Genomic DNA, 57,671 nt, shown 5'->3' on the forward strand with positions numbered 1-57,671 from the left:
CCCGGCGCCCGAGCCGGCCCCGGCCCCGGCGGTCGCGCCGCAGCCCCCGGCGGTCCCGATGCCGCCGCTGGACAGCCTCGGCTACCAGCTGCGCGGCGTGGTCCGCAACGGCGAGGCGGTCTGGGCCCTCGTCGCCCACCCCACCGGCGAGCAGCTGGTGCGCCGCGGCGAGGCGCTGGCCGAAGACATCCGGGTCACCCGCATCGACGCCGCCGGCCTGTGGCTGTCGCGCCAGGGCAACCCCGAGGAGCTGCTGGCCTTTCCCGACTGAGCCCGCCCCGCGGCACCGCCCGCCGAAATCGGCGCCTGCGCCGCAGCAAAGAGTGTCTTTTGCGCCCGGATCGGCTAAGGTCTCGGAAAACAAGCTGCCCGGACCCTGCGAACCGGGCGGCGGCAGACAGGCGGATGATACGACATGTCGAGGATCAGGACGGCTCTGGCCATCTTTGCACTGACGGCTTTCTCGGGCCTTGCCGGCCTGCCCTTTGCCCCCCTTGGCCCGGCCCCGGCTGCGGCGCAGGTGCGGCTGGACCTGCGTGACGCGGACCTGCGCAACTTCGTCGAGATCGTCTCGGAGGCCACCGGGCGCAGCTTCGTGCTCGATCCCGGGGTGCGCGGCACCGTCACCGTGATGGCCCCGGGCGAGCTCAGCCCCGGCGCGCTCTACCAGGTCTTTCTCAGCGTGCTCGAGCTCAACCGGCTGACCGTGGTCGACGGCAACGGCGCCGACCGGATCGTGCCGATGAACGTGGCGCGCGAACTCTCCGGCGACACCGTGGCCGGCGCGCCGCAGGGCTTCGAGACCCGGGTCATCCCGGTCGAGAACATCCCGCTGCAGGAGGTGATCGACGTGGTCCGCCCGCTGCTGCCCTCCGAGGCGGTGCTGACCCCGGTGCCGGGATCGGGTCTGCTGATCCTGTCCGACCGCGGCGCCAACCATGCCCGCATCAGCAAGCTGATCCAGCGCCTCGACCAGCCGCGCGACGCGCCGATCGAGATGATCCGGCTGCGCAACGCCAACGCCGCCGAGGTGCTGCAGGTGGTGCAGTCGATGAACATTATCCCCGAGGGTGCCGCGGTCAGCGCCGACCGGCGCTCGAACGCGCTGGTGATCTCGGGCCCCGACAGCCTGCGCGAGCAGATCCGCATCCTCGCCGCCCGGCTCGACACCCAGCAGAACAACACCTCCTCGCACGCGGTGCCGCTGAACTATGCCGATGCCGCCACCCTGGCCGGGGTGGTGCTGCAGGCGATCGACGGCGGCTCCGCCACCGAGGGCACCGGCGGGCCGATCCGCATCGTCCCCGAGGCGCAGACCAACACCTTGCTGATCACCGCCCCGCGCGAGCGGCTCTCGGAGATCGTCGAGATGATCCACTATCTCGACCGCCGCCCCACCCAGGTGCTGGTCGAGGCGGTGATCTTCGAGATGTCGAGCGAGGGCTTCTCGGACCTCTCGACGCAGTTCGGCGCGGTGCTGAACAACGCGCTGGTCGGCGGCGCCCAGTTCTCGCTCGACGGCCGGTCGACCCTGACCAGCGTCATTTCCGCCCTGCGCGACAACACCACCCCCGCCATCGGCAATGGCGGCTCGCTCGGCGGCGTGCACCAGCGCGGCGACAGCGGCATCGTCGCGCTGCTCAGCGCCATCGCCTCGAGCAACTCCACCCGGCTGCTCTCGACCCCGTCGATCCTGACCCTGAACAACCAGGAAGCCGAGATCGTGGTGGCCCAGAACGTGCCCTTCGTCACCGGCTCCTACTCCACCGTCAGCGACAGCAGCGCGGTCGAGAACCCGTTCCAGACCATCGAGCGCCAGGACGTCGGCCTGACGCTGAACGTCACGCCGCAGATCAATGCCGACCGCACGGTGAAGATGGTGATCAAGCAGGAAGTGTCGAACCTGACCAACTCGACCTCCTCCGCCGGCGGCGAGATCACCGCCAAGCGCACCCTGTCGACCACCGCGCTGGTGCGCGATGGCAATGTCATCATGCTCGGCGGCCTGCTCGAGGATGGCGACGGCACCGTCTCGCAGCGGGTGCCGGGGCTGTCGGACATCCCGCTGGTCGGCGGCCTGTTCCGGGGCCGCAACGTCAGCGAAAACCAGCGCGTGCTGCTGGTGCTGATGCGCCCGCAGGTGGTCTCGAACGACACCGAGGCCGAGGCGCTGACCCGCCGGCTGGCCGGCGAGGCGAAAGCCGCCAGCCTCGCCATGCGCCCGCTCGACGACGGCCGCTACCCGCGCCTGCCGACGGGCTCGCTGCCCTTCGACGGGGCCGATCTCAACCAACCCTTCGATGCCGGATTCGTCGATGACATCGCCCAAAGCCGCAACCTCCCGCCCCTTCCCAGCCGGCTCCGTTTCAGCACCGACTAGGCTGCCCTTCGCCTTCGCCCGCGACCAGCAGGTGATCCTCGACGGCGCCCGGCTGATCGCCGCGCCGGGGGCGACGATGCTGGGCCTGCGGGAGGCGCAGCGCCGCGCCGGCCCCAGGGCCGCGCTGCAGGTGGAAGAGACCGACAGCGCCCGGTTCGAGACTGAACTGGCCCGCGTCTACCAGTCGGATACCGGCGAGGAGACCCCCTCGGACCTGCTGTTCGATCTCGGCGACGAGACCGCGTCCGCGCGCCAGCGCGACCTGCTCGAGGATCCCGGCGAGGCGCCGGTGATCCGGCTGGTCAACCGGCTGCTGCGCCAGGCGGTGCAGGCCGAGGCCTCGGACCTGCACGTGGAGCCGCACGAGGGCGGGCTGCGCGCCCGGATGCGGGTCGACGGCTTCCTGCAGACGGTGATGGACCGCTCCGACGTGCCGGTGCGGCGCATCGTGTCGCGGCTCAAGGTGATGGCCGGGCTCGACATCGCCGAGACCCGCCTGCCGCAGGACGGGCGCATCGCGCTCGCGCTCGGCGGCCGGACCATCGACTGCCGCGTCTCCTCGCTGCCGGGCCATTACGGCGAACGCATCGTGCTGCGCATCCTCGACCGCTCCGCCGGGCTGATGCCGCTGGCCGAGCTCGGGCTGTCGCAGCCGCAGCAGGCGCTGCTGCAGAAGCTCTCGGCGCTGCCCAACGGCATCATCCTCGCCACCGGCCCCACCGGCGCCGGCAAGACCACGACGCTCTATTCCCTGCTCCAGCTGGCCAACCAGGACGCGCGCAACATCGTCACGGTGGAGGACCCGATCGAATACGACCTGCCGGGGATCTCGCAGAGCCAGATCAACGCCGAGATCGGCATGACCTTCGCCGCCGGGCTGCGCGCCACCCTGCGCCAGGACCCGGACGTGATCCTGGTGGGCGAGATCCGCGACGGCGAGACCGCCGCCACCGCGACCCAGGCGGCGCTGACCGGGCACCTTGTGTTCTCGTCGCTGCACGCCAACAGCTCGCTGGGCGCGGTGGTGCGGCTGCGCGATCTCGGGGTCGAGAACTTCCTGATCGCCGCCACCCTGCGCGGGGTGATCGCGCAGCGGCTGCTGCGGCGGCTCTGCACCGCCTGCCGGGAGCCGCACGCGCCCGACAGCGCCGAGGCGGCGCATTTCCTGCGCCACGACGTGCCGGTACCCGAACGGCTCTACGACGCCCCCGGCTGCGACGCCTGCGCCGGCACCGGCCATGCCGGGCGCATCGGCATCTTCGAGATGATCGAGGTCGGCGCCGCCCTGCGCGAGGCCATCGACCGCGGCGCCAGCGAGGCGGAGATGACGGCGCTGGCGCTCGGGGCGACCGAGACCCTGTTCGGGCAGGGCCTGCTCGCCGCGGCCTCCGGCCGGACCAGCCTCGCCGAGACCCTGCGCGTGGTCGGGGACGTGGCGTGAAGGCCTACAGCTACACCGCCTATGCCGGAAACGGCCGTAAGCGCAGCGGCACGGTGGTCGCCGAGACCGAGGCCGACGCCGCCGCCCAGCTGACCGAGAAGGGGCTGTTCGTCGCCGAGCTGACCCTGCGCGGCCGGCATCTGTCGCGCCGCCGCGCCCGGCTCAACGCCGACCTGCAGGCGGTGTTCACCCGGCAGATGGCGGTGCTGCTGGCCGCGGGTCTGCCGGCCGAGGCGGCGCTCGAGGCGGTGCGCGCGGGCGGCCACGCGGCGCTCGACGCGGTGGCGGCGCAGGGCCGCGCCGCGCTGATGGAGGGCGCGCCGCTGTCGGAGGCGCTGGAGGGCACCGGGGCGGGCTTTCCGCCCTATTACATCGCGGCGCTGCGCGCCGGCGAGACCGCCGGCGATCCCGGCGCGGTCTTTGCCGAGCTGGCGGACCATCTCGAGCAGCTCGGCAGCGACCGGGCGCAGATCGCCACGGCGCTGATCTACCCCGCCTTCGTCGCCGCGGTGTCGCTGCTGGTCTGCGGCATTCTCATGGTCTCGGTGGCCCCCGAGATCGTCGCCATGTTCGACATGGCGGGCCGGCCGCTGCCGGCGCTCACCCGCCGGGTTCTGGCGGTGAGCGACTTCATCCGCGCGCAGGCCGTCTGGCTGTCCCTGCTGCTGGCGGCCCTGGCGCTGCTCGGCCTTGCCTCGGGACGGGTGGCGGGGCTGCGCCGCATCCGCGACCGGCTGTGCCTGCGCCTGCCGCTGATCGGGCGGCTGATGCGGCTCTCGGCGGCGGTGCAGTACATGCGCACGCTGGCGCTGCTGCTGGCCAGCCGCCACCCGGTGCCGGGCGCGGTCGAGGGCGCCTCGGCGGTGCTCGGCGTCGAGAGCTTCGCCACCGAGGGCCGGGCGGTGGCCGAGGCGGTGCGCCAGGGCGAGCCTCTGTCGCGGGCGCTGGACCGGCTCTCGATCATCCCGCCGGTCGCCCGCCAGCTGATCGCCGCCGGGGAAAGCTCGGCCCGGCTGGCCCGGATGACCGAGCGCGCCGCGATGCTGGTCGAGACCGGCCTGTCGACCGAGCGCAAGCGCATCGCGGCGCTGCTCGAGCCGCTGCTGATGATGCTGGTCGGCGGTTTCGTGCTGGTCGTGGTGCTGTCGGTGCTGCTGCCGATCTTCGATCTGCAGGCGGTGGTGGCGGGGTAGTCGAGACGCCGCGCAAAGCCCCTGCCGCTGCGGGTTCCTGACGGCGGCCCGTTTTCGCGCCGCGTGGCAAAGGATCGCCGCAGGAGCCAATCGTTTGCGCAGTTCGCTCTTTTTTTGCCCGGTTATCCTCTGTAGACAAAGCGTGAGCAAACGGCGCAGACGACAAAAAGTTCATATTATGCTGGAAATTGAAAAGACCGCCCTGCCAGGCGTTTTGATCCTGACCCCCCGGCGCTTCGGCGACAATCGCGGTTTCTTCTGTGAAAGCTGGAACAAGGCGCGCATGGCCGAGCACGGGCTCGACTATGATTTCGTGCAGGACAACCACTCGCTCAGCGCCACCAAGGGCACTGTGCGCGGCCTGCACTTCCAGAGCCCGCCGCATGCCCAGGACAAGCTGGTGCGCTGCGGCAAGGGCCGGCTCTTCGACGTCGCCGTCGACATCCGCAAGGGCAGCCCGACCTACGGCAAATGGGTCGGCGAGGAGCTGAGCTTCGAGAACGGCAAGCAGCTTCTGGTGCCCGCGGGCTTCCTGCACGGCTTCGCCACGCTCGAGCCCGACACCGAGATCATCTACAAATGCACCGATTACTACGCCCCCGACTGCGACGGCGCGGTGCGCTTCGACGACCCCGATATCGGCATCGACTGGGGCATCGACAATTCCGAGGCGGTGCTTTCGGAGAAGGACGCCGTGGCGCCCTTCCTGAAGGATTTCGACAGCCCGTTCACCTATCAAGGATAAGAGCAGATGAAACTTCTGGTAACCGGCGGCGCGGGCTTCATCGGGTCGGCCGTGGTGCGGCTCGCCGTTTCGCGCGGCCATGAGGTCGTCAATCTGGATGCGCTGACCTATGCCGCCTGCCTCGACAACGTGGCGACGGTGTCCGAGAGCCCGCTCTACGCCTTCGAGCAGGCCGATATCCGCGACCGCGCGGCGCTCGACCGGATCTTTGCCGCCCACAAACCCGACGCGGTGATGCATCTCGCCGCCGAGAGCCATGTCGACCGCTCGATCGACGGGCCCGGCGATTTCATCGAGACCAACATCACCGGCACCTACAACATGCTCGAAGCCGCCCGCGCCTACTGGGTCGCGCAGGGCAAGCCCGAGGCTTTCCGCTTCCACCACATCTCGACCGACGAGGTGTTCGGCTCGCTGCCCGCCGACCCGGAGGTGCAGTTCACCGAGGACACGCCCTACGACCCGCGCAGTCCCTATTCCGCCTCGAAAGCCAGCTCCGACCACCTGGTGCGCGCCTGGCACGAGACCTACGGCCTGCCGGTGGTGCTGACCAACTGCTCCAACAATTACGGCCCCTACCACTTCCCCGAAAAGCTCATCCCGGTGGTGATCCTGAACGCGCTCGCCGGCAAGCCGCTGCCGATCTACGGCAAGGGCGACAACATCCGCGACTGGCTCTATGTCGAGGATCACGCCGACGCGCTGCTTCTGGTGGTCGAGAAGGGCGAGCTGGGCCGCAGCTACAATATCGGCGGCGAGAACGAGCGCACCAATCTCGAGCTGGTCAAGACGCTCTGCACCATCCTCGACGCCAAGCGCCCGAAAGAGGCCGGCTCCTATGCCGACCAGATCACCTTCGTGACCGACCGCCCGGGCCACGATGCGCGCTACGCCATCGACCCCTCGCGCATCCGCGACGAGCTCGGCTGGCGGCCCTCGGTCACGGTGGAAGAGGGTCTGGAAAAGACCGTGCAATGGTATCTCGACAACGAGGCCTGGTGGCGCCCGCTGCAGGAGCGCCAGGGCGTCGGCGTACGGCTCGGCACCGGCACGACCGGGAAGGTCTCGGCATGAAGGTTCTCGTCTTCGGAAGCACCGGCCAGCTCGGGCTCGAACTGGCGCGCCGCGCCGGCGACGTGACGCTCGAGATCCACGGCCGCGACAGCGCCGATTTCACCGACCCCGCCGCCTGCGCCGCGCTGGTCGCGGCCTCCGGGGCCGACGCGGTGATCAACGCGGTGGCCTACACCGCGGTCGACAAGGCCGAAGAGGAAGAGGCGCTGGCCACCACGATCAACGGCGAGACCCCGGGCGCCATCGCCCGGGCCTGCGCCGAGGCGGGCCTCCCCTTCGTGCATGTCTCGACCGATTACGTCTTCGACGGCGCCGGCGACGCGCCCTTCGCCCCCGACCACCCCACCGCCCCGCTCGGCGCCTACGGGCGCAGCAAGCTCGCGGGCGAGGAGGCGGTGCGCGCCGCCGGCGGCGCCCATGCCATCCTGCGCACCTCCTGGGTGGTCTCGTCGCATGGCAAGAACTTCGTCAAGACCATGCTGCGGCTCGGGGCCGATCGCGACCGGCTGACCATCGTCGCCGACCAGGTGGGCGGGCCGACCTGCGCCGCCGACATCGCCGATGCCTGCCTCGCCATCGCCGCCGCGCTGCGCGAGGATCCGTCGAAATCGGGCACCTACCATTTCTCCGGCGGGCCGGATGTGAGCTGGGCCGATTTCGCCCGCGAGATCTTTGCCCAGGCCGGGATCACCTGCGAGGTGGCCGACATCCCCTCGAGCGACTACCCGACCCCGGCGCAGCGCCCGCTGAACTCGCGCATGGACAACAGCGCCACCGAAGCGACCTTCGGCATCGCGCGCCCCGACTGGCGCGACGGGCTGCGCGCGCTGCTCGCCGATCTGGAGCAGTCCGGACAATGACCGGACTGCTGCGATATGCCCGCAGCGAGGATGTCGCCCTGTCGCAGAACAAGGCACATGGCTTCGCGGCGCATAACGCACTGGTGCACTACCCCTCTGGCGCGGTCTACAGCTTCATCCCGAAGAACGCCTGTTCGACCCTGCGCTACTCGATGGCGCGCGCCAACAACTGCATCGCCGGCCCCGAGGACTGGACCTGGATCCACCTCAACAACGGCACCTTCTCGGCCACCCTGCCCGAGCTGGTGCGGGCGCCGTTCAGCTTCACCGTGCTGCGCTGCCCGCATGCGCGGCTGGCCAGCGTGTTTCTCGACAAGATCGTCGACAAGACGCCCGAGCTCTGGCAGCTCTACCGGCTGACCCGCGACGGCTTCGATCCCGACGGGCTGAGCTTCCGCGCCTTCGTCGCGCTGCTCGAGGGCGAGGACCTGCTGAAGGTCAACATCCACTGGCGCCCGCAGCAGGACTTCCTGGTCTACGAGCGCTATTCCCGCGTCTTCGCGCTGGAAGCCTTCCGCGAGGTGGCCCCGGTGCTGCGCGACGAAATCGGCTTCGAGGTGCAGGACGCCCGCAGCCTGACCGGGCACGGCACCGACCGGGTCGCGTTGATCGGCGAGGGATGCTTTGCCGACATGCCGGTCTCGGAGCTGGCGGCGCTGAAGCGCGACGGGCGCCTGCCCGCCCACGCGCAGCTTTACGACGCGCCGCTGAGCGCCCGGGTAGCCGGGCTCTATGCCGGCGACATGACCCTTTACGCCACGCATCTCGACGCAAAGATGCTGACCTTCCCGGAATTTCTTGAGACGTAAGACAAGGCACAGTTCGATGACGAAACGCAAAGGCATCATCCTCGCAGGCGGCTCCGGCACCCGGCTCTACCCGATCACCATCGGCGTCTCGAAGCAGCTTCTGCCGGTCTATGACAAACCGATGATCTACTACCCGCTGTCGGTGCTGATGCTCGCCGGCATCCGCGAGATCTGCCTGATCACCACGCCGCAGGACCAGGAGCAGTTCAAGCGCACGCTGGGCGACGGCAGCCAGTGGGGCATCGAGCTGACTTACGTGGTGCAGCCGAGCCCGGACGGGCTGGCCCAGGCCTTCATCCTCGCCGAGGACTTCCTCGCCGGCGCGCCCTCGGCGCTGGTTCTGGGCGACAACATCTTCTACGGCCACGGCCTGCCCGACATGATGGCCCAGGCCGATGCCCGCGAGAGCGGCGGCACCGTCTTCGGCTACCGCGTCGCCGATCCCGAGCGCTACGGCGTGGTGGATTTCGACGCCGACGGCCGCGCCACCTCGATCATCGAGAAGCCCGAGGTGCCGCCGTCGAACTACGCGGTCACCGGTCTCTACTTCCTCGACGGCAGCGCGCCGGAGCGGGCCAAGCAGGTCGCGCCTTCGCCGCGCGGCGAGCTCGAGATCACCACGCTGCTCGAGATGTACCTGCACGAAGGCCAGCTCGACGTGAAGCGCATGGGCCGCGGCTACGCCTGGCTCGACACCGGCACCCACGGCTCGCTGCTCGATGCCGGCAACTTCGTGCGCACGCTGGAAAAGCGCCAGGGCCAGCAGGCGGGCTGCCCCGAGGAGATCGCCTTCGACCAGGGCTGGATCGACCGCGAGCAGCTGGCGGCACGGGCTGACAAGTTCCGCAAGAACGATTACGGGCGGTATCTCATGGGGCTGCTGCGGGGCTGATCCCAGCCCTGCCTGACCGCCCCCCTCAGTTACGTCGAAGATAGAAATACCATCGGGAGAAAGACGTTTTGAAAGTCGCCTGTTTGATGATGCAGAAGAATGAAGCTCAGCTTCTTGCACCTTGGATCCAGTATTACAGTCGACTTTTTGGCGCTGAAAACCTGTACATTTACGACAACGGCTCGACGATGCCCGACGTCCTGCACATTCTCGATCAGGCCGAAGAAGCCGGGGTAAATGTAAACCGCGCGCATTCGGAAAAATCCGATTTCGAAAACAAGGGCGGGATCATTGCGCGTCGGATAAAAGAACTCGACGAAAAAGACGACTATGATTTCTTTTTCCCGCTCGATTGCGACGAGTTCATCGGCGTCGAACGCGAGGGCGAGAGCCCCTCTTTCCGGAAAGCCGACATCCTCGAAGAGCTCGCGCAGTACAAGGATGCAAAGCGCGTGCTGTTCATCGGGAAAGGCTATGACAACCATCCGGCCATGACTGGGATGTTCCGCCCCACCACCGAAGTCCGCAAGACCTTCTTTGCCAGGCAGACCTGCGAAAGCCTGGATATCGGGTTTCACGACGGCAAGTCGAAGCACGGAGGCGGCAAGCGCGCGACGAATTTCGTATACGCGCATTACCACTGGAAGCCCTTCGAATACGCCCAGCGGCACACGCGGGAAAAGCTCGGCGGGCGGGTTCCCAATTTCGACCGGGACACGCTTATCGCGCACAGGGACAAGAGAGGCGCTGGCCATCACCTTGTGAAGGTGCTTCTCCATCCGGATGCCGCATCGTACTACGCGGCGTTCAAGCCTGAAAAATACCTGCGCCTCTCATCCTTCACCGACGCAATGGGAGAATATGGCATTCCCATCCCATATTCCGAGACCTCCTGATTTATTATTGCCTCCTCTCCCGAACCCCTTATTCCAAGTCGCCGCCCGACAGGTTAAAATATGCTTCAAATTAAAAACAAGATCTACCGCCGCGGCAGCGGGTATACGCTCAATATCGATTCCCTGAGCTCGACCCGCATCGTTGGCTGGGCGAAACGCAATGACAGCGATCAGCCGCTGGTCTGCACCTTTCACATCGACGGCAAGGAGGTCGCCACTGCGGTGCCCTGTGACCTGCATCGGGACGATCTCGCCGCGGAAGGGATCGGACAGGGCAATTACGGTTTCGACATCCCGCTTCCGTCGCCGCTCTCCGCGCAGAAAGAGCACGTCGTCACCCTCGTCGACGCCTCCAGCGGCAAGCCCGTCGGAAAGCAGCGCCTGCGCAGCAAATCCTATCGCGGCAATATCGACGCGATCCATGGCGAAACCCTGCATGGCTGGTGCACCAAGGATGGCGAACCGGCACCGGCGCGGATCGACCTCTGCGCCGGCGAGACGGTGCTGGCCGGAGAGGTGCTCGCCGACCAGCCGCGTCCGGACGTCCAGGCGGCGTTCGGGGGCCGCGCGGAATGCGGCTATGCGATCCCGCTTCCGCTGGCGGAGCTGAGCCAAGACGCCGTTCTGATCGTGCGCGACAGCCGGTCCGGAGAGGCGATCTCCAGGGCGCCGCTGGCGCAGCTGCTCGCACATCGGGTGCTCGAAGCCGCTCCGATCCCGGCCCCGGCCCCGGAAACGCCGGTGGCGACGCAGCTCGATCCGGCCGGAATGGCACCGCAGGATGCCGGCGCGACGGCGCTCTTCACCCATCATGCGGACGGGGTCGAGCTGCACGGCTTCGCGGTGCCGCGGGAGCGCCGGGTCGTGGTCTACGCGGTCAGCCCCACGCCCCGACCCGCCGAGCAGCTGCCGGCGCTCCGTGTCATGGTCGGCCCGCGGGAATACACCCTCTCCTTCCCGGCCCTGGACGAGCCCGCGTCCCTGCACCGGGCGGAGCTGCCCTGCCTGTTCGGCGCCGGGACGGCGCAGGTCGGGTTCGAGTGCGGGACGGTCCGGCTGCACACCTGCGAGCTGCCCCTCGACAGCCCGGTTCTCGGCAATGTCGAGGGCTGCGACCAGGGCGTGGTGAGAGGCTGGGCGGTGGATTTCCGCACCCCCGGCAGCCCGGCGCAGCTGTGCGTCGGGTTCAACGGCGTCCCCTACGATCAGCGACCGGCCAACATCCCCCGGCCTGACATCCAGAACCTGTTTCCCAGCTTTCCACAGGCGGGCTTCCGCTGCGGCTACGATCCCGCCACGCTGCCGCATGATCCGCTCATGCCCTATGTCGAGCACCTCGACGGCGGGGTGCGCCTGAAGAACCGCTCCGAGCCGCTGGCCAATTCGCTGACCGCGTCTTCCGGAACGCCGCAAAGGCTGTTCACGACCGCCCCCGTCACGGTCATCGTGCCGGTCTACAACGCGGTCGAGGATGTCGAGGCCTGCATCGACAGCCTGCTGCGCCACACCGCCTTTGCCGAGGACGGGCACCATCTCCTGCTGGCCAATGACGCCAGCCCCGACGCGCGCATCCGCCCGCTTCTGGACCGGGCCGCCGCGCATCCCGGCGTCACGGTGCTGCACCAGCCGGAAAACCTCGGCTACACGCGCAACATCAACGCCGCCATGCGCCAGGCCGCCGGGCGCGACACCGTGCTGCTGAACAGCGACACGCGCGTCACCCCGCAATGGCTGAGCCTGCTGCAGCGCGCCGCCCTGCAGCGCCCGTCGATCGGCACGGTCACCGCGGTCTCGGACAATGCCGGCGCGTTTTCGGTGCCCGAGCGCAACGCCGCCAACCCGACGCCGCCCTGGCTCTCGGAAGACGAGTACGCCCGCGCCATCACCCATAGCAGCACGATGCAGCATCTCCGCCTGCCGACCGGATCGGGCTTCTGCATGTACGTCTCGGACCGCATGGTCCGCGATATCGGTCTCTTCGACGAAGAGACCTTCCCGCGCGGCTATGGCGAGGAGAACGATTTCTGCATGCGCGGCCTGCAGGCCGGCTGGGAGCACGTGCTCGCGGAGAACGTGCTGATCTATCACGAGCGGTCGAAAAGCTTCCTCGGCGACAAGACCGCGCTGATGGACACCGCGAACGAACTGATCCCGCAGATGTATCCCGAATACGGCAAGGCGGTCGGTCTTGCCTTCGCCGCCAGTCCCGCGATGAAGGCGATGCGTCACCGCATCGCCCGGACCCGGCTGCGCGACCAGGGGATCGCGCGCCCCAGGGTCGCCTATGTGATCGGCGTGGAAAGCGGCGGCACGCCGCAGACCAACATGGATCTGATGTCCTCGGTCCAGGACGATTACGAGCCGTTCCTGCTGCTGTGCTCGACCGCCACGCTGCGGCTGTTCCGGATCACCGGCCGGACCCGCGAGGAGGTGGAAACCATCGCCCTCAGCCCCGCGGTCGAGCCGATCTCGCACGATTCCCCGGCCTATCGGGATGCGGTCGCCGACCTGCTGCAGCGCTACGCCTTCGAGCTGGTCCATATCCGCCATATCGGCCGCCACGGGCTGAGCCTGATCTCGACCGCGAAAACCCTCGAGATCCCGGTCCTGTTCTCGCTCCACGATTTCTACACGGTGTGTCCGAACGTGAAGCTGCTCGACGCGGAGAACCGCTATTGCGGCGGCCGCTGCACCGAAGGCGGCGCCGATTGCAATGTCGAGCTCTGGCGGCCCGAAACCGCGCCGACGCTGAAGCATGCCTGGATCAAGAGCTGGCAGACCCGGTTCCGGAAGGTGCTCGGGGAGTGCGACGGTCTCATCACCACCTCGCCGACCGCCCGCGACCTGATCCGCGGGCATTACGGGCTGGAGGACGTTCCCTTCGAGGTCATCCCGCATGCGCGGGATTTCCCGATCATGGACCGCCTCGGCCGGCCTCCGCGCGACCACGAGCCGCTGCGCATCTTCGTCCCGGGCCATCTGGTTCCGGCAAAGGGGCTCGACCTGATCCGCGAATTGAAGGCCCTGGATACCGAGGACGAGCTGGAATTCCACTTCGCCGGCGTCTCGCGCGAGGATCTCAGCCCCTACGGCATCTCTCACGGGCGCTACGAGCGTGACCAGCTGAACGAACTGATCCGCCGGATCAGCCCGCATCTGGGCGCCGTCTTCTCGATCTGGCCCGAAACCTACAGCCATACGGTGACCGAGATGTGGGCTGCCGGCCTGCCGGTGGTCGCCGGGGCGCTCGGGGCCACCGGCGAGCGGATCGGCCGCCATGGCGGAGGCTGGGCGCTGGAGGACATGTCGGCCGAGGCGGTGATGGCGCATCTGCGCCATCTCGCCCGCTCTCCCGACGAGATCCGCGCCCGCTGCGCCGAGGTCGACAGCTGGCAGGACGGCTACGGGCGTCACTACAGCCTCGGCATCATGGCCGAGCGCTACAAGCACATCTATCGCCGCACCCTGGCGGGCCGGGCCTCTGCCGCGACCCCCGCCGAGGTCATGGTGATCCGCCGCGGCCCCCGCCAGGCGGGCGCCAGCGCCGGCACCGATCATCTCGCCTCGCTGCTGGAACCGATCCTCGGGCCCCTGCACGCCTCGGTCTGGCCGGATTCGACCCTGCATGTGCTCGAGCATGTCACGCCGCCCGAGGCGCTCGTGATCCGCTACCACGGCCCGTCGCACCCGCGCGAAAGGATCGATGACGCGCCAGAGGCGCTGAAGGGCCTGCGGCTGTTCCTCGAGATCGCCCCCGATTGCCCGCCCTCCGCATGGCAGGCGGAAACCCGCGATCCGGAACTTCACTGGCTGCTGCAGCGCGCCGAGCAGGTGATCGCTCCGGCCGGTCTTTCGGGCGCGGCGCATGCCGCGCTGGACATCTCTCCGGCCTTCGCCGACGCGGCCGCGCTGGAGGCGCATCTGGAGCGGCAAAAGGCGCGCGAAGCCGCCGCGCCGCCACCGCTGCCAAGGCCCGCCCTGACCCCGGACGATGCCCACGCCCGGCGCCTCGATGCGGAAATGATGCCCGGCAGCTCCGCCTTCGTGGCGCGCCACAACGCGCCCCTCGTGGCCGCCCAGTTCACCCTGATCGACTGGCGGGCGATGCTGACCCGTCAGCGCGTGCCGGGCCGGGTCTCGATCGTCGTGCCGATCTACAACAAGGTCGCGATCACCGAGCAGCTGGTGCGCTCCGTCCTCGGCATCACCAACGACACCGTCGATTACGAGATCATCCTGCTCGACAACGGCTCGCAGAACGAGGTGCGCCGGCAGCTCCAGCCGCTCGAGCGGCTGGACCCGCGGATCCGGCTGGTGCGCACCGATATGCCGCTGATGTTCTCGGTGGGATGCAACTACGGGGCGTCCTTCGCCACCGGCGAGTTCATCCTGTTCCTGAACAACGACATGATCGTGCACAGCCCCAACTGGCTCGACCTGCTGACCGCGCCCCTGCACGAGGATCCGGGCATCGGGATCGTCGGGTCGCGGCTGCTCTACGAGGACATGACCGTTCAGCACGCCGGCATCGCCTTCAACGCGCTGAGCCGCTTCCCCTATCACATCTACAAGGGCCAGCCGGGCGGCGCGGCGCATGTCATGCGGGACCGCCGGATGACCGCGGTGACCGGAGCCTGCATGATGATGCGGGCCAGCGACTGGGCCAAGCTCCGCGGTTTCAGCCCGATCTATGTCAACGGATCGGAAGACATCGACATCTGCCTCCGCATGAGCCGGGTGCTCGGGCTGAAGATCCACTACGCGTTCGGCCCCCAGATCCTCCACCTCGAAGGCAAGTCGCCGGGACGGGGGCAGCACAATATCCTCAACCGGCTTGCGTTTCTCGGCCTCTGGAAGGAGGCTGTCAGCGCCGATGACGCCGCGATCTACGCCGAGGATCAAACCGCCATGCCCGCCTTCCGGGCCAATGATCAGACCCTCAATCCCGACTATCGGAGCCTGGAAATATAGAGGCCGGGCGTCGCGTTCGGCCCTCCGCACGAGGAAGACCTGCGCAGACGCCCGCTCAGCCCCGAGACCACAAGATACGGCCCGCGGCCCCGCTGCCAGCACCGTCAATCCGCGAAAGACATCCTGGACCCATGCAAGCCGAAGACAAAACCCTCCCCGACCTGCCCGAGCATCCCTTCGACTATCTTTTCTATGCAACGGTCTACCCGGATCTCATCGCCGCCGGTCTGACGTCGGAAAGCGCCTTGCAGAAACACTACGAGAAATCGGGGCAGCGCGAGAAGCGGGCCGGCAACCTCTATGAGTTTGCCGAGAAATTCGACATCCCGCTGGAGGGTCTCAAGACGGATCTCACCTGGCTGCAGGTGCTGCGCGAGACCGGGCACACCGAGGATTTCGACGGCGACTGCAGCGGTCTGCTCTCGATCCTTCCGGCGTTGGATGACGACCTGTCCAACAGTGAGCGCAGCAAGCTGCGCCGGATCGACGCGATCACGCTGCTGACCTCCTGCGCCTACAAATCCGGGCGGGAAGAGGCCGCGATCGCCCTGTTCAAGACCGGTCTGTCCTTCATCAGGCAGCTCGAAAACAGGGATTACGACCAGACATTGAGGCTCTGCGAAGCCATCGGCTATGTCGATGAGATCTACGAGCAGGAAAGCAAGGATATCGTTCGGGCGGGGATCACCAGCCCGGAAGACCGGCTGGCCCATTTCATCCGCTACGGTCTGAAGGAAAACAGACGCTACAGCGTGTCCTCCTGGCTGAAGTCTCACAAGCTGCCGGTCGATCTGCTGAGCGCGGCGGATCCTCTGCAGGTGGCCATCGCCAGGACCGCCGAGCGGGGCTCTCCCGTCGCCACCATGAGCGGGGCGCTCGAAACGCTTCGCGGGCGGCGCTCGGGCGGCCGTGTCTGGTTTTCCGACAACGCAGCGGTGAACGGCGAAATATACCTGACCGCCGGCAAGGCCGCCCTGCAGAAGAAGCCGGGCGACGAAGAGATGAAGCGCGCCTACAGCCTGTTCCAGACCGCCTGTACCTTCGATCCGGGCAATCCCGAAATCCTGTTCCAGCTCGGGCAGTTCCATGCTCAGCGGGAAGAGCGGCGGGAGGCGATCGGCTTCTTCTCGGGCGCGCTCGACTGCGGCGGCGATGCCGCAAAGATCGTTCCCCATCTTCTATGGATGAATCGGGCCCTGATGGATCTCGATGCGGCCTACGATCTGCTCATGACCTATCTGCCCCAGTTGCGGAGCAAGCAGAACCTGATCGAGCAGCTCGGCGATTTCTGTGAGGAACTCTGGGCCGATGTCGAGAAGCGCACCCTGGGAGGCATCCTCCAGGAACGCCGCGATGACCTGATCGACCAAGCGGTCCGGGCGGTCGAACGGCAGTACCGGATCTGGATGCTCGCCGCGGGCGCCAGCGAGGCGCCGGAAAAGCTCGGACGGATTGCCACCGACAAGGTGCTGATCGTCGGCGACCGCTTCCTGCCGCAATGCGACCGCTACAGGATCACCCAGAAGGTCGAGCAGCTGGAGGCCGCCGGCGCGACGGTGAGCGTCGTCAACTGGACGGACATCCAGAACCAGATGGACGAGCTCGCCTTCCATGACATCGTCATCTTCTACCGCGTTCCTGCCCTGCCCAAGGTCATCAAGGCCATCGCGCAGGTGAACGCGACGGGCCGGCTCGCGATCTACGAGATCGACGACCTGATCTTCGATCCGATCTACCCGCCCTCGATCGACACCTATGGCGGCGCGGTCGGGGTCCCGCAATATATCGGTCTCACACGTGGCATGGCGCTGTTCAATGCCGCGGCCCGGCTCTGCCGCATCGGGATCGCCTCCACCAAGCCGCTCCAGGAGCACCTGGCCAAGCTCGTCTTCGAGAAGCGCTGCATCCTGCATCGCAACGGGCTCGACAGCCTGTTCGGGGCACCGCTGCTGCAAGAGGCGCCAAAGGACACCGAGCAGCTCAACCTCTTCTACGGAAGCGGGACCCTGGCCCATAACAACGATTTCTGCGACCTGGCCCTGCCGGCCATCGCCAACATCATGGCCCGGGACCCGCGGGTGCAACTGGTCATCGCCGGCTATCTGCAGCTGCCCGCGTCGTTCTCCAAGCAGTTCGCGGACCGGATCCTGCGGCTTCCTCCGACCAAGGACATCTCGCTCTACTACGACTACCTCCGGATCGCCGACATCAACCTTGCCACCCTGACGCCCGACGTCATCACGGACTGCAAGAGCGAGCTGAAGTGGTTCGAGGCCGCGTATTTCAACACCCCCTCGGTTCTCTCCGACACCCGGAACTATCTCGATGTGATCCGGGACGGCGAGGACGCCTTCATTGCCCGCACCACCGAAGACTGGGAACGCTGCCTGAGCGCGCTGATCGAAGATCCCGCCCTGCGGCAGAAGATCGGCAAGGCGGCGCATGATCGCATTCTGCGCGAATACAGCGTCGAGAGCCTCGGCGCGCAGCTCCGGACCAGCCTGGAACGCGAGGTCGTGGCGCTGTCCCCCGCGACCGCCCGCAAGCCGCGGATCGCGATGGTGAACGTCTACTATGCGCCGCAATCCATCGGCGGTGCCACACGCGTCTTCGAAGGCAACCTGAAGGCCTACCGGCAAAAGCACGGCGATGCGTTCGATTTCGTCGTGTTCAGCTCCGGCATGAACGAAGGCACCCCGCACCAGGTCGCGGTGGACAGCCAGGACGGCACGCGGGTGTATCGCGCCAACGTCATTTTCCGCGAGAACATGGACTGGCTCCCGCAGGACCCTGACATGGGACAGGTGTTCCGGCGGTTTCTGGAAACCGAAAAGCCCGACCTGGTGCATTTCCACTGCGTCCAGCGCCTGACCGGCAGCATCGTGGAAGCCACCCGCGACATGGGCATCCCCTATATCGTGACCCTGCACGATGCCTGGTGGTTCTCGGACCTGCAGTTCCTCGTGGATGCCGACGGCAAGGTCTACCCCGAGGGGCACCCGGGAAACAGCTGGATCTCGGACGCGCACCCGCCGGAGAACGCCACCGTCGAGCAGTCGCTGTCGCGACGGTTCTACCTGCGCGGGCTGCTCAAGGATGCGGCGCGGAAAGTGACCGTCTCGGAGAGTTTCGCCAAGATCTGCCGCCTCAACGGATTTCCCGAAACCGAGGTCTGCGCGAACGGCGTCGACGCCTCGGTGTCCTGGCAGGAGAAGAACACCTCCCACACCGGCCGCGTCGTCTGCGGGCAGATCGGCAGCATGTCGTCCCACAAGGGCTACACCCTGCTGCGGGACACCGTCATGGCGCTGCAGCCGCGCAACCTGGAATTCCTCATCGTCGACCACTCCAAGAGCCCCGACTGGTCGAAGCGCGCGACCTGGGGGAATGTGCCGGTGACGTTCATCGGCCGCCAGCCGCAGAAGGACATCGCCAAGCTCTACGGCAGGATCGATGTGCTCATGGCGCCGTCGATCTGGCCGGAGAGCTTCGGGCTGGTGACACGCGAGGCGGCGCAATGCGGTTGCTGGGTCGTCGCGTCGAATATCGGCGGCATCGGCGAAGACGTCGATCACGGGGTGAACGGCTTCGTGATTTCTCCCGACGAGACCGCCCTTGGCGGCGTGATCGAGCAGATCGATGCGGATCCCGCAAAGTTCAAGGGGCCGGCCCCCTTCGGCCCGCAGCGGACCGATCAGGAGCAGGCGGACGCGATGATTGCTGTCTATCGGGATGTTCTGGACAACCCGCCTGCGCCTTGACGCGGAGGCGGAGGCGAAGGCGGAAAGTCCATCTGAGCCTAGCCATCTGCCCCAAAACTGATAATCAAGGCTGGCGCAGCAGTCAGACAGCAGCAAAAGAAAGATGCGAATGTTCCCCAAGTTTCTCATTTGTGGCCTTGAGCACACTGGAACCACTCTGATCTCCGATCTCTTCCGGCAGTTGCCTGGTGTCGACTCCGGCTTCGAGTGCGGCGTCCTGCTCCGCTCCAGCCCGCGCGAGTTCGCAACCCTCCAGCCCTTTGCGCAGAACATGCTCAAGGGATGGGGGATCACCGAAGAGCAGTTCGCTCATTGCTGCGACACGGATCTCTTCGAGGAGTTCTATGCCCGCCTGCTTGCCGCCTCGACCTCCCTGGACGATGGCACCACGGCCATCTTCGACAAGACGCCGAGATACCTTTCGGAACTGACTGCCGTCCTCGATCGCTGCGACTGCCCCGCGGTCGTGAGCTACAAGGACCCTCGCGCCATCGTCTGCTCGGATTTCAAACGCGCGAAGACCGATGATTTCGACACGTGGTATGAAAGCTACGCCCCCAAGAAGCTCCGCTACGTCGAGAGCTGCTATAAGGAATTCATCAAGCACGCAGAAAATCCGCGGGTGACGACCGTCGGATTGGAAGAGCTTGCCATGAATTCCCGCGCCACGATGGAACGCATGTTCTCCCATGTCGGCGAAACCTTCGAGCTGGGATACGCGATCATCGACAAGCTGCGCTATGTCAACGTCAAGAACCGCACGGTGTCGGCAGACATCGCCTTCGAGTACGTTGGCAAGCTCTCGCCCGCCGCCCAAGAAAAAACCCTAAAGGATTTCGGGAATTTCGACCTTTGGATCTATCGTTAGGGTCAGGACGGATAACGATGTCAAGCTTTACTGGAAGAACCTGCGCGACCAGTTCGGGCAGGAATACAAGAGCGCGAAGGACTTCAAGAAGGCTTTCGCGCCTGAAATGCGCAATGCTGACGGTCTACCCGACCGCCGACGTGAGCCAGAAGCATGGAGGCGTCATGCTCTTTCCCTCTCCGCCACCGATCCGCAAGGCTCGGGCGGTCGTGCCGCTCTCTCAATCATAAGAATAAATCTTTAGAAAAGGCATACGACGTTGAAGCGCATAAAAATATTTGGCGAACGCAACACCTCAACAAACGCATTAAAGAAATTAATAGAAGAAAACTCTAATAGCCACGTAGCTCCATCAGTTATCAGAGAGGTGGATCCGAAGATTGGGAAAGTTGTTGACTTTTGCGCAAAAGCAAAGGCGCCCGCAGATTTGCGCGAGCTGATTATTGACTACGGATTCTCAAATAAAACAGCAATCAACAGCTGGAAGCATACATGTACCAACTTTGACAGCGTAGACGACCTAAAAGGCGTTCATGTAGTATTTTGCGTACGACATCCAGCATCTTGGATACTCGGTATGTATCGCCGGCCATATCATATTCAAAATATTAAATATGATGACCTGCAATCATTCTTGAAAGCCAAGTGGAAAACAGTAAGCCGTGAAAGGCTGCAAAACGCATCGGTGTCTGCAACCGAAACTTACAACAAAAAGATAAAATCATACTTACAACTCCAAAAGACTCTGGAAGATAGCTCAATATCGTATAGCGTTGTGCGTCACGAAGATTTTGCCATAGACCAATTGGAAGTATTTTCCAAAATAAAAATTCACTTAGAAGATCCAAAAACACGCCCCCAAAAAATTGAGAAGTCAACAAAGAATGATGGTAAGTCATCAGAGTACTACAAGGAATACTACGGGAATAATTTATGGCTAAAGGATATTGACAGCAGGAGCCTGGAAACCATAAACGCCGAGATTGATTGGGATCAGATATCTTCATACGAATATTTTCCAATTCCAACTGGAACCTAAACTCAGGACCCATTGATTTCTGCGGAACAGCATGATTCCGCGCTTGAAACCGAAGGGTGAACATGCCTGATCTTTTCTGGCTGAGCGACGCTCAGATGGCACGTTTAGAACCCTACTTCCCGAAGCCACACAGTAAGCCACGTGTCGGCGATCGGTGTGTCCTGAGTGGAATTATCTTCATAAACCGCGATGGCCTGCGCTGGCGGGATGCGCCGAAAGAGTATGGCCCTCATAAGACGCTTTACAATCGTTGGAAGCGATGGAGCGACAAAGGCATCTTTGCTCACATGATGGCCGGGTTGGCTGCCGAGCACGGCGAGAAGAAAACGGTGATGATTGATGCGACTTACCTGAAGGCACATCGCACCGCGTCCAGCCTGGGCGCGAAAAAGGGGGGCGTTGCCGCTTGATCGGTCGCACCAAGGGCGGCATGAACACCAAGCTGCATGCCATCTGCGACAGATGAGCCATGTCGCGCCATTGGTCCGAGCGACAATGGCGTATGCCGCCCGATCAGTTTCTTCGTCTACGCTGGCCAAGTCAGTGATTACATCGGGGCGCGAGCGTTGCTCAGCAGCCTGCCCGATGTCGACTGGCTGCTTGGGGATCGCGGCTACGACACCGATTGGTTCCGAGAAGCGTTGCAAGACAAAGGGATACGCGCCTGCATCCCGGGCCGGAAACAACGCAAGACAACCGTGAGATACCCCTCTCGGGACATTGCTGCGCAATGCCCTGCCGGGCAAGGGACAAACGCCGCTACAAACGCCGGAACCGTATCGAGATCATGTTCGGCAGGCTCAAGGACTGGCGCCATGTCGCGACCAGATATGACAGATGCCCAAAGGCTTTCTTCTCCGCCATCGCTCTCTCCGCAACTGTCATCTATTGGCTATGAGTCCTGAGCCTGAGGCCGTCAGAGCTAAATGAGATTCCCCTTCCCCTATCGAAAAACTTAAATTATCTTTCAGCTTTCAAGCCAGGAGCGAGGATATATTATCGAAGACCTCTTCGATTAACGATTGCGATCTGGCTGCAAGATCCGGACACCTCCGCCCCTCACAGACCAATTTTCGCGTAGTCGTAATCGGGGTAGCACTCGGCATACCGGCGCAGTCTTTTCATGTAGGTGTCGCGCAGGAAATCGCCCCGCCCGATCTTTCCGACATTGAACCTCAGGTTCATCTTCCCCGGGTCGCCACCAAAATCCATCTTTTCAAATGGCACATCCATCAGGGCGGCGACCTTCTTGAAATAAGATTCCGGGTCCTGAACCATCTCCTCGTAAAAGAGGATCGATTTGTCATCAAACTTGGACCAGTACGAAAAGTACTGAAAATACCAAGGGAGGATAAAGTCGGAAATGAAATCATACCGCTTCTCATCTTCCCAGAGGTTGAAGCCGTTCACCTTCAACCCCGGCCACAGAGAGACGTTATTGTTGTTCGCACCTCGAATAAGATGCTCATCAATCGAAACCATTGAATCGAAAATGTTCCGGCCAATGTTCAGATATTTCATCTTGAGGCACTTGATCGCCTGAACGTTCAGGAAATTCGGCAAGCTGTGAAGCTTGTACACAATGTTTCCACTTTGGCGCGTCGTGCGGTCTATGCCGGAGATGCTGAACGATTGCTCGACCTCGATCTCCAGATCACCACCATATTCCAAAGATCCATCAACGGCCCCCTTCACCACACCCATCGTATAGGTCGATGCGCTTTTGGGCACAGAGTTTACAAGGTAGACCTTGTCGTAAGTCTTATTTCGGTGGATCTCATCCAGTTTCGACTTGTAGTAATCTCTTTCGACCTTTGGCCCCGACAGAGACTCGAAACTTTTCGCGCCTTCCATGACTTCACTCCTTTTCATCCGATTAGATCCCCCCTGCGCATCCCCATGCGGGATCGGAGGTCAACAGCATCATGCACGCAACAGTCTCGCGAACTCTTTGGCATTGCGGATCAAGACATCTTCTCTGAGACTCCGCATATGGGCCGCAGCCTGGCGGATCTCTGCATCATCCACCCTTGCCGCCATCTCGATTGTGGCCGCGATCGTGGCATCGCTTTCGATCGAGTGAATCTGATAAACTCTTTCGGTCCAGCGATCGAGAACCACAGGCAGACCGAAACCGATTGCCGTCGGAATGGCCGATGTGATCTTGTGCTCCCGATACGGTGCGAATGACAAAGGCGCGAGGGGCAGCAAGAGATCGGACTGCTGCAGAATTCCGATGTAATCCGTGTAGAGGACACGCTTCGATTCACCGAGCGGCGCAAACAGGAAATGGGCGCCCAGACCTTCCTCTTCGACGAGACGCTCGAGCCTTTCCCGGTCCACGCCGCCACCAAGAATGCCAAACCGCAGGATCTTTCCGTCGGCGGTCTTCGGAGAATTCTCCTTCAGATACTTGATGAGGTCATTATATCCGCGAGTCCGGAAATCGACCCCGCCTGGAATTGAAACAAGCCGCGCATCGTCATTCCGCGCCGCAGCGGTGGATTTGGACTCGCCCCAATAGACCGACTGAACCACGGCAACATCGTCGACATGTTTCAGAGGCAGCCTCTGGTTTATGAAGGAGGCAACATGCGGAGAAAGGCAGAGGATCTTGGCGCGCCCCGATGTCAGCGCTTCGGAGGCATCCTTGCAGGACAGGAAAATCTTTGCGTTATGAACCAGACCGTAGATTGGCAACCCGGTTGCCATCGCCCATTTCGCGACAGATTCAACCTGGAAGGTGGAGATAACGATAAACTCGTATCCTCCGGACCGCGCCTTTTCCTTCAGATCATTCCAGGCCGGACGCCCTTCGATGACCGGGTATTCCACGTGGCAATCCAGCGCGTCCATCTGCTCGAAAATATCTCCGCGCGCATTCACGCAGCGGGCGGAGATATAGACATCCGGCGAGAAGCCAAGACTGTTCAGAGAGTGGACAAGGGATGGGATGACTTCTTCATGAACGCCTTCGAATTGAAAGATCGCGCATTTGCGTTTCATGTATCTGTCCTTATTTCACAAACGGCTGTCGAATGTCACCTACGCTCCGGAACATCAACAGCTTTTCAGCTTCGCCTCCCGGGCGATCTCGGGCGACCAGCCGTGACGGACCGTATGATCTGAGCCCGGCCGAGCGCAAGGCTGTAGGCGCACGTGCTGGCTAGCGAATTTGGTAGTGCAGCACATCCGCCCCCAGCACCCCCTCCAGGTAGCGCCCCTCCGGATCTGGGATGTAGTCCACCTCGGCGCGGTCGTGCCCCGACGCCAGCCCGGGCCTGCCGAGCCCGCCCTTCAGACCCAGATGCAGGCAGGGGTGGTCGTTGATCAGGTACTTGCGGCCCTCGAAACTCTGCCACCAGTAACGGTCCAGCACGCCTTTCTCGCGGATCTCGGGAAAGCCCGTACGGCAGACCGCCGCCAGGTGCTCCCAGGCATGGCCACGGCGAAAGGCACTCTGGGCAAAGGCGGTGTGGGCCGGCGGATGGCCGTGTTTCCAGGCCCGGCCCTGCAGATGGTAGTAGCGGATCAGGTTGAGCCCCACGAGATCGTAGCAGTCGAGCCAGGGCAGCAGGAACTCGGCATAGAGCGGCGAATACCAGTCGTCGTCCTCGATGATCAGCACCCGGTCGGCGCTCACATGCCCGAGCGCGGCCAGCACGTTGCAGGACAGCGTATGGGGCGGGTCGTCCGCGGCCGGCTCGCGGCGGATATAGGTCGCCCAGTCCGGCAGGCGCAGACGTTCCGTCAGCGGCACCTGCCCGTCATCCACCACGATCCATTCCCGCGGGCGCAGGGTCTGGGTCGCGACCATCTGGATGCAGCGGCTGAAGGCCTCCGGCCGGTCGCCGGTCGGCGTGATGACGGCATAATCGCCCTGGCGGGCTGCCGCGCGCGCCTCCTCGACCTCTGCCCGCACCGCCCCGAGACCCGGCGCCTCCCCTGCGACCATCGCCTCGGCGCGGCGCCCGATCCAGCCGGTCTGCAGCCCCTGCAGCACCTGCATCATCGGCACATAGCGGCGCGGCGCCTCGGGCGGCAGTCCCGGCAGCACCTGCACCGGGGCCGCAAGATCGACACAGGAGGCCAGCGCCACCTGCCCGCCCATGGCCTGTGGCAGCAGCCCCGCCAGGCGCTCGCCCGCATGCGCCAGCTGGCCGTCGCGCTGCACCGCGTCGGGCCCAAAATCGGACGGCGCGATGCAGGAGAGCAGCCGCTCGGCCAGCGTCTCCCGCATCCAGAAGAACGTGCCCGCGAAGAAGCCCCATTCGGCCCCCGGCGCCCGGGGCGGCAGCCCCGCCTGCGCCAGCAACCGGCGCAGCGCCTCGGCGTTTTCCATCACGTAGCTCTCGCCATGCAGGAACAGCTCGCGCGTCCCGCCCAGCAGAACCTCCGGCCGGTCGCGGAAGATCCGCTCGAACTGCGCAACCCGCTCCGGGCCGCCCACCGTGCCGCGCAGCAACGCCTCGCGCCAGACAGACGGCAGCTTGTCCCCGAGCTTCGAGTGCAGCTTGCAATAGAAGCCGTAGCGCCCCCGGCCGATCCGCTCGAGCACCTGCAGGAAGGCCCCGACATCCTGACCGCGATTGTCGACCGCGACCGGGATCGCCCCCGGGAACGCCGCCCGGATCAGCGCCTCGTCATGGGACTCGGAGTCGCGCGGATAGCTGACATAGCGGTCGACCGACGCGGGGAAGGCCTCCAGCGCCCGGCGCAAATCCTCGAAACAGCCGGGGTGGTAGGCATGAACGATCACCGCATAATCCGACGCGGGCGCCGGAAGACCGGCGGTGCCCGCGGCCTCCGGCAGCGGGGCCTCCGGCACAGGGGCATGGCCGGTGCGGCCCTCGGCCTGCCCGTGCAGCTCGTAATGCACCAGCGGGTTCAGCCCGGCCGCGGCGACATCGGGATTGGCGGCGAGATAGCCCCGGGTGCTGAACTCCGGCCCCGGATCCAGCCCGGCATCGGCGCCCGTGGTCAGGTAGTGCTTCGCGGGATCCCGCCACCGTCCGGAATGGTGCTGCCGGTACCAGGCGGCATCGAAGAACCGGCTGTTCCGAATGAGTTTCACCTCCCGCGCGCGTGCCAAAACCAAGGGAATTCTCCGTCCGGGTCACGTCACCGGGCCGTGCCAGGCCCGCCGCGACAGGTTGCGATCTTTCGCCCCTCACCGGGGCCGGGCCCATGCTTAGGGCGTGCCCCTGCGCGGGTCAACGCGGCCCGGCTCCGGCGGCTGCTTGCCGGGGCGACCCATGTCTGCCAGAACATTGTGCAACTTCGCAAAATGTCCCGTCACAAGGCTCGCATGACCAGCTCTCCCCCAGGCCCCTCCCACGCAACGCGTCCCTCCGGCGACGAGAGCTCCGCGCCCCCCGTCCGGCTGCTGCTGCACGGGGCCGAGGACCACGCCCGCGGCGGCCCGACCCTGCGGGTGCCGCGCACCGCGCAGGCCCTGCGCGAGATCGGCCTCGCGGCCAGCGCCACGCTGTTCCACCGCGCCTCGGACATCGCCGAGGACACCGTGCACCTGTTCAACGTCTGGCCCCCCGACAGCGCGCTGCAGGCGCTGCGCCAGCTCAAGGCCGCCGGCAAGCGGGTGGTGTTCTCGCCGATCTATCTCGATTTCTCCGAGCGCCCGGTCTGGGCCACCCCCGACCTCTCGCCGCGCAGCCCCGGGCAGCGCGCCGCCATGCGCGCGCATCTGCAGGGGCGCGGACGTCTGCACGAGATCGTCCCCGGCTATCACGCCATGGTGCGCGAGATGCTCGCGCTGGCCGATCACGTGGTGTTCCTCAGCGAAGCGGAACGCGCCGCGCTGGCCGCCATCGGCGCCACGGTGCCCGAGGCGCGTGCCAGCCTGATCCACAACCCGGTGGACGCCGCCGCCTGGCAGGGCGGAGACCCGGCCCCGTTCCGCGACGCCCATGCCGGGGGCGCGGACTACGTGCTCTGCGTCGGCCGCATCGAGCCGCGCAAGAACCAGCTCACCCTGGCCCGGGCGATGCGCGGTCTGCCGCTGCGGCTGGCCCTGGCCGGCCACGAGGGCGATCCCGCCTATGCCGCGCAGATCCGGCAGGAGGGCGGCACCCAGCTGATCCTGCCCGGCCGGCTGGGAACCGCCAGCGGCATGCTGCACTCGGCCCTCGCCGGCGCCCGGGTCTTCGCCCTGCCGAGCTGGTCCGAAGGCGCCTCTCTGGCGGCCCTGGAAGCGGCGGCGGCGGGCGTGCCGATGGTGCTGTCGGACCGGTCCTCGGAACGGGAATATTTCGGCGATCTCGCGCGCTACTGCGATCCCGGCGACCCGGACAGCCTGCACCGCGCCCTGCGCGACACGCTCGACGATCCGGAGGCCGGCGCCCGGGCACAGGCGCTGCAGGCCCGCGTCGCCGAAACCCTCGACTGGCAGAGCCACGCCCGCGCCACCGCGGCGGCCTATGCCCGCGCCAGGCAGAGCGCACCCCGCCCGGCGGCCCGCCCCGCGCTCCCGACCCTGCGGCCCGGGGCGCTGCTGCTCGATCTGACCGCGCTGACCCGCCCGGCGCTGATCCCGCGACAGGTGCTGCGCCATACCAAGGCGCTGGCCCGCGCCCTGCTGGCCCGGCCCGATGCCCCGCGCCCGGTGATCTGGTGCGCCGGGCGTCAGGGGTTTCTCGACCTGCCGGACGCGTTTCTCGAGCCCCGCGACGCGCAGCGCTACGCCCAACGCGCCGAACAGGACGAGAGTCTTCCCCTGGTCGCCCCCGCCCCCGGCGCCGCGCTGCTGCTGGCCGGCGGCCTCCATGGCAGCGACGATGCCCATCTGCGCGGGATCGAGGCCTTCAAGGCGCGCAGCGGCGGCGCCGTGATCGCGCTGATCGAGGATGCCGGCCCCTGCCTGCGCCCGGACCTGTTCACCGCCGAGCAGGCGCTGGGATACACCGTGCGGCTGCACCGGCTCTCCGAGCTCGCCGACCAGCTCGTCGTTCCGTCCGCCGAGACCGCCGCGGCGCTGACCCTGGCGCTCGAAACCGGGCCGGTGCCCCCGCGCGAGCTCGGCCTCTGCGTGATCCCGCTGCCGGCGCTGCAGGCGCCCCCGGATCTGTCCCCCGCCCCGGGACCGGGCCTGCAGGACAGGCTTGGCGACGCGCCCTTCGCGCTGGTGCCCGGCCCGGTCTGCGCCCGTGGCAACCTGCAGCTCCTGACCCGGATCTGGGCCCGCTTCGCCGCCGAGGGCCGTCACGGCGATCTGCATCTGGTCGTCGCGGGGGGCATCGCGCCCGAAGCCGGAGCCCTGGCCGACAGCATCGCCCGCGATCCCCGGATCGCGCGCCACGTGCATCTCGTCGATGCCGGGGACGCCGAGTTCGAATGGCTCTGGCGCACGGCGCGCATGGTCCTCTGCCCCTCCGAGAGCGAAGGCTGGGGCTGGCCGGTGACCGAGGCGCTGGCCCGCGGCGCGCCCTGCCTGGTGGCCGACATCCCCGAGCTGACCGGCGCCGCCGGCGTCGAGGCGCTGGACCCGCATGACCTGCCCGCCTGGCAGGCGCGGATCTCGGCCCTCGCCGCAACCGCCCCGTCCCGCGCGGCGCAGGCCGGGCAGAACGACGGGCAGGACGACTGGAGCGCCACCGCCGAGGCGGTCGTCTCGCTGCTGAAAGCCCCGCGCCCCGTCACCCTCGCCCGCGCCCTGCGCGCCGGGGAGAGCGCCCCCGCCGGGGTCGATGCGCCCGCGCTGGCGATCCGCTTCGGCGCCGGCTGGCACCCGGCCGAGACCGGGCTGCGCCGGACCGCGGCCGACCGGGCCGACTTCCGGCTGCGCGCCGATGCCCTGCGCCCCGACGCGACCGGACCGGACGCGACCGACCCGTTGTGGCTGCATCTGCGGCTGCATCTGCCGCCGGAGCACCCGCGCGGCCGGCTGCGGGTCCGCTGCGGCGAGGCGACGCTGTTCGACGCCCCGGTCAGCGGCGCCGCCCTGCCCCGCGATCTCGTGCTCGCGATCCCCGGCACCGCGATCGCAGAGGATGGCTGCCTGCCGCTGGCGCTCGACTGCCCGCTGCGCCCGGCGCCTGCCGCTCCGGGATCCGCAGAGGATCCGCCACCGGCGCCGTTCGGCATCGGGCTGGTCTCGGCCCGGCTGCTGGATCCGCGGCGCAACAACCCGCTGGCGGTCCTGCAGGAGCCGGCCTGCTGGAGCGAGGGCCGCCATGCCCAGGAGGTGGATTTCGCCCTCGAGAGCCACCGCGCGGTGGTGGCGCCCGACCTGCATGTCTCGCCCGGATGGGGGGTCGGCAGCCTGCGGCCGCGGCTTGCGCTCTTCGTCCCGGTGCTGCCCGGCGCCGGCCCGCAGCGGCTCGGCCTGACCCTGCGCCCGGTGGCCCGCCCCGATGCCCCCTCCGGGGCGCGGCTCTACTGGAACGGCCGGCTGCTGCACGCGGCACAGTGGCAGGACGACCAGCCGGTGACGCTGGACCTGGCGCTGACCGAGGCCGATCTGCAGAGCGGCCCCGCGGTGCTGGAGATCCTGCCCACCGCGCTCGCCACCCCGGCCGATCTCGGGCTCGGCCACGAGCAGGGCCTGTCCGGGCTCGGCCTGTTCGACCTCACCCTCACCCCTTCCGAGTGACCCCATGCAGATCGCACCGAAAAGCATCTTCGAAGCCCCGCTCGAACGGCCCGACCCCGCCCCCGGCATCCGCCTCGGGCGCGGCTGGCACGCCGGCGGCGACAGCGCCTGCTGGTCGCGCAGCAAACAGGCCGAGCTGGCGGTCTGCGCCGAGGCGTTTCCCGACCCCGTGCCGCTTCGGCTCCGGCTGCGCCTGTTCAATGCCGCGCCGGACCGGCCGCGCCGCCTGCGCGTGCTCAGCCCCGGGCACGACCCGATCGAGCTGACCGTCACCACGCCGGCCCCGGTGGCGCTGAGGCTGCGCTCGCCGCGCCATGCCGAGGGCGCCGCCCTCACCCCGATCCGCCTCGAGCTCGACACGCTCGACAGCCCGTTTCTCGCCGGGCAATCCGCCGACGAGCGCCTGCTCGGGCTGTCGATCACCGAGATCCAGACCGGCGTGCCGGAGCTCGCCTTCCCGCTCGAGATCTCGCCCGCCGGCAATGGCGGGCCGGTGCTGGCCGGCGGCTGGGGCGCGCCCGAGGAGGGCGGCGCCTGGTCGGTGGGGCCCTCCGCCATCCTGCACCTGCCCGGCGAGCTGTCGACCGGCGGCCCGGCGGAGCTGCTCTTCGAGGCCGATGTCCTGCCCCGTCCCGGGGATCAGCCGCCGCTCGAAGTCGAGATCCGCGAGCAGGGCGCGACGCTGGCGCGCTGGCAGCTGCGCGCCGGCGAGGCGGGACCGTGGCGCTGCCCCCTGCCCGACTGGAGCAACGCGCTCGACCGGCGCCTCGAGCTGGCAATCGGCGAGATCCGCTCTCCCGCCGCGCTGGGGATCAACACCGACGACCGGCCGCTCGGGCTGCGCCTGAAACGGATCGCCCTGCACGGCTGAAACGACGCCCGCCCGGCGGGCACAGCCGTGGCGCGCCGCCGCGAAACCGCGGAAAGTCGCTCAATGCCGTGCCCTGCATGTAGCACATTGCCCGGCTTTGCCGGGGACGGCGGCTGCGTGCTTGATCCTCCCCCGGTGGGCCTCTATCAAATCGCAGGCTGGCTGCGGTGCAACACGCAGCGGGACGGGAACAGACGACACCGGCGCTTGCCCGGAGACGGCATTTCAAGGACAGGACCTTATGAAGACAGCATTCATCACGGGCATCACCGGCCAGGACGGCGCCTATCTCGCGAAACTCCTGCTCGAGAAGGGCTACGAGGTGCATGGCGGCGTGCGGCGGATCTCGCAGCCCGAGACCGTCCGGCTCGAGCTGCTGGGAATTGCCGACCAGGTGACGCTGCACGAGTTCGACCTGACCGAGCAGAACAACATCTTCCGCACCATCCAGGCGGTCGAGATGGACGAGTTCTACAACCTCGCCGCCCAGAGCTTCGTCGGCGCCTCCTGGGAACTGCCGGTCTACACCGCCGATGCCGACGGCATGGCGGTGGTGCGCATCCTCGACACCCTGCGCACCCTGCGCCCCGAGGCCCGCTTCTACCAGGCCTCGACCTCCGAGATGTTCGGCCTGGTGCAGGAAGTGCCGCAGAAGGAGACCACCCGTCTCTACCCGCGCTCGCCCTATGGCGTGGCCAAGGTGTACGGTCACTACATCACCATGAACTACCGCGAGAGCTTTGGCCTGCACGCCTCCTCGGGGATCCTGTTCAACCACGAGAGCCCGCTGCGCGGCAAGGAATTCGTCACCCGCAAGATCACCCTGGGCCTGGCGCATCTGGCCCGCGGCGGCGACGCGCCGGTCGAGCTCGGCAACATGGACGCCAAGCGCGACTGGGGCTTTGCCGGTGACTATGTCGAGGGCATGTGGCGCATGCTGCAGCAGGACGACGCCGACGATTACGTGCTCGCCACCGGCGTGACCACCACGATCCGCGACTTCTTCACCTTCGCCGCCGAAGAGCTGGGCATGGATCTGGAATGGTCCGGCGAGGCCGAGGCCGAGACCGCGACCGACCGCAAGACCGGCAAGCTGGTGATGAAGGTGAACCCCAAGTTCTACCGCCCCGCCGAGGTCGAACTGCTGATCGGCGACGCCAGCAAGGCCCGCACCCAGCTCGGCTGGGAGCCCAAGGTCGATATCCGCAGCCTGGCCAGCATGATGGCCAAGTCCGACTTCGACGCCCTGGGCTGATCGCCCAGGCCTTGCCAGCAGACAGGATATCCAGATGAGCATCTCCGGCGTTCCGCTGAAATCGAAGCTGCGCTCGGCGGCGCGGCGCGTGCTGAAGGGTCCGCTCGACCTCAACGGCCACCAGTATCACGGCGCCTTCCGGGGCAATGTGGACGGGCTCTCCGACGAGGGCGTGATCCGCGGCTGGGTGATCCGCCGTGACGGCAATACCGGCCGGGTGCCGGTGGCGATCTACGCCGGAGACACGCTTCTGGATGCCGGCATCGCCGACTCGGTGCGCGAGGACGTGCGCGCCGCCACCGGCGGCGAGGCCGCCTGCGGCTTCCAGTTCGGCCTCTCCGACGCGCTCTACCAGAAGATCGAGAAGGCCGGCGGCACGGTCAGCATCCGCACCGAGGGCGCCGACAGCGTCGAGCTCGGCACGCTGGAGATCCGCGCCGACGCGCACAATCCCGGCATCGGCGCCGATCTGGTGACCCGCTGCCGCTTCGCGCTCAGGACCGAGCTCGAGGCGCTGCTCGAACTGCTCGAGGAGACCCCGGTCCCCGAGGGCGCGCTGCCGCCGGTGCAGCAGCCGCCGCTCAGCCGCCATCACCAGATGTTCACCAAGGACCGGCTGATCCCCGAGATCCCCGAAAGCGGCCAGCCGGCCTATCTCGACTACGTGCGCTACCGCTACCGCATGGACGAGCACTACCTCGTGGAGAAGGGGCTCGAGAGCGAGGACCGCTTCCTCTACTGGTACATCACCGCCTATCGCGGCCAGGAAAAGCGCCGCATCCCGCTCTCGGCCGAGCAGCTCGACTATCTCAACGCGCCGCTGGTCATGGCCGGGCAGAGCTACACCCTCAGCCGCATCATGTGGTGGCGCCTGTCGGGCCGCACCGACCTGATGAGCCGGCTCGACCTCAACAGCCGCGACCGCTACATGGACATCCTGTTCTGGTGGGTCCACCAGGATGTCAGCCACATGTATTTCGAGGATTGCCTGGTCCCCGACCGCTATGCCGACGCGCTGCGCGGCGTGCACCCCTCGCGCCGGCTCGACGCCTTCCCGCTGAGCTACTTCACCGAGCGCTACTTCCTCGACAGCCCCAAGCTGCACTTCCTCGATCCGGGCTCGGCCGAGGGCCGCAAGACGCTGATGCTGGCGATCCTGCTGCACGCCGCCAAGCGCCCGGACCTGCTGCGCTACGTGCCGCGCACCCAGATCGCCACCCTGCTCGCCCCCAACGAGGACAACCCCGGCGGGGCGTCGGATTTCGAATGCTTCGTCAACGGGCTGCTCGAGGCCGGCGCCGCCGAGCGCGCGGACGAGGACAAGGACGCGACCGACGGCGACAGCGACGATGGCGCCGAGATCCCGACCGAGGTGGCGCTGCCGCGCGACCGCTACGCCGCGGCGCTGCGCAAGGCGTTCTTCGATCTCGACAGCTATTCCTTCCTGACCCGCGACCATGACGGCCACCGCTACGAGGCCGCCGCCCTGCCCGCCCCCGATCCCGACCGCGAGGAGGTCGACGTGCAGCTCATCGGGCCGCTCGCCAAGGCCTCGGGCCTGGGCCAGGCCACCCGCCTCTCGGCGGCGATCCTGCGCGAGACCGGGCTCAACATCCGCGGCGTCGATTTCGACCTCGACAACCCGGCGCCCGAGGGCTTCTCCTCGGACACGCTGATCGAGGATTACGGCCCGGCCAAGATCAACCTGATCCACCTGAACGCGGAATCGACCCCGCTGGCCTATGCCTACCAGCCCGACGTGTTCTCGGGCCGCTACAACATCGGCTACTTCTTCTGGGAGCTCGACAAGCCCGCCTACTGTCACTACCTCGGCATGGAAATGCTCGACGAGATCTGGGTCTCGACCGAGTACGGCGTGCAGATCTACCAGCCCGACGCCAAGGGCAAGCCGGTGGTCAATGTCGGCATGTGCTTCGAGGAGCATCCCGACATCACCCGCGAGGCTTCGCGCGCCTTCGTCAACCGCCGCTTCCGCTTCGACGACAGTCACTATGTCTGCCTGGTGGCCTTCGACAGCTTCTCCTTCGTGCAGCGCAAGAACCCGGTCTCGGTGCTCAAGGCGTTCCAGAAGGCCTTCGAGGGCGTGCCCAACGCGCGGCTGGTGGTGAAGACCCAGAACCGCGACAGCGTGTTCGACCCGGTGCAGGTGAACCTCTGGGACCGCGTCGACGCGATCATGAGCAGCGACCCGCGCATCGTGGTGATGAACGAAACCCTGAGCTACCGCGACCTGCTGCAGCTCAAGGCCGGCTCGGACTGCTACATCTCGCTGCACAAGTCCGAGGGCTGGGGCTTCGGCATGATCGAGGCGATGGCACTGAAGGTGCCGGTGATCTGCACCGCCTATTCCGGCAACCTCGATTTCTGCACCGAGGACACCGCCTGGATGGTCGATTACGAGGAAAGCGAGCTGCGGCCCGGCGATTACATCTTCGTGCGCAAGGGCTCGGTCTGGGCCGAGCCTTACGTCGAGGATGCCGCCCGCCAGATGCGCGCCGCTTATGACGACCCCGAGGCCCGCCGCAGCAAGGCCGAGGCCGCCTATGCCCATATCCGCGAGAACTTCTCCGCCCCGGCCATCGCCAAGCGCTATGGCGGCCGCCTGCGCGAGATCCTCGCGGAGCTGCAGCAGAAGGGCTGAGATCCGGGCTGCCGGGGGGCGATCCGCCCGGCAGCCCGTTCCCCGCGCGCGGGGACGATCCGCTTGAAAGGCCAAGACCATGACCAAATCCGACACCCCGCCGCAGCTCAGCCCCGAGCAGATCCGGCAGGCCTATCAGCTGTTCCTCGGACGTCTTCCCGGCGATGACGAACTGGCGCGCATGCACCAGAAGGGGCACACCCATGCCAGCCTGCGCCAGGTGTTCCTGCGCTCGCAGGAATTCCAGCGCAAGAACCCGCCGCCGCGGCCCGCCGCCCCGGTGCCGAGCTCGGCCACCGCCCGGCCCACGCCGCCCTACGATCTCGGCCCGCTCGGGGACGAGCGGCTGATCTACCTGCACATTCCCAAATGCGGCGGCACCACGCTGCACGCGCTGCTGACCGCCTGGTACGGCGCCGGCGCCGTGCATCCCGAGCGCCTCAACGGCCTTTACAGGTACACCGCCGCCGAGATGACCCGCTACCGGGTGTTCTCGGGCCATTACGACCATTACGCCACCCGGCTCGTGCCCGGCCCGACGCGGCTGATCTCGTTCCTGCGCGATCCGCGCGACCGGCTGGTCTCGCTCTATCACTTCCACCGCGCCCACCGGCCGGAATTCGTCGAGCGGCAGAACCTGGTGCTGGCCCGCTGGGCGCTCGAGCTCGACATCGACGCCTATTTCGCCAACGAGAAGGTGCGCGCGCATCTCTCGGTCGATAACTCGATCGCCCGGCATTTCTCCGACGTGCCGCAGGCCAGCCATCTGTGGAACGGCCAGCGCGACCCGCGCGTGACCGATCTGCCGCTGATGCGCGATCAGGCGCTGGCCAATCTCGAGGGCTTCGACTTCATCGGCTTCATGGACACCTACGACGCCTCGGTCGCGCATCTGGCCGGGCTGCTGGGCATGCCGCCGGTGGAGAAGATCGAGGCGCGCCAGACCCTCGACGGGCTGATGCAGGACAATCCCGACATGCGCCGGATCGAGAAGCAGACCCCGTCCGGGGAAACTCTGGCGCAGATGGAAGAGCTCATCGTCTACGACCGCGAGATCTATGAGGCGGCGCGCGCCCGCTTCGCGCTGCCCGCCAGCACCGACTGATCGCCGCAAAACAGAGCCTGTTTCGGCCCGAAACGGCTCAGTACCAGCGCCCCAACGCGATCAGCCCGCAGCTGATCGCGGCCCGGGCCCCGGCGAGGTCCCAGGCCGAGAGCTCGGCGCCCGACGCGCCGACCGCCCCGGCCGAGACCAGATGCGGGCTGCCCGCCATGCCGCCGGCCTGCACCACAGGCGCCGCGGCGAACGCCACCGGAAAGCTCCAGCTCACCGCGCCGCCGGCGCTCGATGCGAGACTGTGCCAGCAGATCTGCGTGCCATCGGCAAGGCGCAGCCAGCCGCCATCGGCGCCGTCGCCGCGCTCGAGCACCGCGCCGGTGGACAGCCCCGCCGCCTGGGCCACGCTGCCGACCACCCCCGAGCCGGTGAGCGCGCCGTCGACCCGCGCGCCCTGCGGCAGCAGCGCCTCGCCGCTGGCGGCGACAAGGCTCAGCCCGGTGTGCCAGGTGGCGCCATCGGCCGAGACCTTCACCGCGAAGGCGTCGCTGCCCGAGAGGCCCATCTCGGCCCGCCCCGACCAGCCGGTCTGGAACAGCAGGCTGGCGGTGTCCCCGGCCTGCGCCTTGTTGATCTTGAGCTGGTGGCCGGCGCCCTCGTGGCTGAGCAGCGTCGCCGGGGCCGAGATCGCGAGCCGGTTGGTGGCATCGGCGCTGGCGTTCACCCCCAGCCACGCCACCGGCGGCTCCTGCCAGGCCCCGTCCTTGCAAAGCAGCGCGCGGTCCTCGTCGAGCACCCAGGCGCGCCAGCCCGGCCCGGGCGGCACAAACCCCCAGGCGCTGCCGTCCCAGAGTGCGATCATGCCCTCCTGCCCGGACCAGGCGCCGCTGGCGCCGGCAGGCAGGATATAGCGCGCGCCCGCGCCGGGATCGGCCGGCGGCGCGGTTTGGCTGCGGCTTGCCACGACGAGCTGCACGACCGCGTCGAGCAGCCGCAGGGCCTCGTTGTGGGTGACGTGTTTCTGCGCCTGCGACGGCGCCAGGAAGGGCAGCGACAGGTTGGGCGAAAGATCGGACATGAGCGGCTCTCCGGCACCGAAAGACGGCGCAACCCTAAGAGCAGCGTCTTGCCCGGTTCTTGCTCGACCGTGCGCCGCAGGCGCAACGCCAGCCTGCGCGCCTCGGGCGCAGGCCAGACCGTGCGCCCCAGGCGCAACGCTCGACCGCGCGCCCTGCCCCGGGGGCGCGCAGGCTCAGGCGAGCAGGATCTGGTCGCTGTCGAGCCCCGCGGCCCCCAGCCCCATCAGCAGCAGCGCCGAACCGTCGGCGCTCAGCAGCAGATCGCTCCCGACCGCCGTGAAGGCCGCCTGCGCCGCCGCGACATCGGCAAAGCCGAAGCCGGTCAGCTGCACCGTGTCCCACGGCTCCATGTCGACCACCGTCACCGTCTCGCCGGCGTTGAACACGAAGACATCCGCCCCGGTGCCGCCGATCATCAGGTCGCTGCCGCCGCCCGACACCAGCCGGTCGTCGGTGCCCTGGTCGCGCATCCACTGCCGGTAGACCGGCGTGGTCGCGGTGATGAACTCCGCGCTCTGGGCAAAGCCCTCGACCACCTCGACCCGGCTCATGCCGTCCTCGAGCCTCTGGGTCCAGTTCGCCAGCCCGGTCGGGTCGGGGGCGCGGTCGAGCACGTTGTTGTAGAGCAGCGTCACGAAGGCCGCGTTGTCGAGCGCGCCGTAGGTCGCCTGGAACTCGGGGCTCTCGACAAAGCCCGTCGCCACCTCGGTGTAGTCCGCGCCGCCGGCCAGCCGCGCGCTCCAGTTCTCGAACCCGGTGAGATCCGGCGCGCGGTCCAGCGTCGCCTGGTAGAGCCGGAACACATCGTCGCCCCAGGAGGCCAGCGCATGCCCGCGGGCAAAGCTCAGGGCCTCGGCGGCGGTGCCCGAGATCAGCTCGGGGCTCTGCGAGAACCCGAGCACCACCTCCTCGCGGGTCATGCCGTCCTCGAGCCGCGCCACCCAGTTCGCCAGCCCCGTGGCATCGGGATCGCGGTCGAGCACGTTGTTGTAAAGCAGCGTGACGAAGGCGGCGTTGTCGAGCGTGCCGTAGCGGGCCTGGAACTCGGGGCTGTTGACGAAGCCCGTCACCACCTCGAGCAGGGTCTTCTCTCCGGTCACCAGACGCTCGGTCCAGGCGTCGTGCCCGCCCGGGTCCGGCGCCCGGTCGAGCGTGGCGAGATAGAGACGATAGACCTGCCCCGCGGGCTCCGGCCGGGTCACCGCCTCGAGGCTGTCCGCGATGATCACGTTGTCGCCGTCGCTGCCCACCAGCGTGTCCGCGCCGCCCTCGCCGACAAGGCTCTGATCATAGCCGTCGAGCGCCACCAGCCGCTCGCCGGCCTCGGTGCCGCGGATCACCGGATCGACCTCGGCCGGGGTGGCGTCCGCGACGATGGCGTCGAGCTTGACGTTCTCCGAGCCCATCGTCACCTCGTAGACGATCTCGCCGTCGATCGCGGCGCCGGTGAAGACCAGCTCGTAGCTCCCCGCCGGCAGCACCATCTGGTAGCCGCCCGCGTCCCAGCTCGTGGTGGTATAGACCCCTCTCGACCCGGTGGCGGTGACGGTGATGCCGCCCAGCCCCTCGCCCATGTCGTAGAAGCGGTCGCCGTCGGTGTCGTCGATCACCACCCCCACGAGCTGGGCCTCGTAATCCCAGCGGCTGCCGAAATCCTGCGTCAGCACCCAGGGCCCGATGCTCAGCCCGGCGGGCGCCTCGATCGCGCCCACGCCAAGCTCGGTCACGCTGTCGGAGAGAATGCTGATCCGGTGCCCGGCGGGATCCTGCATGCCGCCCTCGTCCCAGCCCCAGTCGATGTAGAAGGCGGCGTGGGCATGCAGCGGATCCTGCGTGTAGGCGAAGATGTTCTCGCGGTAGGACGACCAGATATAGCCGGCATCGGTCAGGCGATCGCCCACCGTCGCCTCGCCCGGCAGCTGGTGCAGTTGCGCGACCGCATCGGGATAGGCGGTGGCATAGTCGATCATCGCCTGCGAATGCCCCTCGGCGGCCTCGGCCAGCGCCGCGTTCCACGCCAGCGGGGCCACCGCGGAAAACTCGGCAAGCTGGCTCTGGAACAGCGCCAGATCGACGCCGAAATAGCCCACCGCGTTGGTGATATTGTCCTGCACCGCGGTGCCGGTGGCCGCGTCGAGGATCAGCTCGTAGAACTCGCCCTGCGGATCCATCCGGGCCCGGTTGATGTATTCCAGCATCATCTGCTCGAACGCCGTCGGAGTCGTGGTCGTCGACATGTCGTCCTCTTGCCGCCTGTCCTTGCTGCCTGCCAGCGCCCCTGCCCGCGGACCCGCGGCGGGATCGGGCCCGACCGTCAGAACAGAAGCATGTCATCGTGAATATCGGATCGCTCGGCGCCGAGAAACAGGACATGAACGCCCGATCCGGAAAACACCAGACCGTCATCGGACGGCATCAGGTGGGCCCGCAGCGCCTCTGCGTCGCGGAAGCCGAAGCCCTCGAAGCGCAGCATGTCCCAGCGCTCGAGATCGGCCACCGTGTGATGGCCGCCCTCATCGGCGCGGAACACGAAGCAATCGGCCATCGCGCCGCCGATCAGCAGGTTGCGCCCGGCGCCGCCGTCAAGCTCGTCATCCATCCCCTGCCCGCGCATCCAGTCGAGCAGCTCCGGCGCGCTGGCAGCGCGGAACTCGGCGCTTTCGGAAAAGCCCAGCACCACCTGCTCGCGGCTCATGCCCGCCTCGAGCCGCGCCGTCCAGTTGGCCAGGCCCTGCGCATCCGGCGCCCGGCCCAGCACGTTCTGGTACAGCAGGCTCACGAAGCCCGCGTCGTCGAGCGCGCCATAGGTGGCGCGGAACTCGGCGCTGCGGACAAAGCCGGTGGCGACCTCCGCCAGCCCCGCGCCCTCGGCCAGCCGCCCGCTCCAGTTCAGCAGCCCGGCGGCGTCCGGCGCACGGCCAAGCGTGGCGTCATAGAGACGAAACACCTCGTCCACCTGGTCCGCCTGCAGCCCCGCCCGGCTGAACGCCGCCGCCTCGGCGGCGGTGCCGGCGCGGAACTCGGCGCTTTCGGAAAAGCCCAGCACCACCTGCTCGCGGCTCATCCCGTCCTCGAGCCGCGCCGTCCAGTTGGCCAGGCCCTGCGCATCCGGCGCCCGGCCCAGCACGTTCTGGTACAGCAGGCTCACGAAGCCCGCGTCGTCGAGCGCGCCATAGGTGGCGCGGAACTCGGCGCTGTCGACGAAACCGGTCGCCACCGAGACGAGGCTGCGCTCGCCCTCGATCAGCCGCCCGCTCCAGTTCAGCAGCCCGGTCGGGTCCGGCGCGCGGCCGAGCGTCGCCTGGTAGAGCCGGAACACCTGCCCCGAGGCCGGGTCGAAGACCGGGTCCGAGGCCGCCCCGATCAGCACATCGTCGCCCCCGGCCCCGCGCAGCACGTCATGCCCGTCGCCCCCCGACAGGGTATCGGCGCCGCCCCGGCCCTGCAGCAGGTCGGCCTGTGCGGTGCCGGTCATCGACAGCGGCGCCACCGGGATCGCGGCGCTGTCGATGTGCCAGAGATCGCGAAGATCGCCGATGGCGAAGTCCGAGGCCTCCAGCGCCGTACCCTCGGCGCTGTCGATGCGCAGCGTCTCGCCGCCCACGGTGATCTCGGCCCCCCTGGCGGTGCTGCGGATGTCGAGCGCCTCGACGGTGTAGAACCGCCCCAGCGCCGACAGGTCAAGCCGGTCGGTGCCGGGCTCGAAATCGGTGATCCGGTCGGTCTGCCCGTCGGCGGTGAAGACGAACACGTCCGCCCCCGCCCCGCCGGTCAGCACATCCGCCCCGGCGCCGTCGATCAGCACGTCGTCCCCCTCCCCGCCGGACAGCCGGTCATCGCCGCCGCCGCCATGGATCTGGTCGCGCCCGGCCCCGCCGGCGATCGTCTCCGCCGCCGTTCGCGGCCCCCGCACCGTGCCGATCTCGCCGAGATCGGCACGCAGCCGGGTCACCCCGCCGCCGCTGCCATCCTCGCCCTCGGGCCAGTCTCCGGCGACGAAGATGTCGATGCCGGTCGCGTCCGCCACCAGGCTCAGCCCGGCCGGGTTGCTCAGCGCCATGTCGAGATCGTCGGCCAGCGTGTCGAGATGCAGCAGCCGCCCGCCGGGCAGCAGCGTCATCAGGCTGAGCCCGTCATCGCCGCCGCCGGCGACCACATAGACCTGCCCCGCGACGCTGATGCTCTCGAGCACCGTCACCCCGGCGAAGCGGGTCTGCAGATCGTCGCCCACCAGGTCGGTCACCTGCATCGCGCCCGCCGGCCCCAGCGAGACCACCGCCAGCACCCCGTTGCCCGCGCCGCCGACCAGCGCGTAGGGCTGGCCGGCCAGCGTGACGATCTCCAGCTGCGTGGGGGTGTCGAGATAGAGCCCCTCCTGCAGGTCGAGCTGCCGGGCATCGCCAAGCAAGCCATCTTCCGAGAGCGCGTAGGAATAGAGACTGTTCTGCCCCGAAGACAGCGCCAGCACCCGCGTCTCGCCGGCAATCTCGAGGCTGTCGATGGCGCTCACCGTGCCGGTGCCCGGCACCTCGGCCAGCACGCCCTGCGGCTGCGGCTGCAACCGCGTCCCCTCGGCCTGCCAGACCCCGAGCCCGGGGCTCTGCCGCGAGGCGGTGAGCAGATAGCTCTGGCCGTTCACCGTCACCGGCGCCAGCGCCAGCATCGCCTGCGGCACCGCCTTCGCGAGCTGCAGCGTCACCGGCGCGCCGAGCGCGCCGTCGGAGGTCAGCTCCCAGGCCTCGATCTGCCGCCCGTAGCGCCCCGGCGCCAGCAGCATCTCGCGCCCGCCGATCTCGGCCATGACAAGGCTGCGCGGCGCGTCGAGCCCGTCCGAGGGTCCGTAATGCGCGGTGTCGCGCAGCCCCAGCGCCTCGTCCCGCACCAGCACGCCGCCGCCCCTGGCGCTGGCGCTGTAGAGCCGCAGCCCGTCGGCGCCGTCATGGGCGAGCAGCCCGCTCACCGAGGTCATATGGGTCTCGGGCCCGGAAAGCCCGGTGCTCACGTGGCGCAATATTGCCATGCGCGGCTCCACAGATCGCGCCCCCGGCCCCGGTCTCGCCGCCGTTCCGGTCAGCCGGGCGGAAGCGTGTCGGCAAAACCGCGGCAAGCCCCCCGTATTCATCTCAAATGCCCAAGACAGTTGCGGCGGCCGCGGCGCTCCGGCATCACTGCAGGCAGAACCACCCCGCCAAGAGAGCGCCCCCATGCCGCCCCTCCCGCCTGTCTCCTCCGAGACCCGGATCACCATCCTGATGGCCACCTGGAACGGCGCCGCGCATCTCGAGGAACAGCTCGCCTCCTTCAGCGCCCAGAATCATCCGGCCTGGGATCTCTGGGTCAGCGATGACGGCTCGAGCGACGCCACGCTCGAGATCCTGCAGGCGTTCCGGGCCCGCGAGGACGGCAACCGCGAGGTGCGCATCCTCGAGGGGCCGCGCCGGGGGCACGCGGCGAACTTCTTGTCGCTGCTCTGCCATCCCGAGCTGCCCGCCGGCCCGGTGGCGCTGTCGGATCAGGACGATGTCTGGCTGCCCGGCAAGCTGCGGCTGGCGCTCGGCGCGCTGCACAATGCCGGCCCGGTGGCGCTCTACGGCGCGCAGAGCCATCACACCGACCGCCATCTGAAGGTGATCGGCCGCTCGCGCCTGCCGCGCCGCCCGCCCTGCTTCCGCAACGCCCTGACCCAGAACGTGGTGAGCGGCCACAGCGCGGTGCTCAGCGCCGATGCGGTGGCGCTGATCCGCCAGGCCGGCGTGCCCGACGGCATCCCCTACCACGACTGGTGGCTTTACCAGCTGGTGAGCGGCGCCGGCGGCGAGATCGTCATCGATCGAGAGAAGGTGCTATATTACCGCCAGCACCATGCCAACGCGATGGGGGCCCATCGCGGCCTGACGCCGCGGCTGCAGCGGGTCCGGCAGGTGCTCGGCCGCACCTATGCCAGCTGGCTGAGCGCCAATCTCGCGGCGCTGGAGCGGGCCCGCGACCTGCTGACCCCCGAGCATCAGACCCTGCTGGCCGCCTTGCGCGATGCCCCTCCGCATCCCGGCCTGACCCGGCCGCTGGCGTTTCACCAGCTCGGCCTGCACCGCCAGACCCGGCTGACCACCGCCAGCCTCTACGTCGCCGCCGCGCTGGGGCGGGTCTGACCCTGTTTCGCAGCGAAACAGGATCTATTCCTGCCGAAAACGGCTGAAAAGGAGCGCCGGCAGACCGCAGCGGGACCAGTCAGGCCCGGCGTTTCATGTTCTGCTCGTGGTCCTGGATGCCTTTCTCGACATCGTCATAGAACCGCAATTGCCCGTCTTCGAGCACGACCACCGCGTCACAAAGCTGGCGGATCTGGCTCATACCGTGACTGACAACCACCGAACCGGCGTTGCGCATACGCTGCTTGAACAGCGCGTCGCTGCGAGACTTGAACGAGGCGTCTCCCACCGCCGTCACCTCATCGACCAGGTATGTGTCGAAGGCGATGCCCATGGAGGTGCCGAAGGCCAGCCGCGATTTCATCCCCGAAGAGTAGGTCTTGAGGGGCAGGTGGAAATGAACGCCCAGACCGGCAAAGTCTTCTACGAACTCAATCAGTTCATCCGTGTCGACACCGTAGACCCGGGCAATGAACCGGCAGTTCTGCGCGCCGCTCAGCTCGCCATGAAACGACCCGGCGAAGCCCACAGGCCAAGAAATGCTGCCGGTGGTTACGATCTTGCCCGAAGTCACCGGCATCGTTCCCGCGATCATCTGCAGCAGGGTCGACTTGCCGGCGCCATTGCGCCCCAGCAGCCCAACGGACCGGCCAGACGGAAACGTCATGGAGACATTCTCCATGACTGTCTTGCGCTTGCCCTCCATGACGAAGGTCTTGGTGACGTTCTCGAAGCGGATCATCGCAAACCGGCCCTCAGCGACGGTCCTTGACCGAATAGATCACGAGCACCACCGTTGCCCAGGCAAGGAACATGAACACCCCCGCCACCAGCAAAAGCACCCCGCGCTCGGGATATTGCGGGGTCTCCGCCACCGTCGGCTGCATATAGGCCGCAAGATAGCGGCTCTGACGCTTGGCGTCGCCGCGCGCGCTGTCATAGGCCGCCAGCGCCGAGACATAGGACTGCTCGGCGAACTCCCGGTCGACCACCAGCCGCTCGTACTCGCCCACCAGGTCGGCAAAGGCCGTGCCGACCCCGCCGCCGCTGTCGAAGCCGAGCTTCTGGCGCTCGGCGGCGATGCGCGCCCGGATCACCTCGAGCCGGCGTTCGGCCTGGGCCACGCGCGGGTCGTTGCTCTGGGCGGTGTCGCGCAGCAGGTCGAGCTCGATGATCTGCTCGGCTTCCTGGGCCTGCAGATTGCCCAGCAGGCCGGCCTGGCTCTGCAGGTCGAGCTGCGGGTCGACCAGCTGGTTCTCGTTGCGGAACCGGGTCACCGTCTCGCGCGCCTCCTTGAGACGATCGACCGCCTCGCCAAGCTCCTCGCGGGCGTAGCTGATCGAATCCTCGCGCGCCACGGCGCTGAGCTCGTTGATCACGTCCGAGCTCTTGTCGAGCAGCAGCTGGGCGATCATGGTGGCATCCTCGGGGCGGAAGGCCCGCACCTGGACCTCGATCAGCCCGGCGCTGTAGGAGATCTTGACCATCCTCTCCCAGTAATCGACCAGCTCCTCGATCGAGGCCTCGGGATCGATGGCAAAGACCGGATCCCGTTCGGGGCGCGACCAGATCGTGCGCAGGTCGAGCTCCTCGTCGATCTCGGTCACCAGCTTCTGGCTCTGGATGAACTCGTAGAGAATGTCGGTGTCAGACGAGCTCGAGTTCGACAGGTTCGACAACCCGCCGAGCAGATCCGTCGCCGACGCCGCTTCTTCCTGGCGCACGGTGAACCCCACGCGCGAAGCGTACTGATCCGCGGCCACCAGCCAGAGATAGAGCGCGGTGACGATGCTCGGCAAAATCACGCAGACGATGAAGCTCGCCAGCAGCAGCCAGTGCCGCCGCTGCGGCTGCGCCGCACCAACCGGCTGACGCGGCACAGCCGCGGAAGGCTGGGCCGGTCCCGGAGGCCGCCCCCCCGGCTGTCCGGGGTTGGGCTGGGGCTGTCCGCCGGGGCGCTGCGGCTGTTGCCCGGGCTGCGCCTGCGGGGCTTTGGGCTTTTGCGGGTTTGGTTGTGGTACCACGGCAGGACGAGGCTGGGCGTGCCCTGTCTGACCGGCGGGTTTGGGAGGCTGCGCGGCGGCCTGCTGCCCCTGAGGCGGCTGGCCCTGAGGCGGCTGGCCCTGAGGCGACTGGCCCTGTGCCGGGCCGGCTGCCTTGTCCTTGGCGGGTTGTGTCAATCGGGCCCCATTGGAATATCAATTGCCAGAGCACGATGCTAATACACCAGGCAAGAACAAGATACCAGATTCCCGAGGCTTCATGAGTTCCGAAGATTTTGCCCCCCCGGCGCGGCCCTCCGCCCCGACCAAGCGCTCGTTTCCCGGCGCCCGCGCCATCGGGGCGTTGATCCTGCGCGAGATGGCCACAAGCTACGGTCGCTCTCCGGGTGGTTACATCTGGGCGATCCTCGAGCCCATCGGCGGCATCTTTGTCATGACCCTCGTGTTTGCCGCCTTCCTGCGCAGCCCCGGCCTCGGCGTCAATTTCCCGATCTTCTACGCCACGGGCATGATGCCTTTCGTGATGTACGCAGGGCTGCAGGGCAAGATCGCCAGTGCGCTGAATTACTCGAAGCCACTCCTGGCATATCCCTCGGTCACGTTCGTCGACGCTATCCTGGGACGGTTTATCCTCGACGTGATGACCCAGCTTCTGGTGAGCTACCTCATTTTTGGCGGCATTCTCATTCTCTTCGAGACCCGGACCCTTCTCAACTTCCCTCTTATCCTCGAGTCCTTCGCTCTCGCAGCGCTTCTTGGCTTGGGCCTTGGCACGCTAAACTGCTATGTTTTCACGCGTTTTCCACTCGCCCAGAAGGCCTGGAGCATCATAACCCGTCCGCTCTTTCTCATTTCATGTGTCTTTTATCTTTATCACACCGTTCCAGAGCCGTACCGCGGCTACCTATGGTACAATCCGCTGGTCCATGTCGTCGGGCTGATGCGCAAGGGCTTCTATCCCGAATATGACGCGCCATATATTTCCAGGACCTATGTTCTCTCCATCGCTCTGGTGAGCCTGGTACTCGGCCTGCTTTTGCTACGTCGGTCCTACGCTGATCTGATGCATAGGTAGGTTCAGCTCCGATGCCCACGCTCTATCTCCATACCGGCCTGCACAAGACCGGCACAACGAGCCTGCAAAAGGCCTTTTTCGACAACCGCGACGAGCTGGCGCGGCAAGGCATGCTCTATCCGGCCTCCGGCCTGTCTCAAAAGCCGGTCAATTGGGGCCACCACGAACTCGCCTACGCCATGCGTCACCGGCTCGACGCACAGAAGCTCTGGCGCGCGCTGCGCAACGAGGCCGATGCCTCGGGGCTGGAGAAGGTGCTGGTCTCGTCCGAAGAACTGTCGCTGATGCCCTTCCCCGGCCTGCCTGCTGCGGAGCCCTACAAGCTGATCGCCCAGATCTTCGAAGGCTACGAGATCCGGCACATCACCTATCTCCGGCCGCAGGCAGACCTGATCTGTTCGCTCTACAATCACAACGTCAAGGCGGTCGGCGAGCGGCGTGACATCCTCGAGTTCATCTCCGGCGTCGCGCCGCGCCTCGAGTACCAGCATTATCTCAATGTCGCGGCCCTGGGTCTCGGACCGAAAGCCATCGTCGTGCGCCGCTACACGCCGGAGCATCTGGTCGACGGAGACATCATCTCCGACATCGCCTCGATCACCGGCATCGCCCTCGATCAGGGGTTCAAGCGCCCCAAGGCGCCGCTCAATGTCGGGCTGTCGTCGAAAGGTCTCGCGGCGATGCTCGCCGCCAACCGGCGCTTTGTCGACCAGCCGCTGCGGCTGCAGGCAGAGCGCAAGCGCATCATCATGCAATACCCCGCCCCGGCCTTCCAACGCCCCTCGCTGCTCACCGATGAGGCGCGCGACCTGATCGAGGCGCTCTACACCCAGAAGAACCGCATGATCGCCCGTCGCTACCTCAACCGCGACGTGGATCTCTTCGCGCCAGAGCCGGAGACCGCCCCGGCCAGCGCACTCAGCGAGAACTGAGCGCCGCGATCAGCCGTGCGGCCACACCCGTGGTCTCATCCGCGGGGCCAAGCAAGGTCCCGTTGCCGGCCCGCGCCACCGCCTCGCCCTGGGCGCCGAGATCGAAGCTGGCGACCGGCAGGCCGGTGGCCAGCATCTCGTGGGTGGTGAAGGAGAAGGTCTCGGGCCAGATCGAGGGCATGAACCAGCCGGAAACGCCGTAGCGCGCCACCAGGCCGGGCAGGTCGCGCAGCTCGTAGCTGCCATGCACCAGGCTCGGCGCCGCCAGCTTGTAGTTCGGGTCGAGATGGCCCAGCACCACCAGCCGCGCCGCGCCGCTCCGGGCCAGCTCGCGGCTCAGCTCCTGCAGCAGCGCCGCCCCCTTCTGCACCCCGATATTGCCCAGCACCCCGATCACCGGCGCGCCCTCGGCCCCCGCGCCCGGCGCGATCCGCGGCGGCGGCGCCGGCAGCACGTGCGGCTCTACCGAGATCCGCCCCGCCGCCTGCGGGTAGGCCTCGGTCAGGATGTCCCGGCTCGAGCCCGAGAACACCACCACCCGCCCGGCGGCCGAGATCAGCCGGCCCCAGGCCGCCTGCCACTCGGCCAGCGAGGCCGTCACCCCGCCGGGCCGCTCGTAGACATGCGCCGGGTCATCGGCCAGCGGGCCACCGGCCACCGGCACGCCGTGATAGAGACCATCGCTGCCCAGAAGCGTGTAGGACGGGCTCACCGGGAAGAAATCGTGCAGCAGCAGCTCGACCGGCTGCGGATGCGCGCTGCCCTGCCCCGCAAGCTGCAGAAGACGGTCCGGCAGCTCCAGCGCGTCGCGCTCGTTGACGCCGCAGGAATAGACGATGCGGCGCTCGGGCAGCAGCGCGATCAGTCTCTCGATCAGCGTGAAATCGTTGCTCAGCCCCTGGGTCATGCCGCTGGGGCCGTAGAGCTCGAGCTTCCAGCGATGGCCCTGTCCGACGCGCAGCACCACCGCCGACCCGCCCTCGGCGACCTCGCCCGCGATGCGGTCCTGCAGGTAGTTCTCGGCGCCGCCGCCCATGGCATGGGCAAGATAGACCGGCACCGGCCCGTCCTGGCGCTGCGCCGCCAGCGCCAGCCCCAACGCCAGACGCGGCGTGTTGAGCGGGTCGCGGCGGATGAACTCCTGCACCTCGGCGTCATAGCCCGGGTAGCGGCCCGAAAGGATGCGCAGGTTGCGCTCGAGCAGGCGCTGCTTGTCGGCGCTGCCGAAGGACTGGCCGCCGCGATGCTCGACAAACAGGTTGGGCGCGCAGAGATGGCGCCCGCCAAGCGCCTCGGCCTTGCGGCACCAGTCGTTCTCCTCGCCGTAGCCGCGCCCGAAGATGGAGTCGAATTCCGGCAGCTGGGCGAGGAAGCGCGGCGCCAGCGCCATGCAGAAGCCGACCCCGGTGGGGGCCGCGGCAAGCCCGGCTTTCGGGTCGAACCCGGCGGCGATACGGTCCAGCGCGTCGGCCTCGCCCGGAGCCAGGTCGTTGCGCTGGCAGATCACCGGCACGGTGAAGATCTCGGCATCGTTCGACATCGGCGTGACCGAGGCCACGTCGGGCTCGGAAAGCGGTGCCAGCAATCGCGGCAGCCAGCCCTCGGGCAGCAGCGCATCGGCATTGACCAGCACCACGGGATCGTCGGGCCACTGCGCCAGCGCCTCGGCAAAGCCCCGGTTGACCGCGCCGATGAAGCCCAGGTTCTCGGCATTCTCCAGCAGCGTCACCTGCGGGTGTCCGGCGCACCAGTCGCGCAGGAAGGGCCGCACCCGGGCATCGCTCGAGCCGTCCTCGATCACCAGCAGCCGCCAGCGCGTGCCGGAATGCGCCGCGATGCGCCCCAGCACCTCGGGCAGCAGGTCGAAGGCGTTGTAGACCGGCAGGATCAGCGTCGCGTCGCGCTCGGGCAGCGGGGCAGGGGGCGTGTCGGGCAGCAGCGCCGGGACCATCTCGGTCGCATCCGAGCGCGGCACCAGCCCGAGCCGTTCCTTGACGATCTCGCGGGCACCCAGATCGCCCTGCCATTTCCAGCGGTAGATCACCGGCGCCAGCGCCGCCAGCGTGCCGGCAAAGCGCGCCGCCATCGGCAGCCGGGCGCGCAGCAGCGCCGCCGAGGAGAAGCCGGGCAGGGACTGCCGTTCGGGGCGCTCGCCGCCGCGCTCGGCCAGCAGCTCGATGGCGCCGCTCTCGCAGGGGATGTCGAGCGCGAAGCCGCGCTGGCTGCTGCCGGACCGCGCCAGATCGGGCTCGGTCCAGGCGCGGGTGCGGTTCACCGACAGACCGATGCGATCGGCCTCGGCCCAGCCTTCCACGTGGATGCGATGGCGGCGCAGGGCGATGCGGGTGATCTCGCCATAGGCCGTGCCGTGGCGATCCAGAAGCGGGGTTCCGGGACGGTCGAGCGCGACGTTCATCTCCGCGTAGCGCAGAAAAATGCGATAGACCCGACCGAGCAACAAAGGACCGTCTCCAAGATAGTTCCGACCCGGCTTACGGGGTCGCGCAGGGCTGTGCAAGACACCCTCCCAAGGCCCCGTGACCCGGCGCCGCGAGCGCAAACATGTTTCGCTGCGAAACGCCCCGGACCGCGCCGCCTCAGCGCGCCAGCCGCTCCGCCAGCCAGGCCGCGAGATCGGTCTCGAAGGCGGCATCCGCCGCCGCCCCGTCCAGCTCCAGCCGCGACCCGCGCCGGCGCAGCGTCAGCCCGGCCCATTCGCCAAGGAGCTCAGGCGACCGTTTCGGCTCTGGTGCCGGGGTTTGAGCCTGTTTTTCGACCGGCGCCGAAGCGGCGGTGAGGCAGGCGGTCAGCGCCGCGCGCTCGGCGGCGGCATCCTGCGGCGGCGCGTCCTTCAGCGCGGCGACGATCTGCCGGGCGAGCTCGGGCCGGTCGCGCAGGGTCTGGGCCAGCTCGAGCCCGACGCGTTCGCTCAGCGTCTCGGGGAAGCGCAGCGCCCCGTCCAGCGCCCGCACGATGGCGATGAAGGAGCGGATCTTCGAGCGCCGCGCCCGAGGCACCGCGGCGAAGAGCGCCGAGAGCGCCGCCTCGTCATCGGCGAACACGCCGCGATCCGCCGCCCGCACCACGATGCGGGCGCGCTCGTAATGGCTGAGATTGGCGCGGATCTCGTTTTCCTCGATCATCGCGCGATAGGCGGCGGGGGCGTCCTCGGGCCGGCGCAGCAGCGCCAGCACCGTGCCGAACCGCGCCTCGCCGGTTTCCTCGCGCAGCGCCGCCAGCGCCCGGCAACGGCGCCAGCCCGAGAGCAGCCCGTAGGCGGCGCGGCCGGGCAGGGCGACCACCTCGATGGGCGTCTGCTGACCGCGCTGGCGCAGGCTCTCGCGCAGCGCCGCCGCCTCGTCGGCATCCTCGGCCATGCGGTCGCGTTCGAGATAGCTCAGCTCGATCTCCTCGAGCGGCAGCTCGACCACCAGCCGTCCGTCCTGTCGGGCGCCGTTCCAGCGCTCGCTCAGCTCCTCGAGCGCCGCGGTCGCGGCGGCCCCGGCGGCGACATCGGCGATCGGCGCGGCGCGCCGGGGGGCGGAGGTGAACATCGACTTGGTCTCGAGCGGGCCGCTCTCGGCGCCGCCCATCGGGTCGGGCGCGACGGGGGACAGTCTCTTGCGCTTGGCCATCCGCGGGGTCCTTTCAGAAACAGGGGGTGGCCGCAGCGGACCGGATCGGGGTTAAAAGAGCCTGACGCGGGCGCACGCCGGGATGTTTCGCAGCGAAACAGAGTCTCATTCGGCGGCCTGCGCCATCTGTTCGTCGCGCCGCCAGCTGCCCAGAAGCAGCTGCTTCAGAGCCGCATAGGTGGCATCGAACGTCTCGCGCCCGCGGGCATAGGTCTCGCGGTTGAAGTCGCGGTAATCGGCCTCGTAGATGCCGCGCACCTGCTCGCCGGCCTGGCCGATCAGGGCGGTGAAATCCTGCCGGTGCGGCGACAGCACCGGCCCGAGATAGGCCTGCATCAGCGCCGCAAGCTCGGCCTGCTGGGTGCCGTCATAGCGGGTGATCACCGCGCGCACCGCGTCCCACTGGAACGACAGCCCCTCGCGGCCCAGGGCGCGGGCGGCCATGTTCTCGGCCTCCTCGATCGAGGAGAAGGTCGAGTGCAGCATGTCGAAGAAGCGCCCGGTGCTGTCGAACTCGAGGAACGAGGCCCCGAGCGGCACCAGCAGGATATCCGCCGCCGCCAGCCCGTTGATCGTCAGGTAGCCGAGGGCAGGGGGGGTATCGAGGAAGATCACATCGTAATCGTCGAGCAGCCCGTCCGCCTCGAGACTGTCGGTGAGCGCGTCCCACAGCTTCCAGCCGCGCGCCTGCATGCGCCAGACCGGGATCTGGAACTCGGCCCAGTAGAGGTTCAGCTGCGCGCCGATGAGGTCGATATTGGGCCAGTGGGTTTTCTGCACCAGGCTCTCGGCCCGGGTCTCGAGCGCCTCGGTCAGGGTGTCGTCGAGCGGGATCGGCGCCTCGCCGCGATCGAGCCGGCGCTGGTTCTCCGATCTCAGGTGCAGACCGTAATGGCGCGCCAGCAGCGGGAAGACGGTCTGCCATTCGTCCTCGACCTTGCCGCCGAAGATCGAGGTCATCGAGCCCTGGCTGTCGAGGTCGATCACCAGCACCTTGTAGCCGTCGAGCGCGGCGCTCATCGCCAGATGCGCGCAGGTCGAGGTCTTGCCGACGCCGCCCTTGAAGTTGGCAACGGCGACCATCTTGGCGGGCAGCCCCTCGGGGCGCCAGGGCAGGTAGTTCTTGGCCTTGGATCCTTCGGCGGCGAAATGCGCCCGCAGCCGCAGCACCTCGTCGAGGGTGAACCACTTGGCGCCGCCCTCGGTCTCGGAGCGGCCCTGCGGCAGATCCGGGTTCTGCTTCAGCACCCGGCGGAAATGCCCGACCGCGACCGGGATCAGGTAGCGGGTGATTTCCCAGGTCGAGAACAGCCGCAGCTGGCGGCCGCCATCCTGCTCGAGCCCGCGCCCCGCGAGATCGCGGCGTCCGGCCTCGCAGGCCTGGGCGATGCGGGCGAAGCCCTCGGTCTCGAACGGGCCGCCAAGGGCGCCGAGAGCGGCATCGGGATCGACGTTGAAATAGGGGGGAAGATCGCTCTTGGGATCGGTCTTCATCTGGATGCTCGCCTGCCATGTTCGCCGTTTTTCTCAGGATATCGAAAAATGCAGCACATGGAAGCGAAAGCTGAACACGCCGTGATTTTCTAAGCAGATTCGGGGCGTTGTGTGGGGCGCGCGAGGCCTGGATCAGGCCGGCCGGGCAATCATCCCCAGTTATTTTTTGTTAGTTGAATCGTTACGGCCTGGGAAGCTTTCCTTTATCCTTTTGAAAATACTGGGGCTTTTGGGCCTCTCTCCGGGCAATGCGACTCTGATCCCACGTTGGGGCGACTCTGATCCCACGGGGCGGCGACTCCGATCCCCCGTTGCCGGGCTGGACGGGGGCTGTGGATAAAACTAGGGTGGGTGTCACTGAAACCCCGAAAGCGCGCAGGCGGATAAAACCGGGGGCAGGGCAGGCACGAGAGCAGGATGAGCGCAGTTTCTGACACCCCTGGCGGAGGGCTGTTGCCCGACCGTCACCCGACGGCGGATTTCTTCGTCTGCGACATCTTCGATGCCGCGCCGAAGGACGATCTGGGGTCGATGGAGCACCCGATCTTCTCGCTCTCGACCCGGCCCGACCGGCGGGTGCTGAGCTACGCCCATAACGGCACCCAGATCGAGGTCATCCCCTCGGTGCGCGGCCGGGCGACGATCCACGACAAGGACATCCTGATCTACTGCGTCAGCCAGCTGATGGCGGCGCTCAATGCCGGGCGGGAGGTGTCGCGCACGCTGCAGCTCAAGGCGCATGATCTTCTCGTCGCCACCAACCGCGACACCAGCGGCGACGGCTATGCCCGGCTGCGCGACGCCTTCGAGCGGCTGGCCGGCACCCGCATCACCACCAACCTCACCACCGGCGGCATCGAGACCACCCGCGGCTTCGGCCTGATCGAATCCTGGGAGATCGTGCGCCGCTCGCGCGGCGGGCGGATGATCTCGGTGACGGTGACGCTGTCGGACTGGCTGTTCCGCGCGGTGCTGGCGAAATCGGTGCTGACCCTGAGCCGCGACTACTTCCGCCTGCGCAAGCCGCTGGAGCGGCGCATCTACGAGCTGGCGCGCAAGCATTGCGGCCGCCAGCCGCGCTGGCAGGTCTCGGTCGGCACGCTGCACAAGAAGTCGGGCTCCACCGCCCCGGTGCGGGTGTTCCGCGCCGCGCTGCGCAAGATGATCGCCGAGGCCAACCTGCCCGACTACCGGCTCAGCGAGGCGCCGGACGACATGATCGTAGTCGAGCGGCTGCGCGCCGCCCGTCCGGGCCCCGCCACACCGCATCTCGATCCCGACACGCTCGAGGCCGCCCGGGCGCTGGCGCCGGGGGCGGATGTCTACGCGCTGGTGGCGCGCTGGCAGGCCTGGTGGGAGGACACCGGCCGGCCGCGGCTCGGCAATCCCGACGCGGCCTTCCTCGGCTGGGTGAAGGGGCAGGGGGGGCGTGGCGCCTAGCGGCCAACCGCCCGGGGCCTCCCGTTTCGCAGCGAAACATCCATGCGCCTCACGTGAATGTGCCTACACGTTGCGCATATGCCCTATTGCCTGACTTTTTGTGCCGACTTCTTGCCAGAGTTGCGATCTAGCGAGTCAATGTAAACCAGCCGGAAAGACATCGTGGGTCTTATCCGGGGCTGAGAGGAGCAGCGCCGCCGCATCATCGCGCAGCGGGCACGGGGACAGGATCTTTATTTCATGAACGATCTCTTTGGCGAGTTTGAACCGGATTACGCGGCGCTGTCGGGCGCCTTCGAACCCAACGACACCTACGACACCGCCGCCGATCTGGCCGAGGGCAGCCACACCATCACCGGCGCCCGGGTCGACTGGTTCCGCTTCGAGACGGTCTCGGGCGAGATCAACATCGACATGACGCCGCTGTCGGAATACGGCGGCCGCGCGCAGAACATGAACATCGCGCTCTACAGCGATCCCACCGGGCCGGCGCTGGTCAGCGGCGGCGGTCTGCCCGGCGACACGCCCGAGAGCATCAGCTATCTCGCCGGCGCCGACGGCACCTATTACCTCAAGGTGATCTGGGCCCAGTATGCCGACGGCAACCATCCCGACGGGGTGACCTATACCTATTCGCTCGATGTCGACCTGCCCGAGGAAATGCCCTCGGATGGCAACGACACCCGCGCCACCGCCACGACGATCACCGAGAACGGCACCACCAGCCACAGCGGCACCCGCGTCGACTGGTACCGGGTCGACACGCTGTCGGGGCCGATGAACTTCTCGATGACGCCGACCGCCGGGCAGAACCTCAGCTTCACGCTCTACGATGCCGATGGCAACGTGCTGCGCGGCGGGCAGGGCCCGGCCGAGGGCACCGAGACCATCAGCCACACCGCCGCCACCGACGGCACCTATTACCTCAAGGTGTTCTGGGCCCGCTATCCCGACGGTGCGCCCAACGGCGTCACCATCGACTACGACCTGACCGTCGACCTGCCCGAGGAAATGCCCTCGGACGGCAACGATACCCTCGAGACCGCCACGGCGATCACCGGCTCGGGCACCACCAGCCACAGCGGCACCCGCGTCGACTGGTACGAGATCAACACCGTCTCGGGGCTGATGAACTTCTCGATGACGCCGACCGCCGGGCAGAACCTCAGCTTCACGCTCTACGATGCCGATGGCAACGTGCTGCGCGGCGGGCAGGGCCCGGCCGAGGGCACCGAGACCATCAGCCATATCGCCGGTACCGCCGGCACCTATTACCTCAAGGTGTTCTGGGCCCGCTATCCCGACGGCGCGCCCAACGGCGTCACCATCGATTACGACCTGACCGTCGATCTGCCGGTCAGGCAGGCCTCCGACGGCAACGACACCCAGGCCACCGCCACCCGCATCGGCAACGGCACCGAAACCCGCAGCGGCACCCATATCGACTGGTACCGCTTCACCACCGGCCCCGGCCTGATGAATTTCTCGATGACCGCGCTGGCCTTCCCGGACGGCACCGTGCCGAACCTGAACCTGACGCTCTTCGATGCGGACGGAACGGCGATCCGCGCCAATCTCTCGAACAGCAGCACCGAGAGCTTCAACTACATGGCGCTGGAGCAGACCGACTATTACCTGCGGGTCAACTGGGCGACCTATCCCGCCGGGGCGCCCAACGGCTACACCATGCGCTACGACCTGACCCTCGACCTGCCCTACAGGACCTGGAGCAGGCCGCTGGAGTTCGGCCCGGTGCACAATGCCTCGGTCACGGTGTTCGACATCGACAATGACGGCCGCGACGAGATCTTCGCCGGCACCACCAAATATCTCGACGAGGCGGGCAACGAGGTCCGTCCCGCCGGTCTCGTGGTGCTCGAGGATACCGGCGCGATCAAGTGGACCCAGACCTTCGACGCGGCGCCGGGCAGGGACGTGGCCACCGGCAAGACCTACGAGACCACCTCGGTCAGCACCGCGCCGGTGTTCTCGGATCTCGACAATGACGGCTCGATGGACATCGTGGTCGGGGTCGGCGGCGACAACGGCCGCGACGAGTTCGGGGTGGTCGGCCAGCCCGGCGACATGGGCGGCATCTACGCGCTGAACGCCGACGGCTCGATCAAGTGGTTCTTCCAGACCCGCGACACCTTCGGCGACGACAACCGCTCCGACGGGGTCTACGGCGCGCCGCGGATCTTCGACATCGATGGCGACGGGGTGCGCGAGGTGATCTTCACCTCGTGGGACCACTACCTCTACATCCTCGATGGCCGCACCGGCCTGCTCGAGCGCGAGTTCAACCTGCATGACACCGCCGGCAGCACGCCGGCCGTGGGCGACATCAACGGCGACGGGCTGTTCGATCTGGTGGTCTCCTCCGACATCAGCGAAAACCCCGCCGCCGGCCTCAACGACCAGGGCGGCATGCTGCAGGTGCTGACCGGCTATACCAACCCGATCATCCAGGGCTGGAAGACCCAGATCGGCGAGTCGAGCTCGGCCTCGTTCCGCGGCAAGTTCGACGAGCAGTCACTGTGGTCCTCGCCGCAGCTGGTCGATCTCGACCGCAACGGCACGCTCGAGATCGTGCAGGGCACCGGCGACTATTTCCGCGACGGCCGCGGCGAGCACGTGAAGGTGTGGAACTCCGACGGCACGCTGCGCTTCAAGCTGCCGACCGAGGGCCGGGTTCTGGCCTCGCCGCTGATCGCCGATCTCGACGGCAACGGCACCAGCGAGATCATCGCCGCCACCACCTCCGGCTACGTCCACGCCTGGGGCGCCGGCGGCGGCGCGCTCTTCACCACCAAGGTCCTGCCCTACGGCACCACCGCCGCGGACGACCTGCCGATCGTCGGCCAGCCCATCGCGGTCGACATCAACAACGACGGCAAGCTCGAGATCCTGGTCTCGGTGGGCTCGCAGATGATCGCCCTGAACAGCGCGGGCAAGCAGATCAGCGGCCTGAACCAGGCCGACCGGGTGTTCAACACCTATGCCGGCTCGCCGGTGGCCCGCGACATCGACAGCGACGGCCGGCTCGACCTGATCTCGGGCGGCTCCACCTTCGACCGCGACCAGGGCATGGTGTTCCGCTTCGAGAACGGCTTCGACGTGACCAGCGACGACTACCGCACCGCCGCCTACCAGGGCGCCCAGTCGCTGCACGACATCCGGGATTTCGTCGAGCGCTTCTACAGCACGATCCTTGGCCGCGAGGCCGATCCGGCGGGTCTCAACAACTGGGCCGACCGTCTCTATACCGGCGTGAGGACCGGGGCCGACGTGGCCCGCGGCTTCGTCCTCAGCCCCGAGTTCGCCAGCCAGGGCACCAGCAACTCGGAATATGTCCAGACCCTGTACTCGGCCTTCTTCGACCGTCCCGCCGATGCCACGGGCCTGGCCAACTGGACCGCCCGTCTCAATGCGGGCATGAGCCGGGCACAGGTGCTCAACGGCTTCATCTACAGCGCCGAGTTCTCCAGCCTCGCCAGCTCCTACGGCATCCTCGTCGACACCGGCACCGGGCCGGTCTCGGATGCGGCGGTGATCGTCGGCGACGCGAACGACGCCAACATGCTGCATGGCGGCGCCGGCGACAGCGTCATCTACGACGAGGGCAGCGGGGTGCGCGAGCAATACCCCAATGACAAGCTGGTCACGGGCCAGGTGTTCCGCCTCTACCTGGCCACGCTGGCCCGCACCCCGGACACCACCGGCTTCGAGAACTGGATCTCGGGGCTGCAGACCAATCTCGAGCTGGTCCAGGTGGCCAACGCCTTCGTCAACAGCGCCGAATTCCAGAAGACCTATGGCGCGCTCACCGACGAGGCCTTCGTCACCCTGCTGTACAACAACGTTCTGGGCCGCAATCCCGATCCGCAGGGGCTCACCAACTGGGTGGCCCGTCTCGAGGGCGGCATGAGCCGCGCCGAGGTGGTCATCGGGTTCTCGGAATCCGGCGAGTTCAAGACCAACACCAATCCCCAGCTCGACACCTATATGCGCATCGCGCAGCCGACCTGGATCGACGTGATCGAGGGCGGCGCCGGCAACGACACGATGAACGCCAATACCGGCGGCGACGTCTTCATCTTCCGCCAGGGCGAGGGCGGCAACGACCTGATCCGCGGCTTCGAGCCGTGGGACGAGCTGCAGTTCTCGGGCTTCGGCTATTCCACCGGCAGCGACGCCATGGCGCATATGGTGCAGTCCGGCCCCAGCGTGGTGTTCAGCGATCAGGGCCAGAGCATCACCTTCCTGAACACCACCATGGCCGAGATGCGGCGGGTGCTCTACAACGTCTCCTGATCGCATCGGATGGACAGCCGTCCGCTGATCGTCTAACGCAGTGCCGGCCCGCGTCTCGCGGGCCGGAACCGTTTTGAAGAGGCCCGTCTTGCGCGTCGCACTGTTTCACATTCCCAAGACCGGCGGCACGTCGCTGCACGATTTCCTGCAGGGGCATTTCCCCGCCGA

The 57,671-nt window shown here is 67.5% G+C and carries 36 protein-coding genes and 1 pseudogene (1 of these 37 running past the window's edge); 26 read left to right on the forward strand and 11 right to left on the reverse strand.

Going from position 1 to position 57,671, the window contains the following annotated elements; all coding sequences use genetic code 11:
• The 15 genes and pseudogenes from AC6RA4_RS00370 to AC6RA4_RS00440 form a co-directional block, all read left to right on the forward strand.
• A partial coding sequence (locus tag AC6RA4_RS00370) for a hypothetical protein (protein ID WP_500156277.1) occupies positions 1-271 on the forward strand: 271 nt, incomplete at its 5' end.
• Between the two features lie 144 nt (positions 272-415).
• Positions 416-2,380 (forward strand): type II secretion system secretin GspD, encoded by a 1,965-nt coding sequence (gene gspD / locus AC6RA4_RS00375; protein ID WP_500156279.1) that lies wholly within the window; start codon positions 416-418, stop codon positions 2,378-2,380.
• A complete protein-coding gene (locus AC6RA4_RS00380) occupies positions 2,316-3,821 on the forward strand; it encodes a GspE/PulE family protein (RefSeq protein WP_500156280.1) in 1,506 nt (501 codons plus the stop codon). Before gspD ends, AC6RA4_RS00380 begins: the two co-directional genes overlap by 65 nt.
• On the forward strand, positions 3,818-5,014 hold the full coding sequence (locus AC6RA4_RS00385) for a type II secretion system F family protein (protein WP_500156282.1): 1,197 nt from the start codon (positions 3,818-3,820) through the stop codon (positions 5,012-5,014). Before AC6RA4_RS00380 ends, AC6RA4_RS00385 begins: the two co-directional genes overlap by 4 nt.
• Before the next feature lie 178 nt (positions 5,015-5,192).
• The gene (gene rfbC / locus AC6RA4_RS00390) at positions 5,193-5,759 is read left to right on the forward strand and encodes a dTDP-4-dehydrorhamnose 3,5-epimerase (RefSeq protein WP_500156284.1); all 567 of its coding nucleotides are present in this window, start codon (positions 5,193-5,195) and stop codon (positions 5,757-5,759) included.
• Between the two features lie 6 nt (positions 5,760-5,765).
• Positions 5,766-6,833, forward strand: a complete 1,068-nt coding sequence (gene rfbB, locus AC6RA4_RS00395) for a dTDP-glucose 4,6-dehydratase (protein ID WP_500156286.1) — start codon at positions 5,766-5,768, stop codon at positions 6,831-6,833.
• Positions 6,830-7,693, forward strand: a complete 864-nt coding sequence (rfbD, locus tag AC6RA4_RS00400; RefSeq protein ID WP_500156288.1) for a dTDP-4-dehydrorhamnose reductase — start codon at positions 6,830-6,832, stop codon at positions 7,691-7,693. Before rfbB ends, rfbD begins: the two co-directional genes overlap by 4 nt.
• Positions 7,690-8,502 (forward strand): sulfotransferase family 2 domain-containing protein, encoded by an 813-nt coding sequence (locus tag AC6RA4_RS00405; protein ID WP_500156290.1) that lies wholly within the window; start codon positions 7,690-7,692, stop codon positions 8,500-8,502. Before rfbD ends, AC6RA4_RS00405 begins: the two co-directional genes overlap by 4 nt.
• A gap of 16 nt (positions 8,503-8,518) precedes the next feature.
• Positions 8,519-9,394 carry a glucose-1-phosphate thymidylyltransferase RfbA gene (gene rfbA, locus AC6RA4_RS00410; protein ID WP_500156292.1) on the forward strand — a complete coding sequence of 292 codons (876 nt, stop codon included), beginning with the start codon at positions 8,519-8,521 and terminating at the stop codon, positions 9,392-9,394.
• 68 nt (positions 9,395-9,462) lie between these two features.
• Positions 9,463-10,290 carry a glycosyltransferase family 2 protein gene (locus tag AC6RA4_RS00415; RefSeq protein ID WP_500156294.1) on the forward strand — a complete coding sequence of 276 codons (828 nt, stop codon included), beginning with the start codon at positions 9,463-9,465 and terminating at the stop codon, positions 10,288-10,290.
• Between the two features lie 60 nt (positions 10,291-10,350).
• Positions 10,351-15,261: a glycosyltransferase gene (locus AC6RA4_RS00420; protein WP_500156296.1), complete on the forward strand. Its 4,911-nt coding sequence runs from the start codon at positions 10,351-10,353 to the stop codon at positions 15,259-15,261.
• A gap of 131 nt (positions 15,262-15,392) precedes the next feature.
• Positions 15,393-19,022, forward strand: a complete 3,630-nt coding sequence (locus AC6RA4_RS00425) for a glycosyltransferase (protein WP_500156298.1) — start codon at positions 15,393-15,395, stop codon at positions 19,020-19,022.
• 109 nt (positions 19,023-19,131) lie between these two features.
• Positions 19,132-19,890, forward strand: coding sequence for a sulfotransferase (locus AC6RA4_RS00430; RefSeq protein ID WP_500156300.1), 759 nt, complete (start codon positions 19,132-19,134; stop codon positions 19,888-19,890).
• A 259-nt stretch (positions 19,891-20,149) separates the two neighbouring features.
• Positions 20,150-20,929 (forward strand): hypothetical protein, encoded by a 780-nt coding sequence (locus AC6RA4_RS00435; protein WP_500156302.1) that lies wholly within the window; start codon positions 20,150-20,152, stop codon positions 20,927-20,929.
• 62 nt (positions 20,930-20,991) lie between these two features.
• Positions 20,992-21,827 (forward strand): annotated as a pseudogene (locus AC6RA4_RS00440) (IS5 family transposase).
• A 161-nt stretch (positions 21,828-21,988) separates the two neighbouring features.
• On the opposite strand, the gene AC6RA4_RS00445 reads toward AC6RA4_RS00440, so the two are convergent.
• From AC6RA4_RS00445 to AC6RA4_RS00455, 3 genes are all read right to left on the reverse strand, one after another.
• Positions 21,989-22,783, reverse strand: a complete 795-nt coding sequence (locus AC6RA4_RS00445) for a sulfotransferase domain-containing protein (RefSeq protein WP_500156304.1) — start codon at positions 22,781-22,783, stop codon at positions 21,989-21,991.
• Positions 22,784-22,852: 69 nt separating this feature from the next.
• Positions 22,853-23,935 (reverse strand): hypothetical protein, encoded by a 1,083-nt coding sequence (locus AC6RA4_RS00450; protein ID WP_500156306.1) that lies wholly within the window; start codon positions 23,933-23,935, stop codon positions 22,853-22,855.
• 160 nt (positions 23,936-24,095) lie between these two features.
• Positions 24,096-26,003, reverse strand: a complete 1,908-nt coding sequence (locus tag AC6RA4_RS00455) for a hypothetical protein (protein WP_500156308.1) — start codon at positions 26,001-26,003, stop codon at positions 24,096-24,098.
• A gap of 234 nt (positions 26,004-26,237) precedes the next feature.
• Here AC6RA4_RS00455 and AC6RA4_RS00460 point away from each other — a divergent pair, with 234 nt between their 5' ends.
• The 5 genes from AC6RA4_RS00460 to AC6RA4_RS00480 all read left to right on the forward strand — a co-directional run bounded on the left by AC6RA4_RS00460 (position 26,238) and on the right by AC6RA4_RS00480 (position 35,430).
• Positions 26,238-29,537 carry a glycosyltransferase gene (locus AC6RA4_RS00460; RefSeq protein WP_500156310.1) on the forward strand — a complete coding sequence of 1,100 codons (3,300 nt, stop codon included), beginning with the start codon at positions 26,238-26,240 and terminating at the stop codon, positions 29,535-29,537.
• A gap of 4 nt (positions 29,538-29,541) precedes the next feature.
• Positions 29,542-30,408: a hypothetical protein gene (locus AC6RA4_RS00465; RefSeq protein ID WP_500156312.1), complete on the forward strand. Its 867-nt coding sequence runs from the start codon at positions 29,542-29,544 to the stop codon at positions 30,406-30,408.
• A 241-nt stretch (positions 30,409-30,649) separates the two neighbouring features.
• Positions 30,650-31,663, forward strand: coding sequence for a GDP-mannose 4,6-dehydratase (gene gmd / locus AC6RA4_RS00470; protein WP_500156314.1), 1,014 nt, complete (start codon positions 30,650-30,652; stop codon positions 31,661-31,663).
• Positions 31,664-31,697: 34 nt separating this feature from the next.
• Positions 31,698-34,325 carry a glycosyltransferase family 4 protein gene (locus AC6RA4_RS00475; protein ID WP_500156316.1) on the forward strand — a complete coding sequence of 876 codons (2,628 nt, stop codon included), beginning with the start codon at positions 31,698-31,700 and terminating at the stop codon, positions 34,323-34,325.
• 79 nt (positions 34,326-34,404) lie between these two features.
• Positions 34,405-35,430, forward strand: a complete 1,026-nt coding sequence (locus AC6RA4_RS00480) for a sulfotransferase family 2 domain-containing protein (protein ID WP_500156318.1) — start codon at positions 34,405-34,407, stop codon at positions 35,428-35,430.
• A 37-nt stretch (positions 35,431-35,467) separates the two neighbouring features.
• On the opposite strand, the gene AC6RA4_RS00485 is transcribed toward AC6RA4_RS00480, so the two are convergent.
• The 3 genes from AC6RA4_RS00485 to AC6RA4_RS00495 all read right to left on the reverse strand — a co-directional run bounded on the left by AC6RA4_RS00485 (position 35,468) and on the right by AC6RA4_RS00495 (position 41,481).
• Positions 35,468-36,460, reverse strand: coding sequence for a DUF2793 domain-containing protein (locus AC6RA4_RS00485; protein WP_500156320.1), 993 nt, complete (start codon positions 36,458-36,460; stop codon positions 35,468-35,470).
• Positions 36,461-36,634: 174 nt separating this feature from the next.
• On the reverse strand, positions 36,635-38,698 hold the full coding sequence (locus tag AC6RA4_RS00490) for a DUF4214 domain-containing protein (protein WP_500156322.1): 2,064 nt from the start codon (positions 38,696-38,698) through the stop codon (positions 36,635-36,637).
• Positions 38,699-38,775: 77 nt separating this feature from the next.
• Positions 38,776-41,481 carry a DUF4214 domain-containing protein gene (locus AC6RA4_RS00495; protein ID WP_500156324.1) on the reverse strand — a complete coding sequence of 902 codons (2,706 nt, stop codon included), beginning with the start codon at positions 41,479-41,481 and terminating at the stop codon, positions 38,776-38,778.
• Positions 41,482-41,665: 184 nt separating this feature from the next.
• Between AC6RA4_RS00495 and AC6RA4_RS00500 the strand changes: the two genes are divergently transcribed.
• Positions 41,666-42,610 (forward strand): glycosyltransferase, encoded by a 945-nt coding sequence (locus tag AC6RA4_RS00500; protein ID WP_500156326.1) that lies wholly within the window; start codon positions 41,666-41,668, stop codon positions 42,608-42,610.
• A gap of 79 nt (positions 42,611-42,689) precedes the next feature.
• Here the strand turns inward: AC6RA4_RS00500 and AC6RA4_RS00505 are convergent, their stop codons facing one another.
• Positions 42,690-43,352, reverse strand: a complete 663-nt coding sequence (locus tag AC6RA4_RS00505) for an ABC transporter ATP-binding protein (protein ID WP_500156328.1) — start codon at positions 43,350-43,352, stop codon at positions 42,690-42,692.
• 13 nt (positions 43,353-43,365) lie between these two features.
• Positions 43,366-44,490, reverse strand: a complete 1,125-nt coding sequence (locus tag AC6RA4_RS00510; protein ID WP_500156330.1) for a KpsE/RkpR family capsule polysaccharide export protein — start codon at positions 44,488-44,490, stop codon at positions 43,366-43,368.
• A 382-nt stretch (positions 44,491-44,872) separates the two neighbouring features.
• On the opposite strand from AC6RA4_RS00510, the gene AC6RA4_RS00515 reads away from it, so the two are divergent.
• Both AC6RA4_RS00515 and AC6RA4_RS00520 read left to right on the forward strand, forming a co-directional pair.
• Positions 44,873-45,688: an ABC transporter permease gene (locus tag AC6RA4_RS00515; protein ID WP_500156332.1), complete on the forward strand. Its 816-nt coding sequence runs from the start codon at positions 44,873-44,875 to the stop codon at positions 45,686-45,688.
• 11 nt (positions 45,689-45,699) lie between these two features.
• The gene (locus AC6RA4_RS00520; protein WP_500156334.1) at positions 45,700-46,620 is read left to right on the forward strand and encodes a hypothetical protein; all 921 of its coding nucleotides are present in this window, start codon (positions 45,700-45,702) and stop codon (positions 46,618-46,620) included.
• Here the strand turns inward: AC6RA4_RS00520 and AC6RA4_RS00525 are convergent.
• The 3 genes from AC6RA4_RS00525 to AC6RA4_RS00535 all read right to left on the reverse strand — a co-directional run bounded on the left by AC6RA4_RS00525 (position 46,607) and on the right by AC6RA4_RS00535 (position 51,749).
• Positions 46,607-49,078 (reverse strand): glycosyltransferase, encoded by a 2,472-nt coding sequence (locus AC6RA4_RS00525; RefSeq protein ID WP_500156336.1) that lies wholly within the window; start codon positions 49,076-49,078, stop codon positions 46,607-46,609. The genes AC6RA4_RS00520 and AC6RA4_RS00525 overlap by 14 nt on opposite strands.
• Positions 49,079-49,217: 139 nt before the next feature.
• Complete coding sequence (locus AC6RA4_RS00530) at positions 49,218-50,255, reverse strand: ParB/RepB/Spo0J family partition protein (protein ID WP_500156338.1); 1,038 nt, start codon at positions 50,253-50,255, stop codon at positions 49,218-49,220.
• A gap of 105 nt (positions 50,256-50,360) precedes the next feature.
• On the reverse strand, positions 50,361-51,749 hold the full coding sequence (locus AC6RA4_RS00535; RefSeq protein WP_500156340.1) for an AAA family ATPase: 1,389 nt from the start codon (positions 51,747-51,749) through the stop codon (positions 50,361-50,363).
• A 417-nt stretch (positions 51,750-52,166) separates the two neighbouring features.
• On the opposite strand from AC6RA4_RS00535, the gene AC6RA4_RS00540 reads away from it, so the two are divergent.
• The 3 genes from AC6RA4_RS00540 to AC6RA4_RS00550 form a co-directional block, all read left to right on the forward strand.
• Positions 52,167-53,189 carry a replication initiator protein A gene (locus tag AC6RA4_RS00540; RefSeq protein ID WP_500156342.1) on the forward strand — a complete coding sequence of 341 codons (1,023 nt, stop codon included), beginning with the start codon at positions 52,167-52,169 and terminating at the stop codon, positions 53,187-53,189.
• Between the two features lie 240 nt (positions 53,190-53,429).
• Entirely contained in the window at positions 53,430-57,503 is a 4,074-nt protein-coding gene (locus AC6RA4_RS00545) for a DUF4214 domain-containing protein (RefSeq protein WP_500156344.1), read from the forward strand.
• 88 nt (positions 57,504-57,591) lie between these two features.
• Positions 57,592-57,671, forward strand: partial view of a hypothetical protein gene (locus AC6RA4_RS00550; protein WP_500156345.1) — the start only. Its footprint extends 652 nt past the window's final position; only the first 80 of its 732 coding nucleotides appear in the window; its start codon is at positions 57,592-57,594; its stop codon lies off the right edge, out of view.

The sequence above is a fragment of the Salipiger sp. genome, from assembly GCF_059781815.1.

Bases quoted from the DNA above. Each gene is read 5' to 3' on its own strand.
- gspD (WP_500156279.1), top strand. From the start codon at position 416: ATGTCGAGGATCAGGACGGCTCTGGCCATCTTTGCACTGACGGCTTTC.
- AC6RA4_RS00380 (WP_500156280.1), top strand. From the start codon at position 2,316: ATGACATCGCCCAAAGCCGCAACCTCCCGCCCCTTCCCAGCCGGCTCC.
- rfbC (WP_500156284.1), top strand. From the start codon at position 5,193: ATGCTGGAAATTGAAAAGACCGCCCTGCCAGGCGTTTTGATCCTGACC.
- rfbB (WP_500156286.1), top strand. From the start codon at position 5,766: ATGAAACTTCTGGTAACCGGCGGCGCGGGCTTCATCGGGTCGGCCGTG.
- rfbD (WP_500156288.1), top strand. From the start codon at position 6,830: ATGAAGGTTCTCGTCTTCGGAAGCACCGGCCAGCTCGGGCTCGAACTG.
- AC6RA4_RS00405 (WP_500156290.1), top strand. From the start codon at position 7,690: ATGACCGGACTGCTGCGATATGCCCGCAGCGAGGATGTCGCCCTGTCG.
- rfbA (WP_500156292.1), top strand. From the start codon at position 8,519: ATGACGAAACGCAAAGGCATCATCCTCGCAGGCGGCTCCGGCACCCGG.
- AC6RA4_RS00420 (WP_500156296.1), top strand. From the start codon at position 10,351: ATGCTTCAAATTAAAAACAAGATCTACCGCCGCGGCAGCGGGTATACG.
- AC6RA4_RS00425 (WP_500156298.1), top strand. From the start codon at position 15,393: ATGCAAGCCGAAGACAAAACCCTCCCCGACCTGCCCGAGCATCCCTTC.
- AC6RA4_RS00430 (WP_500156300.1), top strand. From the start codon at position 19,132: ATGTTCCCCAAGTTTCTCATTTGTGGCCTTGAGCACACTGGAACCACT.
- AC6RA4_RS00445 (WP_500156304.1), bottom strand. From the start codon at position 22,783: ATGGAAGGCGCGAAAAGTTTCGAGTCTCTGTCGGGGCCAAAGGTCGAA.
- AC6RA4_RS00450 (WP_500156306.1), bottom strand. From the start codon at position 23,935: ATGAAACGCAAATGCGCGATCTTTCAATTCGAAGGCGTTCATGAAGAA.
- AC6RA4_RS00460 (WP_500156310.1), top strand. From the start codon at position 26,238: ATGACCAGCTCTCCCCCAGGCCCCTCCCACGCAACGCGTCCCTCCGGC.
- AC6RA4_RS00465 (WP_500156312.1), top strand. From the start codon at position 29,542: ATGCAGATCGCACCGAAAAGCATCTTCGAAGCCCCGCTCGAACGGCCC.
- gmd (WP_500156314.1), top strand. From the start codon at position 30,650: ATGAAGACAGCATTCATCACGGGCATCACCGGCCAGGACGGCGCCTAT.
- AC6RA4_RS00475 (WP_500156316.1), top strand. From the start codon at position 31,698: ATGAGCATCTCCGGCGTTCCGCTGAAATCGAAGCTGCGCTCGGCGGCG.
- AC6RA4_RS00480 (WP_500156318.1), top strand. From the start codon at position 34,405: ATGACCAAATCCGACACCCCGCCGCAGCTCAGCCCCGAGCAGATCCGG.
- AC6RA4_RS00485 (WP_500156320.1), bottom strand. From the start codon at position 36,460: ATGTCCGATCTTTCGCCCAACCTGTCGCTGCCCTTCCTGGCGCCGTCG.
- AC6RA4_RS00490 (WP_500156322.1), bottom strand. From the start codon at position 38,698: ATGTCGACGACCACGACTCCGACGGCGTTCGAGCAGATGATGCTGGAA.
- AC6RA4_RS00495 (WP_500156324.1), bottom strand. From the start codon at position 41,481: ATGGCAATATTGCGCCACGTGAGCACCGGGCTTTCCGGGCCCGAGACC.
- AC6RA4_RS00500 (WP_500156326.1), top strand. From the start codon at position 41,666: ATGCCGCCCCTCCCGCCTGTCTCCTCCGAGACCCGGATCACCATCCTG.
- AC6RA4_RS00505 (WP_500156328.1), bottom strand. From the start codon at position 43,352: ATGATCCGCTTCGAGAACGTCACCAAGACCTTCGTCATGGAGGGCAAG.
- AC6RA4_RS00515 (WP_500156332.1), top strand. From the start codon at position 44,873: ATGAGTTCCGAAGATTTTGCCCCCCCGGCGCGGCCCTCCGCCCCGACC.
- AC6RA4_RS00520 (WP_500156334.1), top strand. From the start codon at position 45,700: ATGCCCACGCTCTATCTCCATACCGGCCTGCACAAGACCGGCACAACG.
- AC6RA4_RS00530 (WP_500156338.1), bottom strand. From the start codon at position 50,255: ATGGCCAAGCGCAAGAGACTGTCCCCCGTCGCGCCCGACCCGATGGGC.
- AC6RA4_RS00535 (WP_500156340.1), bottom strand. From the start codon at position 51,749: ATGAAGACCGATCCCAAGAGCGATCTTCCCCCCTATTTCAACGTCGAT.
- AC6RA4_RS00540 (WP_500156342.1), top strand. From the start codon at position 52,167: ATGAGCGCAGTTTCTGACACCCCTGGCGGAGGGCTGTTGCCCGACCGT.
- AC6RA4_RS00545 (WP_500156344.1), top strand. From the start codon at position 53,430: ATGAACGATCTCTTTGGCGAGTTTGAACCGGATTACGCGGCGCTGTCG.